At 54.0% G+C, this 45750-nt stretch carries 45 protein-coding genes; 33 read left to right on the plus strand and 12 right to left on the minus strand.

Features of this window, described 5'->3' with window-relative positions; all coding sequences use genetic code 11:
* Window positions 1–607 precede the first annotated feature (607 nt).
* Both B880_RS0101675 and B880_RS0101680 read left to right on the plus strand, forming a co-directional pair.
* On the plus strand, window positions 608–967 hold the full coding sequence (locus B880_RS0101675; protein WP_017345651.1) for a type II toxin-antitoxin system RelE/ParE family toxin: 360 nt from the start codon (window positions 608–610) through the stop codon (window positions 965–967).
* Complete coding sequence (locus B880_RS0101680) at window positions 964–1263, plus strand: helix-turn-helix domain-containing protein (protein ID WP_017345652.1); 300 nt, start codon at window positions 964–966, stop codon at window positions 1261–1263. Before B880_RS0101675 ends, B880_RS0101680 begins: the two co-directional genes overlap by 4 nt.
* Window positions 1264–1309: 46 nt before the next feature.
* On the opposite strand, the gene hemY is transcribed toward B880_RS0101680, so the two are convergent.
* Genes hemY through hemC form a run of 4 tightly spaced genes read right to left on the minus strand, consistent with a single transcriptional unit; the run spans window position 1310 to window position 5344 of the window.
* Entirely contained in the window at window positions 1310–2506 is a 1197-nt protein-coding gene (gene hemY / locus B880_RS0101685) for a protoheme IX biogenesis protein HemY (RefSeq protein WP_017345653.1), read from the minus strand.
* A 2-nt stretch (window positions 2507–2508) separates the two neighbouring features.
* The gene (gene hemX / locus B880_RS0101690) at window positions 2509–3642 is read right to left on the minus strand and encodes a uroporphyrinogen-III C-methyltransferase (protein ID WP_017345654.1); all 1134 of its coding nucleotides are present in this window, start codon (window positions 3640–3642) and stop codon (window positions 2509–2511) included.
* 23 nt (window positions 3643–3665) lie between these two features.
* The gene (hemD, locus tag B880_RS0101695; protein WP_017345655.1) at window positions 3666–4406 is read right to left on the minus strand and encodes a uroporphyrinogen-III synthase; all 741 of its coding nucleotides are present in this window, start codon (window positions 4404–4406) and stop codon (window positions 3666–3668) included.
* Entirely contained in the window at window positions 4403–5344 is a 942-nt protein-coding gene (hemC, locus tag B880_RS0101700; RefSeq protein ID WP_017345656.1) for a hydroxymethylbilane synthase, read from the minus strand. Before hemC ends, hemD begins: the two co-directional genes overlap by 4 nt.
* 308 nt (window positions 5345–5652) lie before the next feature.
* On the opposite strand from hemC, the gene B880_RS0101705 reads away from it, so the two are divergent.
* From B880_RS0101705 to B880_RS0101745, 10 genes are all read left to right on the plus strand, one after another.
* A complete protein-coding gene (locus B880_RS0101705) occupies window positions 5653–8211 on the plus strand; it encodes a class I adenylate cyclase (protein WP_017345657.1) in 2559 nt (852 codons plus the stop codon).
* A gap of 99 nt (window positions 8212–8310) precedes the next feature.
* A complete protein-coding gene (lptM, locus tag B880_RS0101710) occupies window positions 8311–8496 on the plus strand; it encodes an LPS translocon maturation chaperone LptM (protein ID WP_017345658.1) in 186 nt (61 codons plus the stop codon).
* A 30-nt stretch (window positions 8497–8526) separates the two neighbouring features.
* A complete protein-coding gene (dapF, locus tag B880_RS0101715; RefSeq protein ID WP_026042366.1) occupies window positions 8527–9351 on the plus strand; it encodes a diaminopimelate epimerase in 825 nt (274 codons plus the stop codon).
* Window positions 9348–10052 carry a DUF484 domain-containing protein gene (locus B880_RS0101720; RefSeq protein ID WP_017345660.1) on the plus strand — a complete coding sequence of 235 codons (705 nt, stop codon included), beginning with the start codon at window positions 9348–9350 and terminating at the stop codon, window positions 10050–10052. The genes dapF and B880_RS0101720 overlap by 4 nt, the downstream gene beginning before the upstream one ends.
* On the plus strand, window positions 10049–10954 hold the full coding sequence (gene xerC / locus B880_RS0101725) for a tyrosine recombinase XerC (protein ID WP_017345661.1): 906 nt from the start codon (window positions 10049–10051) through the stop codon (window positions 10952–10954). The genes B880_RS0101720 and xerC overlap by 4 nt, the downstream gene beginning before the upstream one ends.
* Window positions 10951–11679 carry a 5-amino-6-(5-phospho-D-ribitylamino)uracil phosphatase YigB gene (yigB, locus tag B880_RS0101730; RefSeq protein WP_017345662.1) on the plus strand — a complete coding sequence of 243 codons (729 nt, stop codon included), beginning with the start codon at window positions 10951–10953 and terminating at the stop codon, window positions 11677–11679. The genes xerC and yigB overlap by 4 nt, the downstream gene beginning before the upstream one ends.
* A gap of 101 nt (window positions 11680–11780) precedes the next feature.
* Window positions 11781–13943: a DNA helicase II gene (uvrD, locus tag B880_RS0101735; protein ID WP_017345663.1), complete on the plus strand. Its 2163-nt coding sequence runs from the start codon at window positions 11781–11783 to the stop codon at window positions 13941–13943.
* Window positions 13944–14019: 76 nt separating this feature from the next.
* Window positions 14020–14076: a YsgD/CorL family protein gene (ysgD, locus tag B880_RS27285; RefSeq protein WP_369410970.1), complete on the plus strand. Its 57-nt coding sequence runs from the start codon at window positions 14020–14022 to the stop codon at window positions 14074–14076.
* A 175-nt stretch (window positions 14077–14251) separates the two neighbouring features.
* Window positions 14252–15205 carry a magnesium/cobalt transporter CorA gene (gene corA, locus B880_RS0101740; protein WP_017345664.1) on the plus strand — a complete coding sequence of 318 codons (954 nt, stop codon included), beginning with the start codon at window positions 14252–14254 and terminating at the stop codon, window positions 15203–15205.
* Window positions 15206–15301: 96 nt separating this feature from the next.
* Entirely contained in the window at window positions 15302–16363 is a 1062-nt protein-coding gene (locus tag B880_RS0101745; protein ID WP_017345665.1) for an AbrB family transcriptional regulator, read from the plus strand.
* On the opposite strand, the gene B880_RS0101750 is transcribed toward B880_RS0101745, so the two are convergent.
* Window positions 16360–16815 carry a thioesterase family protein gene (locus B880_RS0101750; RefSeq protein WP_370659879.1) on the minus strand — a complete coding sequence of 152 codons (456 nt, stop codon included), beginning with the start codon at window positions 16813–16815 and terminating at the stop codon, window positions 16360–16362. The two genes, B880_RS0101745 and B880_RS0101750, sit on opposite strands and share 4 nt — an antisense overlap.
* Window positions 16816–17011: 196 nt before the next feature.
* On the opposite strand from B880_RS0101750, the gene pldA reads away from it, so the two are divergent.
* The 3 genes from pldA to rhtC are packed head-to-tail and all read left to right on the plus strand — an operon-like array spanning window position 17012 to window position 20383.
* Window positions 17012–17890 (plus strand): phospholipase A, encoded by an 879-nt coding sequence (pldA, locus tag B880_RS0101755; protein ID WP_017345667.1) that lies wholly within the window; start codon window positions 17012–17014, stop codon window positions 17888–17890.
* A 24-nt stretch (window positions 17891–17914) separates the two neighbouring features.
* Window positions 17915–19741: an ATP-dependent DNA helicase RecQ gene (recQ, locus tag B880_RS0101760; protein ID WP_017345668.1), complete on the plus strand. Its 1827-nt coding sequence runs from the start codon at window positions 17915–17917 to the stop codon at window positions 19739–19741.
* Between the two features lie 12 nt (window positions 19742–19753).
* Entirely contained in the window at window positions 19754–20383 is a 630-nt protein-coding gene (rhtC, locus tag B880_RS0101765; RefSeq protein WP_017345669.1) for a threonine export protein RhtC, read from the plus strand.
* 55 nt (window positions 20384–20438) lie between these two features.
* On the opposite strand, the gene rhtB is transcribed toward rhtC, so the two are convergent.
* The gene (gene rhtB / locus B880_RS0101770) at window positions 20439–21062 is read right to left on the minus strand and encodes a homoserine/homoserine lactone efflux protein (RefSeq protein WP_017345670.1); all 624 of its coding nucleotides are present in this window, start codon (window positions 21060–21062) and stop codon (window positions 20439–20441) included.
* A gap of 117 nt (window positions 21063–21179) precedes the next feature.
* On the opposite strand from rhtB, the gene pldB reads away from it, so the two are divergent.
* Window positions 21180–22172, plus strand: coding sequence for a lysophospholipase L2 (pldB, locus tag B880_RS0101775; protein ID WP_017345671.1), 993 nt, complete (start codon window positions 21180–21182; stop codon window positions 22170–22172).
* Between the two features lie 51 nt (window positions 22173–22223).
* Window positions 22224–23024 (plus strand): sugar/pyridoxal phosphate phosphatase YigL, encoded by an 801-nt coding sequence (gene yigL, locus B880_RS0101780; RefSeq protein ID WP_017345672.1) that lies wholly within the window; start codon window positions 22224–22226, stop codon window positions 23022–23024.
* A 42-nt stretch (window positions 23025–23066) separates the two neighbouring features.
* Here the strand turns inward: yigL and B880_RS0101785 are convergent, their stop codons facing one another.
* The 3 genes from B880_RS0101785 to B880_RS0101795 all read right to left on the minus strand — a co-directional run bounded on the left by B880_RS0101785 (window position 23067) and on the right by B880_RS0101795 (window position 25648).
* The gene (locus tag B880_RS0101785) at window positions 23067–23558 is read right to left on the minus strand and encodes a DUF1456 family protein (RefSeq protein ID WP_017345673.1); all 492 of its coding nucleotides are present in this window, start codon (window positions 23556–23558) and stop codon (window positions 23067–23069) included.
* A 69-nt stretch (window positions 23559–23627) separates the two neighbouring features.
* Entirely contained in the window at window positions 23628–24554 is a 927-nt protein-coding gene (gene metR, locus B880_RS0101790; protein WP_017345674.1) for an HTH-type transcriptional regulator MetR, read from the minus strand.
* A gap of 266 nt (window positions 24555–24820) precedes the next feature.
* On the minus strand, window positions 24821–25648 hold the full coding sequence (locus B880_RS0101795) for a dienelactone hydrolase family protein (protein ID WP_017345675.1): 828 nt from the start codon (window positions 25646–25648) through the stop codon (window positions 24821–24823).
* Between the two features lie 300 nt (window positions 25649–25948).
* On the opposite strand from B880_RS0101795, the gene udp reads away from it, so the two are divergent.
* From udp to tatD, 10 genes are all read left to right on the plus strand, one after another.
* Window positions 25949–26710, plus strand: a complete 762-nt coding sequence (gene udp / locus B880_RS0101800; protein ID WP_017345676.1) for a uridine phosphorylase — start codon at window positions 25949–25951, stop codon at window positions 26708–26710.
* A 48-nt stretch (window positions 26711–26758) separates the two neighbouring features.
* Window positions 26759–28015, plus strand: coding sequence for a tetratricopeptide repeat protein (locus B880_RS0101805; protein ID WP_017345677.1), 1257 nt, complete (start codon window positions 26759–26761; stop codon window positions 28013–28015).
* A gap of 79 nt (window positions 28016–28094) precedes the next feature.
* Window positions 28095–29582 (plus strand): DNA recombination protein RmuC, encoded by a 1488-nt coding sequence (rmuC, locus tag B880_RS0101810; protein ID WP_026042368.1) that lies wholly within the window; start codon window positions 28095–28097, stop codon window positions 29580–29582.
* Window positions 29583–29659: 77 nt separating this feature from the next.
* Window positions 29660–30418, plus strand: a complete 759-nt coding sequence (gene ubiE / locus B880_RS0101815) for a bifunctional demethylmenaquinone methyltransferase/2-methoxy-6-polyprenyl-1,4-benzoquinol methylase UbiE (protein WP_017345679.1) — start codon at window positions 29660–29662, stop codon at window positions 30416–30418.
* Window positions 30419–30424: 6 nt separating this feature from the next.
* Window positions 30425–31036 carry a ubiquinone biosynthesis protein UbiJ gene (gene ubiJ, locus B880_RS0101820; RefSeq protein WP_026042369.1) on the plus strand — a complete coding sequence of 204 codons (612 nt, stop codon included), beginning with the start codon at window positions 30425–30427 and terminating at the stop codon, window positions 31034–31036.
* Window positions 31033–32670 (plus strand): ubiquinone biosynthesis regulatory protein kinase UbiB, encoded by a 1638-nt coding sequence (gene ubiB, locus B880_RS0101825; protein ID WP_017345681.1) that lies wholly within the window; start codon window positions 31033–31035, stop codon window positions 32668–32670. The genes ubiJ and ubiB overlap by 4 nt, the downstream gene beginning before the upstream one ends.
* A 106-nt stretch (window positions 32671–32776) precedes the next feature.
* Entirely contained in the window at window positions 32777–33028 is a 252-nt protein-coding gene (tatA, locus tag B880_RS0101830; protein WP_017345682.1) for a Sec-independent protein translocase subunit TatA, read from the plus strand.
* 3 nt (window positions 33029–33031) lie between these two features.
* Window positions 33032–33571 carry a Sec-independent protein translocase protein TatB gene (gene tatB, locus B880_RS0101835; protein WP_017345683.1) on the plus strand — a complete coding sequence of 180 codons (540 nt, stop codon included), beginning with the start codon at window positions 33032–33034 and terminating at the stop codon, window positions 33569–33571.
* Window positions 33572–33573: 2 nt separating this feature from the next.
* Window positions 33574–34356, plus strand: coding sequence for a Sec-independent protein translocase subunit TatC (tatC, locus tag B880_RS0101840; protein ID WP_017345684.1), 783 nt, complete (start codon window positions 33574–33576; stop codon window positions 34354–34356).
* Between the two features lie 89 nt (window positions 34357–34445).
* On the plus strand, window positions 34446–35228 hold the full coding sequence (gene tatD / locus B880_RS0101845) for a 3'-5' ssDNA/RNA exonuclease TatD (protein WP_017345685.1): 783 nt from the start codon (window positions 34446–34448) through the stop codon (window positions 35226–35228).
* Here tatD and rfaH read toward each other — a convergent pair.
* Entirely contained in the window at window positions 35225–35713 is a 489-nt protein-coding gene (rfaH, locus tag B880_RS0101850) for a transcription/translation regulatory transformer protein RfaH (RefSeq protein WP_017345686.1), read from the minus strand. The genes tatD and rfaH overlap by 4 nt on opposite strands.
* A 191-nt stretch (window positions 35714–35904) precedes the next feature.
* On the opposite strand from rfaH, the gene ubiD reads away from it, so the two are divergent.
* Both ubiD and fre read left to right on the plus strand, forming a co-directional pair.
* Window positions 35905–37389 carry a 4-hydroxy-3-polyprenylbenzoate decarboxylase gene (gene ubiD, locus B880_RS0101855; protein ID WP_017345687.1) on the plus strand — a complete coding sequence of 495 codons (1485 nt, stop codon included), beginning with the start codon at window positions 35905–35907 and terminating at the stop codon, window positions 37387–37389.
* A 44-nt stretch (window positions 37390–37433) separates the two neighbouring features.
* Window positions 37434–38135, plus strand: coding sequence for an NAD(P)H-flavin reductase (fre, locus tag B880_RS0101860; protein WP_017345688.1), 702 nt, complete (start codon window positions 37434–37436; stop codon window positions 38133–38135).
* A 41-nt stretch (window positions 38136–38176) separates the two neighbouring features.
* On the opposite strand, the gene fadA is transcribed toward fre, so the two are convergent.
* The gene (gene fadA / locus B880_RS0101865) at window positions 38177–39340 is read right to left on the minus strand and encodes an acetyl-CoA C-acyltransferase FadA (protein ID WP_017345689.1); all 1164 of its coding nucleotides are present in this window, start codon (window positions 39338–39340) and stop codon (window positions 38177–38179) included.
* Window positions 39340–41532, minus strand: a complete 2193-nt coding sequence (fadB, locus tag B880_RS0101870; RefSeq protein WP_017345690.1) for a fatty acid oxidation complex subunit alpha FadB — start codon at window positions 41530–41532, stop codon at window positions 39340–39342. Before fadB ends, fadA begins: the two co-directional genes overlap by 1 nt.
* Before the next feature lie 184 nt (window positions 41533–41716).
* Between fadB and pepQ the strand changes: the two genes are divergently transcribed.
* From pepQ to hemG, 4 genes are read left to right on the plus strand one after another with little or no spacing between them, the layout of a single operon-like run.
* Window positions 41717–43048, plus strand: coding sequence for a Xaa-Pro dipeptidase (pepQ, locus tag B880_RS0101875; RefSeq protein WP_017345691.1), 1332 nt, complete (start codon window positions 41717–41719; stop codon window positions 43046–43048).
* Window positions 43048–43665 (plus strand): IMPACT family protein, encoded by a 618-nt coding sequence (locus tag B880_RS0101880; RefSeq protein ID WP_017345692.1) that lies wholly within the window; start codon window positions 43048–43050, stop codon window positions 43663–43665. Before pepQ ends, B880_RS0101880 begins: the two co-directional genes overlap by 1 nt.
* Window positions 43666–43687: 22 nt before the next feature.
* Window positions 43688–45139, plus strand: coding sequence for a Trk system potassium transporter TrkH (gene trkH / locus B880_RS0101885; protein ID WP_017345693.1), 1452 nt, complete (start codon window positions 43688–43690; stop codon window positions 45137–45139).
* An 18-nt stretch (window positions 45140–45157) separates the two neighbouring features.
* Window positions 45158–45694 carry a menaquinone-dependent protoporphyrinogen IX dehydrogenase gene (gene hemG / locus B880_RS0101890; protein WP_017345694.1) on the plus strand — a complete coding sequence of 179 codons (537 nt, stop codon included), beginning with the start codon at window positions 45158–45160 and terminating at the stop codon, window positions 45692–45694.
* The last annotated feature ends 56 nt before the right edge of the window (window positions 45695–45750 follow it).

Genomic DNA, 45750 nt, shown 5'->3' on the forward strand with positions numbered 1-45750 from the left:
GAATCCTCTCTCGCCGACCAATTCGAAGAACCTGCTTGAAAAAGCAGGTTTTTTTTCGTCTGTCATAAACCCACCGCCCACAGTGTCGCTTTATTCTCTGGTTGATGTCGCTATCTGGTGACGTTTAACCCATTGATAAATAACATCCTTACCTTTCTTTGCACCGTTTGTCGTTAACCAGCGACACCTGAGCCGGTGCGGTGCAAATACTGTATCAATCATCTTTATTTTTATGTTGCTGATAAATAAGTAAAAAATTCATTTTATGCCATTCTGGCACGGCTTGTGCAATACTTAGCGTGTAGATGCTCATTCTATTTTTTATGTCAGCTTCGGCGACATAAGCCCAGGAATGATGCAGAGCCCTATTGGGTGCCTGTTGTCCGGTTTGTCTGTATCGCTTGGGCCTTACAGCAGTAAGGGACAATACGTTGAGTCGGGCACCTTTCGGTTGTCAAACCGACCTGATCCTTACACCTGCCTCGGCAGGTGTTTTTTTTTGCCCTGAATTCCGCTGCAATGCGGTAAATCAAGCCGTGTCCTGCTGTAATAATAGTCTGTGGTCTATATCTTCCCGATAGTCTAAAATCTATCAGGATAATGCGACGTGTGGACGATTGAAGTAACGGATAACTTCTCCAACTGGTTTGATCAGCAGGATAATGAGATACAGCTAGATGTGATTGCCGCGTTGACGCTACTTGAGCAGGATGGGCCAAACCTGTCTCGGCCTCATGTAGATACGCTCTATGGCTCTGCACTGACCAATTTGAAAGAACTGAGAGTACAGAGCAAAGGTAGGCCAGTGCGTTGTTTTTTTGTGTTTGATCCCCGTCGATGTGCAATCGTGCTGTGTGCAGGGAATAAGACGGGTAAGCAAGAAAAAATTTTCTACCAGAGAATGATCAAAACGGCAGAGCAGGAGTATTACCGGCATCTTCAAACTTTGAGTAGAGGGAAAAAATGAAAACATTAGACGATCTCCGTGCAACGCTTACCCCTGATGAACAGCGGCAGGTGAGTGATAAAGTCGCTCAAATGCGGCTAGACACCCAGCTGTTTAAGCTGCGTGAAGCGATGGAAAAGACCCAGCGTGAGCAGGCAACAGCGATGGGTATTGCCCAGCCCTCTGTAGCCGCGATTGAATCCCGAGGGGAAGATTTAAAAATTGCCACTCTGAAACGATATGTAGAAGCGCTGGGAGGGGAATTGACTCTGGCGGTAAATATGCCCGGAGGGCGGCGGATTGATTTTACTTTATGATGTAAAAAAGCCGGGCTATAGACCCGGCTTTTAACTGTCTTGAGATTTACTGCCCTGGATTATTCTTCAGCGTCAGCAACAACCCTTCACGACGCATGGTTGCTGCGTCTTCCGGGCGGCGCAGATGATCGTAAACATCAGCCAGCCAGGCGTAGTCAAACGCATCAGGGCGCTGTGCCAGCGCCTGCTTAAACGCTTCCGCCGCCAGTTCCCATTCACCGTGGCGCATCTGTAACTGGCCCAGGGTGCTGTGCAGCAATGGCGTGGCACCATGTTGTTTAATCTGCTGACGCAGGGCTTTTTCCAGCGCCGCAGTATTGCCGCTTTGAATGCGGGGCATCAGTAACACCAGACGGTCGTCGTAATGTTTTTTTAGCCCTTCCAGCAGAATGCTTTGTGCAGTATCTGCGTCATCGCACTCAATCAGATGTTCAGCCATTGCGACCTGGAGTGTCGTTTCCTGACGCGTTTTGCGGCTCTGATTCTGCCACCAACGCTTCAGGCCTTCGCTACCCTGATCGGCCATTGCCTGGCTCATTAAGCCCAGCCATGCCTGCTGTTGCAGCGCCAGACGATGATCTTCTGTGGCGACCTGCACTTTTTCCATCGCGGGGAGAATATCGATCAACGCACTCCAGGCACCGGTTCTGACATAGGCTTGTTCTGCCAGGCGCAGGACTTCTGGATGGCGCGGAGCAACTTCCAGCAGGCGATCGATGGTATGGCGCGCCGCATGATCTTCATTACGTGCCAACTGAATACGTGCGCGAGTGATCGCGACCGGGATGGTGTCATTGTCAGACAGCTCGGCGGCACGTGCCAGATGCTGATTTGCCCGCGTTTCATCACCACGCTGTTGCGCCGCTTCGGCCGCTAACAGGTAATTAGCTACCGGCACATCAGCATGATCAGCATCCCGTGACAGCAGTTTTTCTACCTGTTTGTAGTCACCTTCCGCCAGTTTCATCAACGCATTTTGCGTTTGACGCTGGGCACGACGGCGCTTACGTCCGCTGAACCAGCCGCGCGTGCGCTTTCCGGTCATAAACAGGCGGCGTAGTAGCCATTCAACGCCAAGGATGATCAGCAGTGCCACAATCAGGATGATCGACAGGCCGGTGACGGTGGTTTCAATGTTCCAGTTGTCGGTCTGGATCAGCACGTAGCCCTGGTGACCGGCAATCATCGGTCCTACCACGATACCGGCGATGAGTAACACAAACAGGATTAGCACTTTTAACATGCTTAACCTCCCTGCTGATGTGGCGCGACAGAGGGCTGTGCCATCAGGCTACGCACGCGTGTCTGCATCAGTTTATCGAGCAGTGGCTGGCTGGTCAGGCTCTCTGGCAGATCCATATTGATGCTCTGCTGGCTGAGATCGTCCAACTGGCTCAGGAAGGCTTTGGTAGCCGCATCGTTGGTATCGTACCAGGCGCGAACCCAGGTAGAAACGGCATCGATCGACTGCTTATAAACTTCATTTTGGTGACGTGGCACCGCTTGTGCGGCAATCAGCAGACGCGAGCGGATATTTTCCCGCAAATAAATGTCCTGGTTAGGGGCCAGCAGCGGCTGAGCGGTGGTATCGCGGCGACGGATGGTAATGAAGTCATCCATAAAGTTGTGCCAGCTTTTAACCAGGTTTTGCCGCCATTCACGCAGTGAGCTGGAGAGTTCTCCGCTGTCATTGTCCATCGGCGAATCATCACTGTCGTTGTCAGCGAGACGCAGATTATCCACGCCGTTGGAGAGCTGATTCAGACGCAAAATAATGCCGTCATAATCGACCTGGCTGATGGCGGAAAGCGTGCTGATATCTTCCGTCAGTGCACGACGTACGTTCATCACGCTTGGGTCGTTCATATCAGCGAGGCTGTCATCCGCACTTTTTAGCAGGGCGGCGGCGGTAGTGACATCCTGATCGCTCCACAGCTTGCGACCGGCCAGTTTCACCAGGTAATCAGCCTGAGAAATAAGCCAGGTGTTCACATCATTACCGGAAATCATCGCCACGCGCTGGCGTAAATCATCCAGGGCTTTCGCAGTGGCTTCCTGTTGGCTACGAGCCTGCTGTAGCGCAGTGTTAGCGCTATCAAGCTGCTGAGCCAGCTGCTGATTTTCACGGTTATTTTGTTGCTGCAACGCGCTGAGTTGATCGTTCAGCTGTTGATTAACCTGTGCCTGCAAATCGGCCTGCTGTTTCCCATGCAGATATAAACCGGTTCCCAGCGCCAGTGCGATAACAATCGCAACTGCGCCCAGCACCAGACCACCATTTTTCTTCTGGTGGGTCTGCGGGTTCTGAGCAGATGAGAGGCTTTTTTCCGCTGGGGTGGTCTCTTCAACCATGGCGGAGGAGTCTTTGTGTTCCGTCATTGTGGCACATCCCATTGTTAAGTTCAGCGTAACGCGCGCAGCAGCGCATCGTTATCGGCACCATCGGCTACCGTAATATTCTGCCAGCCCAAACCGGCTGCCAGCGTAGCCAAACGTTCACTGACGACCAGTAGCCGACAGTGTAATAACCATTCCTCACGGTCAACGGTGGGGAACAGTGAATACAGCTGTTGTAACATTTCGCCGCTGCTCACGACCAGAGTATCAATACCCCGGTTACGCCAGCGGTGCCCTTCAAATGCACCGTCATACTGCTTTGCCCGGCGTTGGTAACACTCAATAAAGCTGACATTTGCCCCCCGTTCGCTCAGGGTATCTGCAATCAGGGTTCTGCCACCGTTGCCGCGTAGCAGTAAAGCCCGCTTACCGGCTACGTTGTGCAAGCGGCCAAGTCGCACCAGCTCTTCACTGGTCTCTTCTGCCTGAGGGTATTCAACCGGTAAATTACTGACGGTGTGGAACGCCAGGGCAGTGCTGCGCCCAATGGCATAATAGTCGGGAATGGTCGGCCATGCCGCCCCGGCGTGCTGCATTGCGGGGTGAGCATGAAAGATAACCTGCTGTGAAAGCAAGAAAACCAGATCGCCTGGCTTAAGCGCTTGTAGCTGTTGTGCTAAATGGGGGAGATCGCCGCCCGGAGCGAACTCAATCAGCGGCAGTGACCACGCCAGTTTACCCGCCGCTTGCAGACGGGTAACCAGTTGGCTGGCAGCCGGCTCTGGGCGGGTCACCAGAATGGTCATGCAGGCGGTTGCCCTTGATAGACCTCGCGCAGGATCTCGCGTGCACCATTATTTAGCAGCTCTTCCGCCAGTGAGATGCCCATCTGCTCAGCCTGCTGGCGTGTGCCGCGACGTTCACCACTGATCATCTTGCTACCATCCGGCGAGCCAACCAGCCCGCGCAGCCACAGCTCTTCACCATGCAGTTCTGCGAAGCTGCCAATCGGCACCTGGCATCCGCCTTCGAGACGGGTATTCATGGCTCGTTCCGCACGGACGCAGACCGCGGTGTCTTCATGATTCAGCGCCTGAAGCAGATTAATCAGCTCGGCATCATCCAGACGACACTCAATGCCGACGGCACCCTGGCCCACGGCGGGTAAAGAGATATCACTTGGAAGTGCCTGACGAATGCGTGCTTCTAAGCCGAGGCGGATCAATCCGGCAGAGGCCAGAATAATGGCATCATATTCGCCTGCATCGAGTTTCCCCAGACGCGTTCCTACGTTACCACGCAGCGAACGAATGATGAGGTCCGGGCGACGTGCGCTCAATTGGCACTGACGACGCAGGCTGGAGGTACCCACCACTGCGCCTTGCGGCAGCTCGTCAATGGAAGCGTACTGATTAGAAACAAAGGCATCACGCGGATCTTCACGCTGGCAAATCGTGACTAAGCCCAGTCCTTCCGGGAACTCGACGGGAACGTCTTTCATGGAGTGCACGGCTAAATCGGCACGTCCTTCCAGCATTGCCACCTCAAGCTCTTTGACAAACAGGCCTTTGCCACCGACTTTAGCCAGCGGTGTATCCAGGATCACATCCCCTTTGGTGACCATTGGCACCAGTTCAACGCGCAGCCCCGGCCAGGCGGCCATCAGGCGCTGTTGGACATATTGTGCTTGCCACAGCGCAAGAGGACTTTGCCTTGTAGCAATTCTGAAAATTTTGTCTAACATTCTGTTAACCATTTTGATCGTTCATCGATTATCCTATCATCGATAGGGGAATGCTGTCAGTTTCAAAGGACTGAAATGGGTCTGACCCTCGATTCCTTTTGGTAGATTAAGGTGGCTGAAGGGGTTAGTCTGAAAAGCACGGAATGCCAGACAGAACGTGCTAAAATGTTAAGTAGCGCAACTTTCTTTACGGTCAATCTCTCAAGTGTTAGATTGATCACGTTTTCATCAGCCGCATAATTTAACTACACCAAGGCTGAGAATGAAAACACGGTGCTTACACAATCCGGACAATCAGGCGAAACGTCTTGTACCTCTACATTGAGACACTGAAACAGAGACTGGATGCAATCAACCAGCTGCGCGTAGACCGCGCACTGGCTGCTATGGGGCCTGCTTTCCGGCACGTCTTCACTCTGCTGCCAACCCTGTTACATCATCATCATCCGTTAATGCCGGGCTACCTCGAAGGTAGTGTTCCCCATGGCATCAGCTTCTATACGCCCGATGAAAATCAGCAGCAGCTTCTGGCTGAGCTCATCGGCGGCGACGATCTGCACGTTGTTCCCCCTGCCAAGGGCGAAATGCCGATTACCGGCATTTACTCCATGGGCAGTACCTCATCCGTGGGACAAAACAGCGTCTCTGACCTCGATATCTGGGTCTGCCACCAGTCGTGGCTGGATAACGAAGAGCGCATGAACCTGCGGCGTAAATGTACGCTGCTGGAAAAATGGTGCCTGTCGTTGGGCATGGAAGTCAGCTTCTTCCTGATCGATGAGAACCGCTTCCGCCACAATGAAAGTGGTAGCCTCGGCGGAGAAGATTGCGGATCAACCCAACACATCCTGCTGTTAGATGAATTCTACCGTACGGCAGTCCGTATGGCGGGTAAGCGTATTCTGTGGAACATGGTGCCGAACGAAGAGGAGCACCACTACGATGACTACGTCATGTCATTGTATGCACAGGGTGTGTTAACGCCGAACGAATGGCTGGATTTAGGCGGGCTGGGCACGCTCTCAGCAGAAGAGTATTTCGGTGCCAGCCTGTGGCAGCTGTATAAAAGCATTGATTCACCGTACAAAGCGGTGCTGAAAACCTTGCTGCTGGAAGCGTACAGCTGGGAATACCCCAACACCCAACTGTTGGCGATGGACATTAAACAGCGCCTGCACGATGGCGAAATTGTCTCGTTCGGTCTCGATCCTTATTGCATGATGCTGGAGCGCGTGACGCGTTATCTCACCAGCATTGATGATCAACCGCGCCTTGATCTGATTCGCCGCTGTTTCTATCTCAAAGTGTGCGAAAAGCTTTCCCATGAACAGCACCACGACCGCACCGCGTGGCGGCGTGAAATCCTCGCCCAGTTGGTCAAATCCTGGGGTTGGGATAGCGAAAAGCTGGCGATTCTCGATAATCGCGCCGAGTGGAAAATCGAACGGGTGCGCGAAGCGCACAATGAACTGCTCGATGCGATGATGCAGAGCTATCGCAATCTGATCCGTTTTGCCCGTCGCAACAATTTAAGCGTCAGCGCTAGCCCGCAAGATATCGGCGTGCTGACGCGTAAACTGTACGCCGCATTCGAAGCGCTGCCCGGCAAAGTCACGCTGGTGAATCCACAAATATCGCCTGACCTGTCAGAGCCGAATCTGACCTTTATTCATGTCCCTGCTGGGCGAGCAAATCGTGCTGGCTGGTATCTGTATAATCAGGCACCGGATATGGATTCCATCATCAGCCATCAGCCGCTGGAATATAACCGTTACCTCAACAAACTGGTGGCCTGGGCCTGGTTCAATGGCCTGCTCACGGACAAAACCCGTTTGCACATCAAAGGCAACGAGGTGTGTGATTTGGCGCGCTTGCAGGAGTTGGTGCACGATGTCTCGCATCACTTCCCGCTGCGAGTGCCAGCGCCAACGCCAAAAGCGTTGTATAGCCCATGTGAAATCCGGCACCTGTCGATTATCGTCAATCTTGAATATGATCCGACGGCGGCATTCCGCAATCAGGTGGTGCATTTTGATTTCCGCAAGCTGGATGTATTTAGCTTCGGTCAACAGCAGCAATGCCTGATTGGCAGTATCGACCTGCTGTATCGCAACTCGTGGAATGAGGTGCGTACGCTGCATTTCAGCGGTGAGCAGGCGATGATTGAGGCGTTAAAAACCATTCTGGGCAAGATGCATCAGGATGCTGCGCCACCGGATACCGTTGAAGTGTTCTGCTACAGCCAGCACCTGCGCGGATTAATTCGTACTCGTGTACAGCAACTGGTGTCTGAGTGCGTTGAACTGCGTCTCTCCAGTACCCGCCAGGAACCGGGACGCTTTAAAGCCTTACGCGTGGCTGGCGAAACCTGGGGACTGTTCTTTGAGCGGATGAGCGTCTCGGTGCAAAAGTTGGAAAATGCCGTGGAGTTCTATGGCGCCATCTCCAATAACAAGCTGCATGGGCTGTCGATAAAAGTCGAATCTAATCAAACGCCGCTGCCGCCGGTGGTTAACGGCTATGCCAGTGAAGGGATCATCCAGTTCTTCTTTGAAGATACCAGTGACGATCGCGGTTTCAATATCTACATCCTTGATGAAGCCAATCGGGTTGAGGTCTATCACCATTGTGAAGGCAGCAAAGAAGAGCTGGTGCGTGACGTCAGTCGCTTCTACTCCTCTTCGCACGATCGTTTCACCTATGGCTCCAGCTTCATCAACTTCAATCTTCCGCAGTTCTATCAAATTGTGCAGGTTGCAGAGCGTTATCAGGTGATTCCGTTCCGCAGTCAGACGCTGACCCAACTCTGTGCCGCTCAGCCCGAAAAAGAGCAGGCAGATTTTCTGCCACGTTTTCAGATGCACTGAGTTGTGCGCCACTCGCTGAAATCAGCGGGAATTCCTGTTGCTTTTCCGGGTTCAACTGCGATGATAAGCAGCAGGTTAAGGACAAGAAGAGCAATCAGCATGAAGAGAGTAGTTAGCCTGTTGGGTATGGCGCTAGCGCTAGCGAGCCTGGTCGGTTGTGGACTGAAAGGACCGCTTTACTTCCCCACTGAACAAACGGATCAGCATAACAAAGCGGTAGCCCACACCCCCGATCAAGCGGTAAACGACATGGTCGGCGGCAAAGCTGGCGTTCAGGCGAAGTAATCAGTAATGGCATACCCGGCGGAGCAGAAAATGCAGTTCTCGAAAATGCACGGCCTCGGTAACGACTTCATGGTCGTCGATGCGGTGACGCAAAACGTCTTTTTTTCACCCGAATTGATTCGTCGCCTGTCCGATCGGCATCTGGGCGTCGGGTTTGATCAGCTGTTAATCGTAGAACCGCCTTACGATCCGGAACTCGATTTTCACTACCGTATTTTCAACGCTGATGGCAGCGAAGTGGCGCAGTGTGGTAACGGTGCCCGTTGTTTCGCTCGTTTTGTGCGTCTGAAAGGGCTGACCAACAAAAACGATATTCGCGTAAGTACCCAAACGGGCCGCATGGTGCTCAGCGTCACGAAAGATGAGCTGGTGCGGGTCAATATGGGAGAACCGAACTTTGAACCGCAGCAGGTGCCTTTCCGCGCCAACAAAGCGGAAAACCTCTATCTGCTGCGCGTTGCGGAGCAAACGGTGATGTTCGGGGCCGTGTCGATGGGCAATCCACACTGTGTGATTCAGGTGGATAGCGTAGCGACGGCGGCGGTGGAAACCCTTGGCCCGGTGCTGGAAAGCCATGAACGCTTCCCGGAACGCGTCAACGTGGGCTTTATGGAAGTGGTGAATCCTGAACACATCCGTCTGCGCGTCTATGAACGTGGGGCCGGAGAAACCCAGGCCTGTGGCAGCGGTGCGTGTGCAGCTGTGGCTTGTGGTATCCAACAGGGACTGCTGGCGAGCAAAGTGCAGGTGGATCTCCCTGGAGGGACGTTGCACATCGCCTGGAATGGCACGGGACAGCCGCTGTATATGACCGGACCCGCCACTCACGTTTATGACGGATTTATTCATCTATGAAAAATGTAGAAGAACAGGCGGAGAGCGCATTACTGCTAAACGACAGCGCCGTAAGTGATTTTTTACGGCAGAATCCTGACTTCTTCATTCGTAATGCCCGTCAGGTTGAGCAGATGATGGTGCCGCATCCGGTACGCGGCAGTGTTTCGCTGGTGGAATGGCATATGGCGCGCCAGCGTAATCATATTCAGCGCCTGGAAGAAGAGATTACCCTGCTGATGGAGCAAGCCACCGCTAACCATCAGCTGTTTGAACGGTTACTGATTTTGCAAGGCCACCTGGCATCGGCGGACTCCCTACAGGATATGCTGAACCGCTTGCAGCGCTGGGCGCGAGAGCTGGGTCTGGCGGGTGCCAACATTCGTCTATTTAATGAACAATGGGCGCTGGGCGCCCCGTCTGACTTTGTGCAGCTTGGGCTATCACGCCAGGCATTTGAACCCCTGCGCATCCAACGCTTTGGTCAACAGCAACACTATCTTGGGCCACTGAACGGTCCGGAACTGCTGCTGTTGCTGCCGCAGGCAAAGGCGGTGGGTTCGGTCGCAATGTCCTTGCTCGGCCAGGAAGGTGATCTGGGCGTGTTGATATTTAGCAGCCGTGATAATCATCATTACCAGCCGGGTATGGGTACGATGCTGCTGCAGCATCTGGCGCATATGCTACCGGAACTGCTGTCACGCTGGATTACTCGTCTATGAGTGCGCCATTGCAGGAGGCAGTTGAAGGCTTTCTGCGCTACATCAAAGTAGAGCGGCAGCTCAGCCCGCTAACGCACAGCAATTATGCCCGGCAGCTAGCGGTGCTGACGCAAATGGCAGAAGAGATGCAGCTGACTGAGTGGCAGCAACTCGATTTGGTGCATGTCCGCAGTATGGTGGCACGCAGCCGCCGCGCGGGATTACAACCTTCCAGTCTGGCCTTACGGCTGTCAGCACTCCGAAGTTTTCTTGACTGGCAGGTTAACCAGGGATTGTTAAGTGCCAATCCGGCACGCGGCGTTAGCACGCCTCGCAGTGCGCGGCATTTGCCAAAAAATATGGATGTCGACGAAGTTAACCAACTGCTGGAGATTGACGCTACCGATCCTCTGGCTGTGCGCGATCGCACGATGCTGGAAGTGATGTATGGCGGTGGGCTACGTCTTTCAGAACTGGTTAATATCGATTGCCGCCATCTGGATCTCGATGTGGGTGAAGTCTGGGTGACGGGAAAAGGCAGTAAAGATCGCCGGGTGCCAATAGGTAAAACCGCAGTGCACTGGGTCGAACAGTGGCTTTCCCATCGCGCATTACTGGCTGCCGAAGATGATGCGTTGTTCCTCTCCAGCCGGGGCAAACGTATTTCACTGCGCAATGTGCAGAAGCGTTTTGCCGAGTGGGGGATCAAACAGGGCGTCAGTAGCCACGTGCATCCGCATAAGCTACGTCACTCTTTTGCTACCCATGTACTTGAATCCAGTGGTGATTTACGCGCCGTGCAGGAACTGCTGGGTCACGCCAGTCTCTCTACCACACAAATTTATACCCATCTCGATTTCCAGCATCTGGCATCGGTCTATGACAATGCTCATCCCCGGGCTAAACGAGGCAAAAAAGAATGAAGTTTTACCGCGCGTTGCGTCCCATCAAAGCCATGACTTTCGATTTTGACGACACCCTGTATGACAACCTGCCGGTGATTCGTAAAACCACCATTGAATCTCACGCCGCGTTGCAAGCGGCACATCCGGCATTACGGGATTTTACGCAGCAGCAGTATCAGCAACTGCGTGATACTTTGCTGATTAGCGAGCCCGAAATTTACCACGATGTGACTGAGTGGCGGCGTCGTGCCGTTGAGCTAGCGATGCGGAATGTGGGGATGTCCGCCGCAGAAGCCACCGCTGGCGCTGCGGAAGTGATGCGGGTGTTTGCCCACTGGCGTAGCCAGGTCGACATGCCGCAGGAGACACATGACACGTTGACGCTGTTAGCCCAGCACATCCCGCTGGTCGCGATCACCAACGGCAATGCGCAGGCGGACAAACTCGGTATTGACCATCATTTTGAATTTGTTTTGCGTGCCGGCCCTGATGGGCGCTCTAAGCCGTGGAATGATATGTTCCATCTGGCCGCGAGCCGACTGAATATCGCTCCCGAGAATATCCTGCATGTGGGTGATGACCTCACCACTGATGTGGCGGGTGCAGTACGCTGTGGCTTACAGGCCTGTTGGATCAACCTGTGTGAAGGCAATCTGATGAAAATCAAAGATGCCCGCCTGCTGCCACATGTGGAAATTTCTCAGCTCTCCTCGCTGACCTCGCTGCTCCCGTCTGCTCGCTGAGGCGGGCTTCTGGCCTTATCACCTGTCACTTGCAGTACGACAGGTGTATAATGGCTGTAAATTTATCCAGTTATTAATGCTCTCTTGTGTGAACGGTGCTTATGGACGTTTCTGATCTGCTTAACGGCTTAAATGATAAACAGCGTGATGCGGTTGCCGCGCCCCGCAGCAACCTGTTGGTGCTGGCGGGTGCAGGCAGTGGTAAAACCCGCGTGCTGGTACATCGTATCGCCTGGCTGTTGTCGGTAGAGAACTGCTCGCCTTATTCAATTATGGCGGTGACGTTTACCAACAAAGCGGCAGCAGAAATGCGCCATCGTATCGATCAACTGATTGGCAGCGGCGGTGGCGGGATGTGGATTGGCACCTTCCACGGCCTTGCTCACCGTCTTCTCCGTGCACACCATCTTGATGCTGGCCTGCCGCAGGACTTCCAGATCCTCGACAGCGACGATCAGTTACGCCTGTTAAAACGGCTGATCAAAGCCATGAACCTCGATGAGAAGCAGTGGCCCGCGCGTCAGGGCATGTGGTACATCAACGGCAAAAAAGATGAAGGGCTGCGACCTAAACACATTGAGAGTTACGGCAATCCCGTTGAGCAGACCTGGCTGAAGATTTATCAGGCCTATCAGGAAGCGTGCGATCGCGCGGGGCTGGTCGATTTTGCGGAGTTGCTGCTGCGTGCTCACGAGCTGTGGCTGAACAAACCGCATATTCTCAATCACTATCGCGAACGCTTTACCAACATTCTGGTGGATGAGTTCCAGGACACCAACAACATTCAGTATGCCTGGATCCGCATGTTAGCGGGCGATAGCGGGAAAGTGATTATCGTTGGCGATGACGACCAGTCCATTTATGGCTGGCGCGGTGCCCAGGTTGAGAACATCCAGCGCTTCCTGAAAGATTTCCCCGGCGCAGAGACCATTCGCCTGGAGCAGAACTACCGTTCAACGAAGAATATCCTTCAGGCGGCTAACGTCCTCATTGCTAACAACAACGGTCGTCTCGGGAAAGAGCTCTGGACTGAAGATAGCGCAGGCGAACCCATTTCAATCTACTGCGCCTTTAATGAGCTGGATGAAGCCCGCTTCGTGGTCAATCGCATTAAAGTCTGGCTGGAAAATGGGAATGCGCTCCAGGATTGCGCCATTCTTTATCGCAGCAACGCCCAGTCGCGCGTGCTGGAAGAGGCGTTGATTCAAAGCAATATGCCGTACCGTATTTATGGCGGTATGCGCTTCTTCGAACGCCAGGAAATCAAAGATGCCCTGGCCTATCTGCGCCTGATGGCGAACCGTAACGATGATGCGGCTTATGAGCGCGTGGTCAATACGCCAACGCGCGGTGTTGGCGATCGTACGCTGGATGTAGTACGCCAGACCGCGCGGGAAAAACAGCTGACGCTGTGGCAAGCCACGCGCGAGCTGCTGCGGGACCGTGTCCTGGCGGGTCGGGCGGCTTCGGCATTACAGCGTTTCTGCGAGCTGGTGGATTCACTGGCCACAGAGACAGCGGAACTGCCGCTGCACGTGCAGACTGACCGCGTGATTAAAGATTCCGGCCTGTGGCTGATGTACGAACAAGAAAAAGGCGAGAAAGGTCAGGCACGTATCGAAAACCTTGAGGAACTGGTGACGGCAACCCGCCAGTTCAGCTATCAGGATGAAGATGAAGACCTGATGCCACTCCAGGCATTTCTTTCCCATGCGGCGCTGGAAGCCGGTGAAGGTCAGGCCGACAAATGGCAGGATGCGGTGCAGTTGATGACACTGCACTCGGCGAAAGGGCTGGAATTCAGCCAGGTCTTTATTGTCGGCATGGAAGAGGGAATGTTCCCCAGCCAGATGTCGCTGGATGAGGGCGGGCGTCTGGAAGAAGAGCGTCGCCTCGCCTATGTGGGTGTCACCCGTGCGATGCAAAAGCTGACGCTGACGTATGCCGAAACGCGCCGTCTTTATGGTAAGGAAGTGTATCACCGACCTTCCCGTTTTATCGCTGAGTTACCCGAAGAGTGTGTGGAAGAAGTGCGGTTACGTGCCAGCGTGAGCCGTCCGGTTAGCCCACAGCGCATGGGCGCTCCAGTGACGCAAAACGACAGCGGTTTTGCGCTTGGGCAGCGTGTTCGCCATGCGAAATTTGGTGAAGGCACCATTATCAACCTTGAAGGCAGCGGCGAGCACAGCCGGTTGCAGGTGGCATTTCAGGGGCAGGGCATCAAGTGGTTGGTAGCGGCGTATGCGCGTCTGGAAGCTGTGTAAGCAATAAGCGCCTGACTTGACGACTTTTTCGTCTCAGCGTAACATGCGCCCACTATTATCATGAGAGGACAATGCCTTGGACACGCCCAGTCGATGCTGGCTCAACCCCCTGTTTATCAGGAATAACTTCTAAGGCTACCTCCTGAGCTGGTAGCCTTAGCGGTTATCAGCGACCCTTCTGCACTATCTCGTCGCGTGAGTCAGCACTGATCATGCCCTGTACGTCGTGTTCAGGTATCTGCTGTGCCTGCTAACCGTTAGCAGTGCATCAGCCTCGTCCCCCTTAGTCTGTCATGGGGTGTATTGCTATGCTGAGCGCTTTTAAACTGGATCAAAGTCGCCTTACCCGCCTTGAGCTGGAAGACGAAAATGACAAACTCACTAACTCCATTTGGGTCGATCTGATCGAACCTGAAGAGGCCGAACGTCAGCGCGTACATAACGAGCTGGGTCAGAGCCTTGCGACGCGCCCAGAGCTGGAAGATATCGAAGCATCGGCACGTTTCTTTGAAGATGAAGATGGTTTGCACATCCACTCATTCTTCTTCTATGAAGATGCTGAAGACCACGCGGGCAACGCCACTGTCGCGTTCACCGTGCGTGAAGGGCGGCTCTATACCTTGCGTGAGCGTGAACTGCCGGCATTCCGCCTCTACCGTATGCGCGCCCGCAATCAGACGCTGATGGATGGAAATCCGTTTGAACTGCTGCTGGACCTGTTTGAAACCAAAATCGAACAGCTGGCGGATGAGATTGAAAACATCTACAGCGCACTGGAAAAACTCAGCCGCGTCATCATGGAAGGCCAGCAGGGCGAAGACTATGACGAAGCCCTGTCGCGTCTTGCGGAGATGGAAGATATCGGCTGGAAAGTACGTCTGTGTCTGATGGATACCCAGCGTGCATTGAACTTCCTGGTGCGTAAAGCGCGCCTGCCGGGGAACCAGCTGGAACAGGCCCGCGAAGTCCTGCGCGATATCGAATCCCTGCTGCCGCACAATGAATCGTTGTTCCAGAAGGTGAACTTCCTGATGCAGGCGGCGATGGGCTTTATCAACATCGAACAGAACCGCATCATCAAAATCTTCTCGGTGGTGTCGGTGGTGTTCCTGCCACCTACGCTGGTGGCGTCCAGCTATGGGATGAACTTCGAGTTGATGCCTGAGCTGAAGTGGAGCTTTGGTTATCCCTGGGCCATCGGCTTGATGATCCTGGCGGGCCTGGCCCCTTACCTGTACTTCAAACGACGTAACTGGCTGTAATCAATCGCAGGGGCCGCCTCTGGCCCCTGGAACTGGCACCTTCCACTGAAACTGCGTACTCTGTTACCTCCCTGTTTTAATAAAATTTGCTGAATCATGGATCATCTCTCTTTGCGGGCTCAGTGGGCTATTCTGCTGATCGCCTCGCTGCTGTTGGGAATGCTGTTGCTGGTTTTTCAGGTACCTGCCGCTCTGTTACTGGGTCCGATGATTGTCGGTGTAGTGATGGGGTTGACCGGTGCGAAGGTGCGTATCGATAAGCGTTTCTTCGTGCTGGCTCAGGCCGTTCTTGGCTGTATGATCGCGCAAAGCCTCTCTCCTTCTATCCTCACTCCTTTACTCAACGACTGGCCGGTTGTGGTTGCGGTGCTGATTTTGACGCTCGCTGCCAGTGCGCTGTCCGGCTTTATGCTGGTGCGCTTTAGCCATTTGCCAGGCGCTACCGGTGCCTGGGGATCTTCTCCTGGTGGTGCCTCGGCGATGGTCGCGATGGCGGGGGATTTTGGTGCCGATGTGCGGCTGGTTGCTTTTATGCAGTATCTGCGTGTGCTGTTTGTCGCGACGGCTGCCGCAATGGTGGCGCGAATCGGTTTAGGGAACAACGCGCAAAATGCTACGCTGGAGTGGTTTCCCGCATTACACAGCGGACTGTTGCTGACCTTTATCGTGATGGTGGCTGGCGTATGGCTGGCTCCACGCCTGCGCGTTCCTTCGGGCGCACTGTTGTTACCGGCATTTATCGGGGCCGCCCTTCATAGCAGCGGTGTGGCGACCTTACAGGTCCCGGAGTGGTTGCTGGCGGTGGCTTATTCGCTGATTGGCTGGAGTGTTGGACTGCGCTTTACCCGGCCGGTCTTCTTGCTGGCGCTGCGTACGTTGCCGCAAATGGTGGTCTCGATTATTGGCTTGATGCTGCTGTGCGGTGGGTTAGCTTGGGTGCTGACGAAGGTGCTGCATGTTGACATTATGACCGCCTATCTCGCCACCAGCCCCGGTGGATTAGATACGGTAGCGATTATTGCCGCAGGGAGTCGGGTGGATATTGCCTTTGTTATGGCTATGCAGACGCTCCGCCTGTTCACCATTCTGCTGACTGGCCCGGCGTTAGCGCGTTACCTTTCGCGTTTTGCCCGGCCAGAAACCAGCCAATCGGGTTAACCAATCAGATAAGTGGCGGTCGCCGTGGCAATATAGTCGCCTTGTTGGTTATGCAATTCGACGCGAGCCACCGCCACTTTATTCCCGGCGCGCAGCAGGGTACTGCTGGCAATGAACTTCTCGCCGCGCCCAGGGCGCAGATAATCCACACGCATATCAATGGTGCCCATACGGGACAGGCGCTGGCGTAGCTCCTCTTCCGTAATGGTCGGCTGGCGCGTCAATGCGTGGCTGACGCAGACGACGCCAGCCGCCACATCCAGAACTGCCGCAATCACCCCGCCGTGCAAAATATGCTGCGCAGCATTTCCTACCAGCATGTCTTTGTTGTTAAAGCTCAGTTCGGCGAAATCTGCTTCGTGCTTTTCCAGCACCAGCCCCAACGCTTGATTAAACGGCATATGGTAAACAAACATCTCGCCGATATAGCGTCGCGCCTCTTCCTGTGTCATCGGTGTTGCCATTATTTCTGATCCTGAAAGCTTTCGCCGCACATGGCGGTATGTAAATGTGCTGTCTATTTTAAAAGGGCCGCGAGGCGCTTTCCACTTTCGGAACAGCGCCCTGCTCGGGAATGTGGTTTATCGCTAAAATTGCCTTTTACATTTGTTGCGCTTTTTTAATCAGCAGGGCTCTATGGAGAACACTATGCGAATGCATCGCAGTTTGCTGGCAACGTTTTTATTGCTTCCTACTCTGGCACGGGCAGAAGTCGCCACAACACAAGACGTACACGACCAACCTGAAGTACCTGGCAGTATCATCGCTAACTTGCTGGAAAAGCACGATAATCCGTTTGTACTGTATCCGTATGAGAGCAACTATGTGCTCTATACCTACACCAGTGACATGAACAAAGAAGCGATTTCTTCCTACAACTGGGCTGATAAAGCAAAGAAAGATGAGGTAAAATTCCAGCTCAGTCTGGCGTTTCCACTCTGGCGCGGTATTCTGGGCGACAACTCCGTACTGGCTGCATCGTATACGCAGCAATCCTGGTGGCAGTTGTCGAACCACAAAGAGTCTTCACCGTTCCGCGAAACCAACTATGAACCGCAGCTCTTCCTCGGTTGGGCAACGGATTATTCGCTGGGAGGCTGGACATTACGCGATGTTGAAGTGGGTTTTAACCATCAGTCCAACGGGCGCAGCGATCCCACCTCTCGCAGCTGGAACCGCGTTTATGCCCGCCTGATGGCGGAGAACGGCAATTTTCTCGCAGAGATCAAGCCGTGGTATCGCATCCCTGAGAGTGCCAGCAATGACGACAACCCGGATATCACCAAATATATGGGATATTACCGGCTGAAATTTGGTTACCGCGTAGGTGAGAGCATCTTCAGCCTGCAGGGCAATTACAACTGGAACAGTGGATTTGGTGGCGCACAGCTTGGCTGGAGCTACCCGATTTCGCAGCATGTCCGTTTCTATACGCAGTTGTTTAGCGGTTATGGTGAGTCATTAATTGACTACAACCACCGCCAGACGCGCATTGGTGTAGGTGTCATGCTCAACGATCTGTTCTGATGCACAGATAAACACAGGATTACAGTGGCAACATCGGCAGTTATAAATCAGGAAACGCTGGCACAGCAGGTGTTACAAGAAACCTTTGGCTATCAGCAGTTTCGTCCCGGTCAGCAGGAGATTATTCACACTGCGCTGGAAGGACGTGATTGTCTGGTGGTAATGCCGACCGGCGGCGGTAAGTCGCTGTGTTATCAGATCCCGGCGCTGGTGCGCGAAGGGCTGACGCTGGTGGTTTCCCCGCTGATTTCATTGATGAAAGATCAGGTTGATCAGCTGCTGGCGAACGGTGTTGCCGCTGCCTGTCTGAACTCGACGTTATCGCGTGAACAACAACAGGCGGTCTATTCCGCCTGCCGTCAGGGGCAGATTAAGCTGCTCTACATTGCCCCTGAACGCCTGATGATGGACAACTTCCTCGATACGCTGGAAGGCTGGCAACCGGCGATGCTGGCGGTGGATGAAGCCCACTGTATTTCGCAATGGGGACATGATTTCCGGCCTGAATATGGCGCGCTGGGTCAGTTACGCCAGCGGTTCCCGGCATTACCGGTGATGGCGCTGACGGCGACGGCGGATGAAACCACCCGTAACGACATCGTCAGCCTGTTGAACATGGACGATCCGCTGATTCAGATCAGCAGCTTCGATCGCCCAAATATTCGCTACACGCTGGTGGAGAAGTTTAAACCCACCGATCAACTGCTGCGTTATGTTCAGGATCAGCGGGGCAAAAGCGGCATTATTTACTGCAATAGCCGGGCAAAGGTTGAAGATATGGCAGCCCGTTTGCAAAGCCGTGGGCTGAGTGTTGGCGCGTACCATGCCGGTATTGATGCGGCACAGCGTGGTTATGTACAGGAAGCATTCCAGCGGGATGATCTGCAAATTGTGGTCGCCACCGTGGCGTTTGGCATGGGGATCAACAAGCCGAACGTCCGCTTCGTGGTTCACTTTGATATTCCGCGCAATATTGAATCCTATTATCAGGAGACCGGTCGTGCCGGGCGAGACGGGTTGCCCGCAGAGGCAATGATGCTCTATGACCCGGCAGATATGGCCTGGCTGCGTAAATGTCTCGAAGAGAAGCTGCCTGGCCCGTTACAGGATATTGAGCGCCATAAGCTAAACGCCATGGGGGCATTTGCTGAGGCGCAAACCTGTCGTCGTCTGGTACTGCTCAACTACTTTGGTGAAGGGCGTCAGCAGGCTTGCGGTAACTGCGATATTTGCCTCGATCCCCCTAAGCGTTACGATGGCTTGATGGAAGCGCAGAAGGCGCTATCGACCATCTATCGCGTAGGCCAGCGCTTTGGTATGGGCTATGTGGTTGAAGTTCTGCGGGGGGCGAATAATCAGCGTATCCGCGAGCTGGAGCACGACAAACTGCCCGTGTATGGCCTTGGCCGCGATCAGAGCCATGAACACTGGGTAAGTGTGCTGCGTCAGTTGATTCACCTTGGGTTGGTGACGCAAAATATTGCCATGCATTCGGCACTACAGTTGACGGAATCGGCGCGTCCGGTACTGCGTGGCGAAGTCCCGTTGATGCTGGCGGTACCCCGGTTGATCACCGCCAAGCTTAAAAGCAGTTCGCCAAAAATCTACGGCGGTAATTACGATCGTAAGCTGTTTGCCAAACTGCGTAAGCTGCGCAAAGCCATCGCCGACGAAGGCAACATTCCCCCTTATGTGGTGTTTAACGATGCCACCCTGATTGAAATGGCCGAACAGATGCCCGTGACCGCCTCAGAGATGCTGGGTGTGAACGGCGTCGGTCAGCGTAAACTGGAGCGCTTCGGTACGCCGTTTTTAGTCATGATCAAAGAACATTTGATAGAAGAAGAGTAGAGGTCGTTCAGCATGATTATGTTATTCGCTACCGTGGCGCTGGTGCACTTTGTTGCATTGATGAGCCCGGGTCCGGATTTCTTTTTTGTTTCGCAAACTGCGGCCAGCCGCTCACGCAAAGAAGCAATGATGGGCGTGATGGGAATCAGTCTTGGAATTGTGGTGTGGGCAGGCCTGGCGTTAATGGGACTGCAATTGATCCTGCAAAAAATGGCGTGGCTCCATCAGATAATCATGGTTGGCGGCGGGCTTTATCTGTTGTGGATGGGCTGGCAACTGCTCTGTTCAGCCCGTGCTCGCCATCGTCAGCCCGCTGAACACCAGTCTGAGCCAGAGGTTGTGCTGCCGAAAAAAGGCCGGAGCTTTATGAAAGGCTTCCTGACCAATATCTCTAATCCAAAAGCGATTATCTACTTCGGCAGTGTGTTCTCACTGTTTGTGGGTAATGACGTTGGCGCTGCGGCACGTTGGGGCTTGTTCGTGTTAATCATCGTGGAGACCTTCGCCTGGTTTACCCTGGTGGCGGCGATTTTTGCGCTACCCTATTTCCGCAATAAGTATCAGAAAATGGCGAAGTGGATCGACGGCGTAGCCGGGACGTTGTTTGCCGGTTTTGGCATCCATCTGATCATTTCACGCTGATGGCAGAGGCAAGGTGAGAGGTGTTGCTCCCACCTTGCCCTGAAAGAAGTGATATTCAGGCAATCTTCCGCGCACAGGCCAGCAGTGCCCCTACGCCCATAAACATACCGCCGAAAATACGGTTAAGCAGTTTCATCTGCTTCGGTCCTTTAATCCACGCTGCGATGCGGGTCGCCAGGGTGGCGTAACCAATCATCACCACGATATCAACCGCGACAGTGGTCGTGCCAAGTATCAGATACTGGATCGCCTGTGGCTGATGCGGCTGGATAAACTGCGGGAACAGTGCCGCGAGAAACACAATGCTTTTCGGGTTGGTGAGATTGACCAGCACCGCACGCTGATACAACTTACGCCGTGGCATGGCTTTGGCGACCGCACTTAAATCAATCGCACCCGCAGAGCGCCACTGCTGAATGCCCAGCCACACCAGATAGAGCGCGCCTGCATATTTCAGGATCTCAAACGCCAGCAGCGACTTTGAAAACAGCGCACCCAGGCCGATGCCGACCAGCACAATATGGAGCGCCAGTCCTGTTTGTAATCCGGCAATAGAAGCTACTGCGCCGCGATAGCCATGGCTAATGCCGGTGCTCATGGTATTGATCGCGCCGGAACCGGGCGAAAGGCTAAGAATGGTTGTGGTTAACAGATAGGCTAGCCACCATTCGATGGTCATGGGTGATGCTCCCTGTATGGGCGGAAATGTGACACAATACGCCAGAAACATGGGCTGCGCTACGGGGGAACTCGGGCAGCTTAAACTCTTTTTTTTGTCCGTTGGTCAGGGGGATGGATGCATCGACATAAAGCGAGCTGGCTAACGCGTGAGCGTGCCTTTTCTGCGTTCGCTACCGGCCCGCTGCTCGATTTTTGGCGTACCCGCGAAGAACGGGAATTTACCGGGGTGGGTAATCTCACGTTGCGCTATGTGCGCTTCACCGCCCCGAAACATAAACGTGTCATCCTGATTGTTCCTGGGCGCATAGAGAGCTACGTCAAATACCCTGAACTGGCTTACGATCTGTTCCACTGTGGGTATGATGTGGTGATCCTGGATCACCGTGGGCAGGGGCGATCGGATCGGCTACTGGAAGATCCTCATCGCGGCCATGTGATGGAGTTTTCTCACTATGTGGATGATCTTGAGACGCTCTATTTACAAGAGATCGTCACCGGCCATTATCAACAGCGTTACGCGTTGGCCCACTCGATGGGCGGTGCGATTTTAACCCTGTTCCTGGCGCGCCAGCCGCAGGCATTCCACGCTGCGGCCCTGATCGCACCGATGTTCGGTATCGCTTTGCCACTGCCGACGTTTCTGGCTACGCGTATTCTGGACTGGGCAGAAAAGCGTCCGGCCATGCGCGATGCCTATGCCATGGGCACCGGCCGCTGGCGTGCGAATCCCTTTGGTGAGAACCATCTCACGCACAGCGTTGAGCGTTACCGGCGCAATGTTCGTTTCTATTCAGACGATCCGGCACTACGTGTGGGTGGCCCAACGTATCATTGGGTGCGCGAAGGGGTCCATGCCGGAAAGAGTATTATCAGCCAGGCAGAGCAGATCACCACGCCGATGCTGCTGTTGCAGTCCAGTGAGGACGAAGTGGTGGATAACCGGGCGCAGGATCTCTTCTGTGACCTGATGCGTGAAGCGGGCCACCCCTGTGAGGGCGGTAAGCCACGCGTGATTAAAGGCGCGTACCATGAGATTCTGTTTGAAAAGGACGCCATGCGCGCTGAAGCACTGCACGCGGTGACTGACTTTTTCCAGCGTCACCGCTGAGTCGTCCGCACTCGCGCGGACGGATATTTTTACCGATACCCGAGGTTTTTCATGTATCAGATTGTCGCCTCCGACCTGGATGGCACACTGCTCTCTCCCGAACACCGTCTTACCCCGTATGCACGTGAAACGTTGCAGCAGCTGGTAGCGCGAGACATTCACTTTATCTTTGCCACCGGGCGTCACCATATTGATGTGGGTCAGATGCGCGACAAACTCGGCATCCCGGCCTACATGATCACCTCCAATGGTGCTCGCGTACACAATGCGCAAGGCGAGCTGGTGTTTAGCCATAATCTGGATGCAGATATCGCCCTGGATCTCTTTGCTTTGCACTATCACAGTGCGGACATTCTGACCCATGTTTACCGCGATGATGAGTGGTTCATGAGCCGCTGCCGCCCGGAAGAGCAGGACTATTTCCGTGAATCTGATTTCAACTATCAGGTGTATCAGCCGGGCATGTTGCCGACTGACGGCATCAGCAAAGTGTTCTTCACCAGCGATAACCATGAAAGTTTGATCCCACTGGAGCAGGCGATTGAAGCACGTTGGGGCGATCGTGTGAATGTCAGCTTCTCACTACCAACCTGCCTGGAAGTGATGGCGGGCGGGGTGTCAAAAGGGCATGCGCTTGAGGCAGTCGCCAAAAAGCTTAACTACACGCTGGCAGATTGCATCGCTTTTGGTGATGGGATGAACGATGTGGAGATGCTCAACATGGCGGGCAAAGGCTGCATCATGCGTAATGCACATCAACGCCTGAAAGACACACTGCCTGCACTTGAAGTGATTGGTAGCAATGCCGAAGATGCTGTTCCGCATACCCTGCGTAAGCTCTTTCTGGCCTGATGTGCGCTGAGCGCCTCGTAGAAACGAGGCGCAAAAGGCGAATCAGTGTGCTTTTTTTACCGGTGCGCCCTGAGCTGGACGCAGGGTCAGGGTCAGGCCTTTGAGGAAGTTACGTAAAATCTGATCGCCGCATTCGCGGTAGTTTTTATGGTCAGGTTTACGGAAGATGGCACCAATTTCCCCCTGAGAAACCGTAAAGTTGGCTTTTTTCAGGATGTCAGGAATGTCGGTGGTTTTCAGTTCAAAGGCGATACGCAATCTTTTCATAAACAGATTGTTATTCATTCTGCGCTCGATGCTCAGCGCCGGGCCTTCTTCACTCTTCCCACGACGTTCATAGATCAGACCATTGAGGAAATAGCCCATTAACACGTCTGGGCAAGGGCGAAACGCTGCGTCATCCTCTTTCTTTAGCCATGCTTCCACATCGGACTGCGGGACTTCACAGTTGGCCAGCGCAAAGATCGCCACCATTTTCGCATCGCTGAGGTTTAACATATAGCGCACGCTGCGCAGCACATCGTTGTTGATCATGGTGAGTCTTTCTCGTGGTCTGAATCTGGTCGGGCATTATAGACAAAACTGACGCCAAGGGCGCGGCTATTATCGCGCCAGTGGTGTACCGGGTAATGCGGCATCACGCACAAACGGTAAATGTTCACAGGCGTGCTGGCGGGCGAAGCGGGTGATGGCCTCAATGACCGGCTGGCGCTGTTCTCCGTCACGCACGGCGGCATACAGGCGGCTCCACAGACCATCGCCCAGAGTTTTCGTGACCACCAGCCCCTGTTTCTCAAAGCTTTCGACGACCCAGTGTGGCAGCGCGGCAATCCCCATGCGAGCCGAAACCATTTGAATCAGCAGCAGGGTGTTATCCACATTTTTAAGCGCCGGGCTGATACCTGCGGGTTGGAGGAAGTGACGCCACACATCCAGACGCTGGCGCTGAACCGGATAAATCATCAACACTTCGTCGGCTAAATCTTCCGGGGTAATCACGTCTTTTTGTGCCAGCGGATGGTCAGGAGCCAATACCAGGCGCACCTCGAAATCAAACATTGGCGTGTAGTGCAGACCGCTGCGCGGCAGGATATCGGAAGTCAGGACAATATCCAGCTCGCCCTGTTGCAGCGCGGGCTGAGGATCAAACGTCACGCCGGATTTGAAATCCACCACCACCTGCGGCCAGCTGAGGCGGAAGTTATTAAGCGCTGGCGTCAGCCACTGAATACAGCTGTGGCACTCGATGGCAATGCGCAGCGTGGTCTGGTGCGGCTCATGACAGGCCTGAAGTGCCTGCTGAATTTGCGGCAGGATCTGCTCAGCTAGCTGCAACAAAATCTCGCCCTGCTGGGTAAAACGCAGCGGCTGGCTTTTACGCACAAACAGGCGAAAGCCCAGACGCTGTTCCAGATCGCTGAACTGGTGAGAGAGGGCTGATTGAGTCTGGTGCAGCTGTGCGGCGGCGGCAGCCAGAGAGCCAGTATTTCGCAGTGCCTGCAGCGTTCGCAGATGCTTGAGTTCGATCATGAGGGTCCTTCACATGCAGAGTGAACATTTTGCGCTTGAGGAGCATACAGTACGCGCAGATTATAGCGGTGTAAACATCTGGACGTCTAAACCATGTGTGAATAGCACACCGCGTTCCCTGTCAGGCCGCTTAAGAGATAATTTTAAGCCAGATGTGGTGTCTCGGCGAAGGCCGAAAATCATTGGATAGGGGACAGGGGGGCAATCCGCGAGGTGAGATCGTCTGATACGTTGGGTAAATCTTGGGGCGCCATGCGCCCCCTTTTTTATGCTACGCCGTACTGTTTAAACCATGCCAGCATACGCTGCCAGCCATCCTGCGCCGATTCAGCGTGATAGCTCGGGCGGTAGTCCGCGTTGAAAGCATGACCGGCATCGGGATAGACCACGATCTCCGCTTTAGCGTTCGCTGCGTGCAGTGCCTGGCGCATCAGCTCCACACCTTCGAGTGGGATGCCATCATCCTGGCCGCCGTACAGACCCAGTACCGGTGCGTTTAAATCAACCGCCACATCGATGGGGTGTTTTTGTTGTTTCAGGGTTTTGTCGCCCACCAGCCGCCCATACCAGGCTACCGCCGCTTTCAATTGAGGATTGTGCGCGGCATAGAGCCAGCTAATACGGCCTCCCCAGCAGAAGCCGGTAATTGCCAGGCGGCGAATATCGCCACCGTGTTTTGCTGCCCAGTTCGCAACGTGGTCGAGATCCGACAACACCTGGCTATCAGGCACCTTGCTGACCAGCTCTTTAAGCAGCGTAGGAATATCAGAATACTCACCTGGATCACCTTCGCGGAAATAGAGCTCAGGGGCCACGGCCAGATAGCCTTCCAGCGCCAGGCGACGGCACAGATCGCGAATGTGTTCATGCACGCCGAAAATCTCCTGCACTACCATGACAACCGGCAGCGGACCTGCGGCATCTTTCGGTTTAGCAAAGTAAGCTGGCATGTTTTCACCCTGGCTTGCGACCGAGGTTTCACCAGCCTGAATAGCCTCACTGGTGGTGGTAATGGTGGTTGCGGCGATGGGGTGAACGGCGGGAGCAAAGCCACCCGGCGCAGATTTCTGTGCCATATTATCTTCGGTTTTCATGATGTTCTCCGTGCGAGCAAAGGCGAAGTCAGGTAACTATAGCCTGGCCTGTTTGGTCGGTGGCCAGGTCGTGTACAGAGTTTGTAGAGTGAGGTGCATACTTCTCTTTATCATCGCCAGCCTCTGTTCACAGCGCAGCTTGTGGCAAAATCAGTAACATGGCGGTTGAAATGTGATTCAGATCTCATTTCAATGTATACGATTGATATGTTTCACTACTTATGGCGATATTTGTCACATTTTACTGCGTCGTGCTGACGTAGAGTGGCGCACATCTTTTCCCGTTATCAGGAGTCCGTTATGGCCCAGTCCGATGTATTTCATTTAGGCATTACCCGCGCCGATCTGCAGGGCGCAACGCTGGCGATTGTGCCCGGCGACCCTGAGCGCGTGAAAAAAATTGCAGCGCTGATGGATGAGCCCGAGCATCTTGCTTCTCACCGTGAATTTACCACCTGGCGCGCTAAGCTGGATGGTAAACCGGTTGTGGTCTGTTCAACCGGCATTGGTGGCCCATCGACCTCCATCGCGGTGGAAGAGCTGGCGCAGCTGGGCGTGCGTACTTTCTTGCGCGTGGGCACCACGGGTGCCATCCAGCCGGGGATCAATGTGGGTGATGTGCTGGTAACGACCGCCGCTGTCCGCCTTGACGGTGCCAGCCTGCACTTCGCGCCAATGGAGTTCCCTGCGGTTGCTGACTTCACCTGTACCACGGCATTAGTGGCCGCTGCACAGGCGAGCGGCGCGGCAACACACATTGGTGTTACCGCCTCTTCTGACACTTTCTATCCAGGCCAGGAACGTTACGACACCTTCTCCGGTCGCGTGGTGAATCGCTTCCAGGGTTCAATGAAAGAGTGGCAGCAGATGGGCGTCCTCAACTATGAGATGGAATCTGCTACGCTGTTAACCATGTGCGCCAGCCAGGGGCTGCGTGCCGGGATGGTGGCGGGAGTGATCGTCAATCGCACCCAGAAAGAGATCCCTGATGCTGTCACCATGAAACAAACGGAAAGTGCTGCGGTGAGCATTGTGGTCGAGGCCGCGCGTCGCCTGTTGTGATGCGTATTAAAGCCTGACGCACCGTGCCCGCTTTGACGGAGACCGACCATGCGTTCAGGCTTTACCTCTCGCCCTGCGGCGAATCCCCGCGATCTGCAAGCGCGTGTGGAGCAGTCCGCTGCCCGTTTTCGCCATGCGATGGCGCAGGAAGATTACCCCACTGCCCTGAAAAGCTGTGAAGAGGTGCTGCGCGTTATGCCGCACCAGATGCAGGTGCTGAGTGATTATGCACTGTGTCAGATGCGCCTGGGTCAGTATCCCAAAGCTTATAAAACCTATTTGAAAATCTTACAGGCTCCCCCCGCTCAGCAGGCTCAGGCGTCAGAAACCTGGCGTGATGGTCTGGCGGAAGTCTGTGGTTGGTTACAAAAGCCTGAAGAGGTGCGACGTTACGGCCTTGCAGCACTGCAACACGCCGATGACCGTTTTCGAGGTGGCCCGCGTGTCACCTTTCCCTCCGCGCAGCCCGCCCCGTTTGATGCCACTCGCCCGCAGCAAAACATCATCGCTTTCAGCCTGTATGGCGGTCAGCCTCGTTACTGTGAGACGTTGATTCGTAATGTGGAAGTGGCACCCGATCTGTTTCCTGGCTGGCGCTGCCGCGTTTATCTGGATGATTCGGTTCCCGGCCATGTCTGGCAGCGTTTGCAGTTGCCTCACGTGGAGCTCGTGGATATGTCGCAGGAAAAGCACATTTTCCCGACGCTGTGGCGTTTTCTGGTGCTGGATGATGCCAGCGTGCAACGCTTTATCGTCCGTGATGCAGATTCATTGCTCTCTGAGCGTGAAGCGGCGGCAGTGAACGCCTGGCTGGCTTCTCCTTTCTGGTTCCATCACATGCGTGACTACTTTACGCACACGGAGTTGCTGCTGGCGGGCATGTGGGGAGGGTGCAATGGCGTATTCCAGCAGGTTGAGCAGTCGATGCGAGATTTCATTACTCAGTACGCAGGCAGTGCGCGTTACACCGACCAGTATTTTCTCAAGCAAGCACTCTGGCCCACCGTGCGGGAGAGCCTCCTGAGTCACGATGAGCTTTTTGGTTTTCATCAGGCCCAGCCCTGGCCCCAGCATGCCCCCATCCGCTGGCAGACTGACCGTTTTCACGTTGGCAGCAATGCGGGCTTTGCCAGCATGACGGGGCCGGTGGCGAGTGAAGGCGATCAGCAGCAGGTGGAGCTGAGCTGGCAGGGGAGAAGTTGGGTGTATGCGGCACGGGTAAAACAAAATCAATGGCATCTGCCGCTGCCGTTTTTCCTGATAGATGCCTGGAAAGCCGGGGAGCTCACCGTAAGAACACTTTGATTAGCAAAGATTTATCTGGACATTCATACAGTGCCACTCTACCTTTTTTCTCAGCGCAGCAAGCGGTAGGGGAAGCAGAATGGACAGTCAGATAATGATCGGTGCCTGCCTGGCATTAGCCGGAGCAGGCATTGGTTGGATCATCGCACAGTTGCGGTCCAGCCATCAGGCGAGCAGCTTTAACGCGGAGCAGAGGATTCTGGAAGAGGCGCAACAGCGTCTGGCCGCCGAAATAGCGCAATTGCAGCAGCAGTTGGCGCAGCGTGAGCAGGAACGTATTCAGCTCCACGGTAGCCTGAGCGCAACTCAGGAACGGCTGCAACAGCTTGACTACTGGCGCACGGAGGCGGATCAGCTGAATCGCGAATTGCGCAATCAGCTGGATGTAAACCGGGCGCAGGAAGCGGAACTGCGTGAAGTGACCATCCGCCTGGAAGAGACGCGCTTTGCCGCCGAAGAGAAACAGCGCCTGCTGACCAACAGCGAGCAGCGTTTGACCGCCCAGTTTGAAAACCTCGCCAATCGTATTTTCGAAAACAATGGCCGCCGGGTTGATGAGCAGAATCGTCAAAGTCTGCATGGTCTGATTACGCCACTGCGTGAGCAACTTGAGGGCTTCCGCCGCCAGGTCAACGATAGTTTTGGCCAGGAAGCGCGTGAGCGTCATACGCTTACTCATGAAATCAAACAGCTACAACAACTCAACGCCACCATGGCGCAGGAAGCGCTGAACCTGACCCGCGCCTTGAAAGGGGATAACAAAATTCAGGGGAACTGGGGTGAAGTGGTGCTGAGCCGGGTGCTGGAAGCTTCTGGCCTGCGTGAGGGCTACGAGTACGAAACACAGGTCAGCATTCAAACCGAACAGCAGGGCCGCTTGCAGCCCGATGTGATTGTGCGGCTGCCGCAGGGCAAGGATGTGGTGGTGGATGCCAAAATGACGCTGGTCGCCTGGGAACGCTACTTCAACGCCAATGATGAAGCGACGCGGGAGTTAGCGATTCAGGAACACGTTGCCGCCATGCGCAGTCATATCCGCCTGTTAGGACGCAAAGATTATCAACAATTACCCGGTTTACGCTCACTGGATTATGTGTTGATGTTCATTCCGCTAGAGCCCGCATTTCTGTTAGCGATAGATCGCCAGCCTGAATTAATCAGTGAAGCCTTGCAACAGAACATCATGCTGGTCAGCCCGACGACCCTGCTGGTGGCGCTACGCACCATCAACAACCTGTGGCGTTATGAACACCAGAGCCGTAATGCCCAGCGCATCGCCGACCGCGCAGCAAAACTGTATGACAAGATGCGTCTGTTTGTTGATGACATGGGGGGCATTGGCAGTAACCTCGAAAAAGCCCAGCAGAGCTATCAGCAGGCGATGAAAAAACTGGCCGAAGGGCGTGGCAATATCATCGCCCAGACCGAAGCGTTTCGCAGTCTGGGGGTTGAGGTGAAACGGCCCATTAATCCGCAATGGGTGGAGCAGGCGCAGCCAGATGAAGAAATACCCGATGAGGATGAGACCGATCCCCCGTCAGCATCGGTCAGGCGCCTGCATGAATAGCATGGCTTAGCATGCCTGAGCCTCGCCACTCTGTGGTACACTTTGGAAAGTATTGATTGTGGAGCAGGTAAAAACCGATGGCAGATGAATCTCAGCAGGAAACAACGCATTTTGGCTTTCAGACCGTTGCCAAGAACGAGAAAGAGGGAAAAGTCGCGGAAGTCTTTCACTCCGTAGCGGCAAAATATGACCTGATGAACGACCTGATGTCGTTCGGCGTCCATCGCGTCTGGAAGCGTTTCACCATCGATAGCAGCGGCGTACGCCGTGGCCAACGCGTATTAGATCTGGCCGGTGGCACTGGCGACCTGACGGCGAAATTCTCGCGTCTGGTCGGTGAAACGGGTCAGGTGGTTCTGGCGGATATCAACAGTTCGATGCTGAAAATGGGCCGCGAAAAGCTGCGCAACCTCGGCGTCGTGGGCAACGTAAACTACGTTCAGGCGAATGCCGAAGCTCTGCCGTTCCCGGATAATTACTTTGACTGCATCACCATCTCTTTTGGTCTGCGTAACGTGACCGAGAAAGAGAAAGCGTTGGCATCAATGTTCCGCGTACTGAAGCCAGGCGGGCGTCTGTTGGTACTGGAGTTCTCTAAGCCGGTACTGGATCCGCTGAGCAAAGCCTACGATGCTTACTCCTTCCATATTCTGCCGCGCATTGGCCAACTGGTCGCGCAGGATGCTGAGAGCTATCGCTATCTGGCTGAATCTATCCGTATGCATCCCGATCAGGAAACCCTGAAGGCGATGATGAACGATGTCGGCTTTGAAAATACCACCTACTTCAACATGACCGGCGGCATTGTAGCGCTGCATCGTGGATTCAAATTCTGATCAATGATGGTGAATACGCTAACTCCTCTGATAACTGCCGGTCTGGAGACCGCACTAAACCGGGTTCTCTATCGCGATCGTAGCCTGAAAGCCGCACGCCAGCGGCTGGCAGGCAAGGTACTGACGTTGCGACTGAGTGAGCTGTCCCATCCACTGGTGCTGGTGTTTAGCGAGCAACAGTTGGATGTGCTGAGTGACTGGCAGGACAGCAGTGACTGCACGGTGATAACCCATCTGCGTTCTTTGAGTAAACTGCGCGATCGTCAGCAGCTAACCGCACTGATTCGCAGCGGTGAGCTGGAAGTGGAGGGCGATCTTCAGGTGGTACAGCAGTTCTCTGCGCTGATCGACCTGGCAGAGTTAGATCCTGCTGAATACCTCTCTCCGTGGATTGGCGATGTTGCCGCATTCGGCCTGAGCCAGTTTGCCCGTAAAGCGTTTGGCTTTGCGCAGCTTGAGCTGACCCGCCGCCAGACCCATGTCGCGGAGGTGTTGACGGAAGAGTGGCGCATGGCGCCGGCAGCACTGGAGCTAGCGTGGTTTGCTGAAGAAGTAGATTCGATAGACCGCGAACTAGAAGCGTTGCAAACGCGGCTGGCGCAGTTGGAGGCGAAATGACGTTCGGTGAACTACGCCGCTTATACTTTATCATTCGAATTTTTCTGACCTACGGACTGGATGAACTGATCCCCAAAATGCGCATCACGCTGCCGCTGCGGCTGTGGCGGCGCTGTATTTTCTGGATCCCGAATCGCCATGCGGACAAAACTGTGGGGGTGCGCCTGCGCCTGGCCATGGAGCAGCTGGGTCCGGTCTGGATTAAGTTCGGCCAGATGCTCTCTACCCGACGCGATCTGTTCCCACCTGCCGTCGCTGATGAGCTGGCTGTCTTACAGGATCGCGTAGCGCCATTCGACGGTGCGAAAGCCAAAGCGCAAATTGAGCGTGCGATTGGCGGTCCGGTAGAAACCTGGTTTGACGAGTTTGATATTAATCCGCTGGCTTCTGCCTCGATTGCTCAAGTCCACACCGCCACGCTGAAAGAAAATGGCGCGAAGGTGGTGATCAAAGTGATCCGCCCGGACATTCTGCCGGTGATTAAAGCCGACATGAAGCTGATCTACCGCCTGGCGCGTTGGGTGCCACGTCTGCTGCCTGACGGGCGTCGCTTGCGTCCGGTGGAAGTGGTGCGTGACTACGAAAAAACCCTGCTGGACGAACTGAATCTGCTGCGTGAAGCGGCGAATGCCATCCAGCTACGGCGTAATTTTGAACGTAGCCAGATGCTCTACGTACCCGAAATCTATTCTGACTACTGTAGCGAATCGATGCTGGTGATGGAGCGCATTTACGGCATTCCGATTTCTGACATCGCCACACTTGAGCAGCACGGCGTCAATATGAAGCTATTGGCAGAACGTGGTGTGCAGGTGTTCTTTACTCAGGTGTTCCGTGACAGCTTTTTCCATGCAGATATGCACCCAGGAAATATCTTTGTCAGCTATGATCATCCAGAAGACCCACAATATATTGGCATTGACTGCGGTATCGTTGGCTCGCTGAATAAAGAAGATAAACGCTATTTGGCGGAGAACTTCATTGCCTTCTTTAATCGTGATTATCGCAAGGTGGCTGAGTTGCACGTTGACTCGGGCTGGGTTCCGCCGGACACCAACGTAGAAGATTTTGAATTCGCGATTCGTACTGTCTGTGAACCGATTTTTGAGAAGCCACTGGCGGAAATTTCGTTTGGGCATGTCTTGCTGAATCTGTTTAACACTGCGCGCCGTTTCAACATGGAAGTACAGCCACAGCTGGTGCTGTTGCAGAAAACCTTGTTGTACATCGAAGGTATTGGCCGTCAGCTTTATCCTCAGCTGGATCTGTGGAAAACGGCAAAGCCGTTCCTTGAAGACTGGATCAAAGATCAGATTGGCTTACCTGCCATTTGGCGAGCAGTAAAAGACAAAGCGCCATTCTGGGCGGAAAAACTGCCCGAGTTGCCAGAACTGTTTTATGAGAGCATGCGCCATCACAAGATGCTCAAACACAGCGTAGATAAGCTGGCCGGAGAGATGCAGGAGCAACGGACGCGTCAACATCAGTCGCGCTACCTGTTCGGAATTGGCGCTACACTGGTGTTAAGTGGTGTTGCGGTGCTGTTACGCAATCCTGAGTGGAATATGACGTCAGCGTTACTGATTGCGGCTGGCGCTGTAAGCTGGATAATAGGCTGGCGGCGGACAAACTAATTGTCAGGTCGGGCTAAACCACGTAATGTCGCAGGTTCAGGCCCGTCCACTGGGCCGCTGACACGACGTTCAGCATTGTATTTACTAGATTATTAGAGGCCATACTATGGGTGGTATCAGCATCGGCAAGTTGTTAATCGTTGCCGTAATTATTGTCCTTATTTTCGGTACCAAAAAATTCCGCACACTGGGCGCGGATCTCGGCGCTTCGCTGAAAGGCTTTAAAAAAGCCATGAGTGATGACGACAAGAAAGAAGAACCAGCGCAGCAGGACGCAGATTTCGCGACCAAAACGCTGCCGGAACAACAGCAAACCGCGGCTAAGAAAGAAGAAGCCAGGAACGACAAGCAGGTGTAAACCGTGTTCGATATTGGGTTCAGTGAACTGCTGCTGGTGTTTGTGATTGGGCTGATTGTGCTTGGCCCACAGCGCTTGCCAGTAGCAGTAAAAACCGTTGTTGGCTGGATCAGAGCCATGCGCTCGTTGGCCGCAAATGTGCAAAATGAACTTGCGCAGGAGCTGAAACTGCAAGAATTGCAGGACAGCCTGAAAAAAGTGGAAGAAGCGGGCCGTGGCACGCTTTCACCGGAGCTGAAAGAGTCGATGGATGAGCTGCGTAAAACCGCAGATTCTATGCGTCGCTCTGTGCAGCAGAGCATTGATCTGGAAAAAACCGAAGATGAAGCGAATACCATTCATTCGCCTCAGACGCCGGTACAGGATCAGCCCCCGGCTACACCTCAGGTGCCTGCTACGCATGCTCATACAGAAAGTGTCAGCCCAGCAGCTGCCGAGCATCAGGCCAGTGCGCCTGCGCAAGCGCCTGCTGAGGTGAAACCCGTTCAGCCCGCGCCCGGCGGGGAAACTCCCCAGGCTGTTGCCGTAAAAGACGAAAAATAACCATGGCCGTTGAAGATACCCAACCGCTGATCAGCCATCTGATTGAGCTGCGTAAGCGCCTGCTGAACTGCATCATCGCGGTTTTTGTCATTTTTCTGGCACTGGTTTACTTTGCCAATGACATCTACCACGCCGTGGCCGCACCGTTAATTAGCCATATGCCACACGGTGCCAGCATGATAGCCACCGATGTTGCATCACCGTTTTTTACCCCGATTAAGCTGACCATTGTTGCCTCGGTGTTTCTCGCCGTCCCGGTTATTCTTTATCAGGTGTGGGCATTTGTTGCACCAGCACTGTATCGCCATGAACGTAAGTTGGTGATGCCGCTGCTGTTCTCCAGTACTTTCCTGTTCTACCTCGGTGTGGCGTTTGCCTACTTCATCGTCTTCCCGCTGGCGTTTGGCTTCTTTGCTAAAACCGCACCAGAGGGCGTACAAATGGCCACCGACATTGCGAAATATCTCGATTTCGTCATGACCATTTTCATGGCCTTCGGTGTGGCGTTTGAAGTGCCAATCGCGATTGTGTTGCTGTGCTGGACCGGCATTACGACACCTGAAGATTTGCGCAAAAAACGACCTTATATTCTGGTCGGTGCGTTTATTGTTGCGATGTTGCTCACACCACCAGACGTTTTCTCGCAAACTTTGCTCGCTATTCCGATGTACTGCCTGTTTGAGATAGGGGTATTCTTTTCCCGCTATTACGTGGGTAAAGGACGTAAGGATCAGGATAGTGAGGCGGACGACGAGCAAGAAGACGACGAAACGCCAGCAGCCTGAGTCCTTTCGGTCGCATATCCCGCTAGCCGGCGGGATCATTAATTCATCAACCGCCCGTTTTCGGGCGGTTTGCATTTCTGGAAGAGCTTATGTTTGATATCGGTGTAAACCTGACCAGCACGCAATTCGCGAAAGATCGTGAACAGGTAGTGAAACGCGCGCGCGCAGCGGGCGTCACCGGGATGCTGATTACCGGCACCAATGCGCTGGAGAGCCAGCAAGCACAGCGTCTGGCACAGAGCCATCCTGATTATTGTTGGTCTACGGCGGGGGTTCATCCCCATCACGCTAGCGAGTGGTCAGCAGAAACGGGGAATACGCTACGCCGCCTGGCGGCGAGCAAAGAGGTGGTCGCGATTGGCGAATGTGGACTCGATTTTAATCGCAACCTCTCCGCTCACGATCAACAAGAGTATGCTTTCGAGGCGCAGTTAGCGCTGGCTGCAGAACTGAACCTACCGGTGTTTTTACACTGTCGCGAAGCACACAGGCGCTTTCTTGCTGTATTAACGCCGTGGCTCCCTAAATTACCTGGCGCAGTGGTGCACTGTTTTACCGGTACGCGCCCGGAGCTGGAAGCATGCCTGGTGGCAGGATTGTCAGTGGGAATTACAGGCTGGGTGTGCGATGAACGGCGCGGGCTGGAACTGCGTGAGCTGCTGCCGCTGATTCCGGCAGATAAGCTGATGCTGGAAACCGATGCACCTTACTTGTTGCCACGCGACATGCATCCTCGGCCAACTTCACGCCGCAATGAACCCTGCTTCCTGCCACACATTGTGCAGCAGGTCGCAGGGTGGCGTGGCGAAGAGGCCGAGGCTTTAGCACAGCAGGTAGATCAGAACGTGCGAAGCTTATTTAGCCTGAACTAGGCTTTGCGGAACAGACGATTATCGATGCTGCGCGCCACCTGCTTATTAAGCAGATTCAGCAGCAGCATCGAGCGTGCTTCTCCATCCGGCTCTGCGAAGATGGCACGCAGGCCTTCAAACGTACCGTCTGTGATGACCACTTCATCGCCGATTTGTGGCGTTTCCGGATCAAACAGCAGGGTTGGCGCTTCATTTTGTAAGGCACAAATGACTTCAGCGGGCACGGTAGCAGGCAGAGATCCGAAGCGAACAAAGTGACTGACGCCACGGGTGGCGCTAATCGTTGTTGTGTGAATTGCTTCCGGATCGAACTCCACAAACATGTAGTTGGGGAAAAGCGGCTCACTCAAAGTGGTACGCTTCCCGCGCACGATTTTTTCCAGAGCAATCATTGGGCTAATGCAGTTAACATCTTGCCGCTCGAGATGCTCTTTAGCGCGAATTAACTGACCGCGCTTGCAGTAGAGTAAGTACCAGGATTCCATATTTGCTCCCAACGAATGGACGCATAAGAATATCAAACCTACTGACAGAGTTATAGCGCATCCCTGACGGGAAAGTGGCGCAATTTGTGAAAATTCCTGCTAAATCCCAACCTGCACCACATAAACCTCAACACCCAGACATAAACCTCCTTATAATGGCCGATTGACCCTGGCAAAAAAGTTAACCCGGCATGAAATATCAGGATTTACGCGACTTCTTAGCCCTGCTTGAGCAGCGTGGCGAATTAAAACGTATTACCCAGACTATCGATCCTCATCTCGAAATGACCGAGATTGCCGATCGTACTTTGCGTGCGGGCGGACCGGCGTTGTTGTTTGAGAATCCGAAAGGCTATGACATGCCGGTACTGTGCAACCTGTTTGGCACGCCAAAACGGGTAGCGATGGGAATGGGACAGGAAGAGGTGAGTGCGCTGCGTGAAGTGGGCGAACTACTGGCCTTCCTGAAAGAGCCGGAGCCACCAAAAGGCTTCCGCGACCTGTTTGATAAAGCACCGCGTTTCAAGCAGGTACTGAACATGCCGACGAAACGCCTGCGAAATGCGCCCTGCCAGGAAATCGTTTATAGCGGTGATGACGTCGATTTAACGCGTATCCCGGTGATGAAGTGCTGGCCTGGCGATGCGGCCCCACTGATTACCTGGGGCTTAACGGTCTCACGAGGTCCGCACAAAGAGCGGCAAAACCTCGGTATTTATCGCCAACAGGTGATCGGCAAAAATCGTCTGATCATGCGCTGGTTGTCGCATCGTGGTGGCGCGCTGGATTATCAGGAGTGGTGTAAGGCGCATCCGGGAGAGCGTTTCCCGGTAGCTGTTGCACTGGGCGCCGATCCGGCCACCATTCTGGGTGCTGTGACCCCGGTGCCTGATTCCCTGTCAGAATATGCCTTTGCCGGTTTATTACGCGGTAATAAAACCGAAGTCGTTAAATGTATCAGTAACGATTTGGACGTCCCGGCCAGCGCTGAAATTGTGTTGGAAGGCTATATTGAACCGGGCGATATGGCACCAGAAGGGCCATATGGCGACCACACGGGATACTATAATGAAGTGGATAGTTTCCCGGTATTTACGGTAACGCACATCACCCAGCGCAATAAACCTATCTACCACTCAACTTATACTGGTCGTCCGCCAGATGAACCGGCGGTGCTGGGTGTAGCGCTGAATGAAGTACTGGTGCCCATTCTGATTAAGCAGTTCCCGGAAATCGTTGATTTCTACCTGCCGCCTGAAGGGTGTTCCTATCGGATGGCCGTGGTCACCATGAAGAAGCAGTATGCGGGGCATGCGAAGCGCGTGATGTTTGGCGTCTGGTCGTTCTTACGTCAGTTCATGTACACCAAGTTTGTGATTGTCTGTGATGACGACGTTAATGCCCGCGACTGGAATGATGTGATCTGGGCGATCACCACCCGTATGGACCCAGCGCGCGATACTGTACTGGTTGAAAACACGCCCATCGACTACCTCGATTTCGCCTCACCCGTTTCGGGACTGGGTTCCAAAATGGGGATGGATGCCACCAATAAGTGGCCTGGCGAAACGGATCGTGAGTGGGGAACCCCGATCGTAAAAGATCCGGCGGTTACCGCCCGTATTGATGCTATCTGGGATGATTTAGGCATCTTCGATGCACCGCTGCAACGCTGAGTGGTGCTAATTACATACACACAACCCTCTGACAGAGAGAGCGTATGGCTATTCTGAACTGTAAAGTCACATCAGTGGATATGATTACCGATACGGTGTTTCGGGTGCGCATGGTGCCGGAAGCAGAATTTACCTTTCGCGCGGGCCAGTATCTGATGGTGGTCATGGATGAACAGGATAAACGCCCTTTCTCTCTGGCCTCAACGCCACATGAGAAAGAGATCATTGAATTGCATATCGGCGCTTCCGATCACAACTTGTATGCAATGGCAGTGATGGATCGCATTCGCGCCGATCGTCAGATCACGGTTGATCTGCCACACGGCGAAGCGTGGTTGCGTGAAGAGAGCGATCGCCCGGTGATCCTGATTGCCGGTGGCACCGGTTTCTCCTATGCCCGTTCAATCTTGTTGAGTGCGCTGTCACAACAGCCCAATCGTGATATTGCGATTTACTGGGGTGGGCGCGAGCTGCGGCACTTGTATGACCTGGATGAGCTGTATGCGTTGGCAGTCAAACATCCTAACCTGAAAGTTGTGCCAGTGGTTGAGCAACCAGAGGACAGCTGGCAGGGGCGCAGCGGCACAGTGTTGACGGCGGTGATGCAGGATTACGGTACATTGAGCGAATACGATATCTATGTCGCCGGGCGTTTTGAGATGGCTAAGATTGCACGAGATCGCTTCTGTGCTGAGCGCGGTGCATTGCAAGATCACATCTATGGTGATGCTTTCGCATTCATCTGAAGTCCGCTAACCGCCCTAACCGGGCGGTTAGCGTTTCTGGGCTACACTCGCTCAAAAACGGTAGCAATACCCTGACCCAGCCCAATACACATAGAAGCCAGGCCAAACTGAGCATCCCGCTGTTGCATGATGTTCAGCAGCGTTGTTGAGATGCGTGCGCCCGAACACCCTAAGGGATGGCCAAGCGCAATTGCACCACCGTTCAGATTCACCTTCTCATCCAGCTGATCTGTCAGACCTAAATCCTTGATACAAGGCAGTGTTTGCGCGGCAAAAGCTTCATTCAGTTCAAATATGTCAATATCTGCTACCGTCAGCCCGGCGCGTTTTAACGCCAGCTTGCTAGCAGGGACGGGACCGTATCCCATAATAGAAGGATCGCACCCCACCACGGCCATACTGCGAATATAGGCGCGGGGGGGTAGCCCCAGTTCACGCGCTTTGCTTTCACTCATAATCAGTAGCCCAGCCGCACCATCCGAGAGGGCGGAAGAGCTGCCTGCCGTCACGCTGCCGTGTACCGGATCGAAAGCCGGTCGCAAAGCCGCAAGGCCTTCCAGACTCGCATCCGCGCGAATCACCTCATCCCAGTCGTAGCGCTGTAGTACGCCATCAGCATCATGGCCATAGGTAGGCACGATTTCATGCCTGAAATCACCGCGCTGGGTTGCTTGCCAGGCACGTTGATGAGAGCGCAAGGCAAAAGCATCCTGCTGTTCGCGACTGATATGGTGCATTCGCGCCAGCATTTCAGCGGTTAATCCCATCATCCCGGCAGCTTTCGCCACGCTACGGCCCAGCCCGGGATGAAAGTCAACGCCGTGGCTCATGGGAACATGCCCCATATGTTCCACGCCCCCGATCAGGCAGATCTGTGCATCGCCGGTCATGATGGTACGTGCAGCGTCGTGCAATGCCTGCATCGATGAACCACAGAGTCGGTTGACGGTGGTGGCTGGCACCCGATGCGGAATTTCAGCCAGCAAGGCCGCATTACGGGCAATATTGAAACCCTGCTCCAGGGTTTGTTGTACGCAGCCCCAGACAATGTCATCCAGGGTGGCGGCCTCGACGGCAGGATTACGTTGCAACAGCGCCCGCATCACTTGCGCAGAGAGGTCTTCGGCACGGACATGACGATAAGCACCACCTTTTGAGCGTCCCATTGGGGTACGGACGGCATCCACAACCACGACTTTTTCCATTATTCCCCCTCAGCGCTGTTCAGTGCAGATTCGTTAACCGGAGCCACTGGCGGATACCAGCTTTGATGCTGGTGGGCTTTCTGTACCAGTAAATCAGGCAAGACATACAACGGTCCCAAAGAGAGATAGCGCCGCGCCTGGTCGATGACGTTGCTGGTGCCGAGCGTATCCAGGTAGTGGAAGACACCGCCCCGGAACGGCGGGAAGCCCAGCCCATACACCAGCGCCATATCCGCTTCAGCTGCGGAGGCAATGATCTTCTCTTCCAGGCAACGCACCACTTCGGCAATCATCGGTAGCATCATGCGGTTGAGGATCTCTTCATCGCTGAAGTCACGGCGTGGAGAGCAGACCGTTGCCAATAGTTCATCGACACTGGCATCGTTGACCTTCTTCGCCTTGCCCTGTTTATCCTGCTCCCAGAGCCAGAAACCACGGCCATTTTTTTGTCCAAAGCGCTGTGCCGCGAACAGCACATCGATTGCATCACGGTAATCTTTCTTCATGCGGGAGGGGAAACCTTCCGCCATCACCGCCTGAGCATGATGTGCAGTATCCAGGCCGACCACATCCAGTAACCATGCCGGCCCCATCGGCCAGCCGAACTGTTTCTCCATCACCCGGTCTACCTGGCGGAAATCCGCGCCATCCCGTAGTAACAGGCTAAAAGCAGCAAAGTAGGGGAACAGCACCCGGTTCACAAAAAATCCGGGGCAGTCGTTTACGACGATAGGCGTTTTTCCCATGGCGTTGGCCCAGGCGACCACCCGGTCAATCGTGGTTTCGGCTGTTAGTTTGCCTCTCACCACCTCGACTAAGGGCATACGTGGAACCGGATTAAAGAAATGCATACCGCAGAAGTTCTCTGGGCGCTGCAAAGCCTGTGCAAGCTGTGAAATCGGAATGGTAGAAGTATTCGACGCTAGCACGGCTTCTGGACGCAGCTGCCGCTCGGTTTCTGCTAATACCTGAGCTTTGATTTGGGGGTTCTCGACCACCGCTTCAACGACGATATCGAGCTTATCAAACCCGCTGTAGTCCAGCGTTGGCTGGATACTGGCAATGATGGTGGTGAATTTTTCATGGGTGATTTTGCCGCGCTCGAGCTGCTTACTCAGCAGCTTACCGGCCTCTTTCATGCCCAGACTCAGCGCCTGTGGAGAAATATCTTTCATCTTTGCTGGCACGCCTTTCCAGGCTGACTGGTAAGCGATACCGCCACCCATAATACCGGCCCCAAGAACCGCGGCCTGTTTAGGGATGGCGCTGTTGGCAGCGCGTTTTTTTGCCAGGCTTTTCACATATTGATCGTTCAGGAAGATGCCAACCAGCGCCCGAGCCTGAACTGACTGCGCGAGCGGCACAAAGGCGGCAGCTTCTAGTTTCAGCGCATCATTACGATCCAGAGCGGCGGCGGCTTCGATGGTTTTCACTGCTGTGACGGGCGCAGGGTAGTGCTTACCGGCGGTTTGCATCACCATGGCTTTGGCGGTCGTGAAGCTCATTGCTGCTTCAATCGGGCTCAGGCGCAGTGGCGCTAATTTCGGCGCGCGGCGCGCGCGCCAGTCGCCTTGCTGGATGGTCGCTTGCATCATACGCAGGGCAGCGTCGGCCAGTTTGTCAGTGGCAACCACGGCATCTACCAGGCCTAAACTCAGAGCGGTTGCCGCATTCACATCTGTACCAGCAGCTATAATTTCCAGGGCGCTATCAGCACCGAGTAATCTGGGAAGACGAACGCTGCCGCCGAAGCCTGGCATAATCCCGAGTTTAGTTTCAGGCAATCCAATACGGGCATCGGGGGTTGCGACGCGGAGGTCAGTAGCAAGAATGCACTCACACCCGCCGCCTAGCGCGTAACCGTTAATGGCGGACAGCGTCGGAACAGGTAAATCTTCCAGGCGATTAAAAATATGGTTGGCAAACGCCAGCCAGGTCGTCAGTTTTTCTTCTGGTGCGGCAAACAGCGACAGGAACTCGTTGATATCAGCACCCACGATAAATGCGGGTTTGTCTGAACTCAGGATAACACCACGTAGATCGGGTTGTTGTTCCAGCACACTAATGGCTTCGCCGAGACTGGCTACCGTTCGCGTATCCAGTTTATTGACAGAGCCGGGTGCGGCAAATACCAGCCCGGCGATGCCATCGTCGAGCCAGTGAAGATAAAGGGATTCGCCTTGATAAAGCATGTGCATCTCCTGCATCGGCAAAAGGGATCTGGTCATACCAGATGATCAGGAGTGTGGAAGTGAGGTGAATATTTTGCAAACTGCCAACTGCTGAATTGCAGGCTGGATCACAATGGCGTAATAACGGCAAGCCGCTGCGGCTGTGCTACACTGCGGCCACTTTTCCCGTCACTGGAGAATCGCAATGGACTCCCTAAAAACGCTCTATCGTGGGCATATCGCCACATTACAACAGCGCGCCCAACAAGTGCTGGCTCGCTTTAAGCTGGATGCAATGTTGATTCACTCCGGCGAACTGCAGAACGTGTTTCTTGACGATCATGCTTATCCTTTTAAGGTTAACCCGCAGTTTAAAGCCTGGGTACCAGTGACGCAGGTTCCCAATTGCTGGCTATGGATTGATGGCGTAAACAAACCACGGTTGTGGTTTTACTCGCCAGTAGATTACTGGCATGTGGTTGAGCCCCTACCGGACAGCTTCTGGACCGAAGACGTTGACGTTATCGGGCTGAAAAAAGCTGAGGAGATTAACCAGCTACTGCCAGCGCAGCGTGACAATGTGGCGTATATCGGACCGGTAGTGGAACGGGCGCGGCAGCTGGGTATTCACAGTGAGCGCATCAATCCACAAGGGGTGATCGATTTCCTGCATTACCATCGCAGCATCAAGACTGACTATGAGTTGGCTTGTATGCGTAAAGCGCAAAAAATTGCCGTAGCGGGGCACCGTGCAGCGAAAGAGGCTTTTGTCTCGGGGTTGAGTGAGTTTGATATTAATCAGGCGTATCTGACTGCCACTGGCCACCGTGATACCGATGTGCCGTATGGCAACATTATTGCGCTGAACGAGCATGCAGCGGTGCTTCACTACACTCAGCTTGATCATGAACCACCAGCTAAACGCCTCAGTTTCCTGATTGATGCCGGGGCGGAATATCTTGGCTATGCAGCCGACTTAACGCGAAGCTATGCGGCGAAAAGTAACTCACTCTACGCAAGCCTGGTTGAAGCCCTCAACCGTGAAGAGCTGGCGCTGATCGCCACGATGAAGGCGGGTGTGCGCTACACCGAATATCATCAACAGATGCATCAGCGTATTGCGAAATTGCTGCTGAAGTTTGATTTGGTGCAGGGCATCAGTGAAGAAGCTTTAGTAGCCGAAAACCTCACTGGGCCGTTTATGCCTCACGGTGTTGGTCATCCACTCGGGTTGCAAGTTCATGATGTCGCGGGCTTTATGCAAGATGAGCACGGCACACATCTCGCTGCACCGTCCCAGTATCCTTATCTACGCTGCACGCGCGTGTTGGAACCGGGCATGGTTTTGACCATTGAGCCGGGCTTCTATGTGATCGATTCACTGTTGGCACCGCTGCGTAATGGTCAATACCGTCAGCACTTTGACTGGCAGGCCATTGATGCCCTCAAGCCGTATGGCGGCGTGCGTATAGAAGACAATGTGGTGGTCCATAGCAGCCGTATCGAAAATATGACCCGTGATCTGCACCTCGCCTGATGGACGCTTATGATATTCCCGCTGATGCGCTGAGCATCAGCGAAGAGACCATTAAGAAAAGTCGCTTCATTACCCTGCTGGCGCACACCGAAGGTACTGAAGCGGCCCGGGCCTTCGTTCAGCAGGTAAGACGTGAGCACCCAGATGCGCGTCATCATTGTTGGGCATGGGTGGCGGGTTCACCTTCGGATTCTCAGCAGCTAGGGTTTTCAGATGATGGTGAGCCTTCCGGGACGGCAGGAAAACCCATGCTGGCGCAGCTTATCGGGGCCGGAATTGGCGAGATAACGGCGGTGGTGGTGCGCTACTATGGCGGCATCATGCTGGGCACAGGTGGTTTAGTCAAAGCGTATGGCGGTGGCGTGCAACAGGGATTAAAGCAATTATCCCGCAGGCGAAAAGTGCCGATGCAGCCGTTTATTCTCGAGTGTGACTATGCCTTGCATGGTGATATCGAGCGATTGCTGCAACGCTACGCCGGGCAAATCATCGAAACACACTATCTGGATCACATTACTTTGCAGCTTGCGCTGCCTTTTGGGCAGTCTGAAGCGTTTCAACGCGATCTCACTGATATCAGCCGTGGCACGCTTGAGCTGCGTGCAGCGGATAAATAACTCTGTTTAAGGAAATGGCTTCATGCACTTTCGTGCCATAACTCGCATCGTAGGATTGTTGGTGATCCTGTTCTCGGTGACGATGATTGTCCCCGGCCTGGTGGCGTTGATTTATCGAGATGGTGCCGGGCGTGCATTCAGCCAGACTTTCCTTTGGGCACTGGTGATTGGTTCATTGCTTTGGTGGCCTAACCGTAAGCAGAAGACCGAGCTAAAGCCGCGCGAAGGTTTTCTTATTGTGGTGCTGTTCTGGACGGTGCTGGGTAGCGTAGGGGCACTCCCGTTTATTTTTGCTGAAAAGCCGCACCTTTCCGTGACGGATGCCTTTTTTGAGTCCTTTTCTGGCCTGACAACAACCGGCGCGACCACGCTTGTAGGACTGGATTCGCTGCCTAAAGCGATTCTGTTCTATCGCCAAATGCTGCAGTGGCTAGGGGGGATGGGGATCATCGTGCTGGCTGTAGCCATCCTGCCAATTTTAGGGGTGGGTGGTATGCAGCTTTATCGTGCTGAGATGCCCGGTCCCCTCAAAGATAATAAAATGCGGCCGCGCATCGCGGAAACGGCGAAAACGCTATGGCTTATCTACGTGCTGCTTACGGTGGCCTGTGCTGTTGCCTTATGGCTGGCGGGGATGCCGCTGTTTGATGCTATCGGCCACAGTTTCTCTACTATCGCTATCGGCGGCTTCTCTACGCATGATGCAAGTATCGGCTACTTTAACAGTGCCACCATCAATACGATTGTTGCGGTGTTCCTGCTGATTTCCGGCTGCAACTATGGTTTGCATTTCTCTCTGTTAAGCGGGCGCAGTTTGCGAGTTTACTGGCGAGATCCCGAATTCCGTATGTTTATCGGCGTACAGTTGACGTTAGTCATCATCTGCACCCTGGTACTGTGGTTCCATAATGTGTACAGCAGTAGCTGGCAAACGCTCAATCAGGCTTTTTTCCAGGTGGTTTCAATGGCGACAACCGCCGGGTTCACCACGGATAGTATTGCGCGCTGGCCTCTCTTCTTGCCGGTATTGCTGCTCTGTTCTGCCTTTATTGGAGGTTGTGCTGGTTCAACCGGAGGCGGTCTAAAGGTCATCCGTATCCTTTTACTGTGGAAACAGGGCTCACGTGAGCTGAAGCGCCTGGTGCACCCTAATGCGGTTTACTCCATCAAGCTGGGTAACCGTGCTTTGCCAGAACGGATACTTGAAGCCGTGTGGGGATTCTTCTCCGCCTATGCATTGGTGTTCCTTATTAGCATGCTGGCGATCATCGCGACGGGCGTGGATGATTTTTCCGCTTTTGCTGCGGTAGCGGCGACGCTGAACAACCTTGGGCCAGGACTGGGTGTCGTGGCTGATAACTTTACCTCTATGAATGACGTCGCCAAGTGGATTCTGATTTCCACCATGTTATTTGGCCGTCTTGAGGTGTTTACTTTACTGGTGCTCTTCACGCCGACCTTCTGGCGTGAGTAGCAACAACGCGAGCTATATATGAAAGCACTGATTCTTTATTCAAGCCGTGATGGGCAAACGCACAAGATAGCTAAAGCGATTGCTGAGGCAATGGCACCGCAGCAAGCAAGTGATGTTTTGGACCTCAACCGCCCGAATACCATTAAGTGGGCTGATTATGATCGCGTCTTGATTGGCGCATCTATTCGTTATGGCCATTTCCAGCCAGCATTACCAAAGTTTGTGCAGCAGCATCTTCCTGAACTGCAAAAACGTATCAGTGGTTTCTATTCTGTGAATCTCACTGCACGTAAAGCGGAGAAGTCGACACCGCAGACTAATGCCTATACCAATAAGTTCTTATCTCAGTCGCCCTGGCAGCCGGATTGCTGCGCGGTATTCGCCGGGGCTTTACGTTATCCGCAATATCGTTGGTTTGACCGCGTGATGATTCAATTCATTATGCGTATGACGGGAGGAGAAACGGATGCAAACAAGGAAGTCGAGTATACAAACTGGGATCAGGTTCGTCGTTTCGCCCTGGAATTCGCCTGTTTACCAGGCAAAATGTCGTAAAATAAGCCTGATTGACTGAAATTAGCGCGAACAGTAAAAAAGATCGAAAAAAGGGG

Origin of the sequence: Pantoea sp. A4, assembly GCF_000295955.2 — a bacterium.
GTDB classification, from domain to species: Bacteria; Pseudomonadota; Gammaproteobacteria; order Enterobacterales; family Enterobacteriaceae; genus Pantoea; species Pantoea multigeneris.

What these genes read in the sequence shown, in the direction of transcription:
- hemG (WP_017345694.1), top strand. Translation starts at nt 45,158, where the DNA reads ATGAAAGCACTGATTCTTTATTCAAGCCGTGATGGGCAAACGCACAAG.
- fre (WP_017345688.1), top strand. Translation starts at nt 37,434, where the DNA reads ATGGCTATTCTGAACTGTAAAGTCACATCAGTGGATATGATTACCGAT.
- hemD (WP_017345655.1), bottom strand. Translation starts at nt 4,406, where the DNA reads ATGACCATTCTGGTGACCCGCCCAGAGCCGGCTGCCAGCCAACTGGTT.
- pldA (WP_017345667.1), top strand. Translation starts at nt 17,012, where the DNA reads ATGCGAATGCATCGCAGTTTGCTGGCAACGTTTTTATTGCTTCCTACT.
- rmuC (WP_026042368.1), top strand. Translation starts at nt 28,095, where the DNA reads ATGGACAGTCAGATAATGATCGGTGCCTGCCTGGCATTAGCCGGAGCA.
- trkH (WP_017345693.1), top strand. Translation starts at nt 43,688, where the DNA reads ATGCACTTTCGTGCCATAACTCGCATCGTAGGATTGTTGGTGATCCTG.
- B880_RS0101880 (WP_017345692.1), top strand. Translation starts at nt 43,048, where the DNA reads ATGGACGCTTATGATATTCCCGCTGATGCGCTGAGCATCAGCGAAGAG.
- hemY (WP_017345653.1), bottom strand. Translation starts at nt 2,506, where the DNA reads ATGTTAAAAGTGCTAATCCTGTTTGTGTTACTCATCGCCGGTATCGTG.
- dapF (WP_026042366.1), top strand. Translation starts at nt 8,527, where the DNA reads ATGCAGTTCTCGAAAATGCACGGCCTCGGTAACGACTTCATGGTCGTC.
- tatD (WP_017345685.1), top strand. Translation starts at nt 34,446, where the DNA reads ATGTTTGATATCGGTGTAAACCTGACCAGCACGCAATTCGCGAAAGAT.
- udp (WP_017345676.1), top strand. Translation starts at nt 25,949, where the DNA reads ATGGCCCAGTCCGATGTATTTCATTTAGGCATTACCCGCGCCGATCTG.
- ubiD (WP_017345687.1), top strand. Translation starts at nt 35,905, where the DNA reads ATGAAATATCAGGATTTACGCGACTTCTTAGCCCTGCTTGAGCAGCGT.
- B880_RS0101795 (WP_017345675.1), bottom strand. Translation starts at nt 25,648, where the DNA reads ATGAAAACCGAAGATAATATGGCACAGAAATCTGCGCCGGGTGGCTTT.
- xerC (WP_017345661.1), top strand. Translation starts at nt 10,049, where the DNA reads ATGAGTGCGCCATTGCAGGAGGCAGTTGAAGGCTTTCTGCGCTACATC.
- hemX (WP_017345654.1), bottom strand. Translation starts at nt 3,642, where the DNA reads ATGACGGAACACAAAGACTCCTCCGCCATGGTTGAAGAGACCACCCCA.
- ubiE (WP_017345679.1), top strand. Translation starts at nt 29,660, where the DNA reads ATGGCAGATGAATCTCAGCAGGAAACAACGCATTTTGGCTTTCAGACC.
- B880_RS0101680 (WP_017345652.1), top strand. Translation starts at nt 964, where the DNA reads ATGAAAACATTAGACGATCTCCGTGCAACGCTTACCCCTGATGAACAG.
- lptM (WP_017345658.1), top strand. Translation starts at nt 8,311, where the DNA reads ATGAAGAGAGTAGTTAGCCTGTTGGGTATGGCGCTAGCGCTAGCGAGC.
- ubiJ (WP_026042369.1), top strand. Translation starts at nt 30,425, where the DNA reads ATGGTGAATACGCTAACTCCTCTGATAACTGCCGGTCTGGAGACCGCA.
- B880_RS0101750 (WP_370659879.1), bottom strand. Translation starts at nt 16,815, where the DNA reads ATGACACAGGAAGAGGCGCGACGCTATATCGGCGAGATGTTTGTTTAC.
- yigB (WP_017345662.1), top strand. Translation starts at nt 10,951, where the DNA reads ATGAAGTTTTACCGCGCGTTGCGTCCCATCAAAGCCATGACTTTCGAT.
- B880_RS0101785 (WP_017345673.1), bottom strand. Translation starts at nt 23,558, where the DNA reads ATGATCAACAACGATGTGCTGCGCAGCGTGCGCTATATGTTAAACCTC.
- yigL (WP_017345672.1), top strand. Translation starts at nt 22,224, where the DNA reads ATGTATCAGATTGTCGCCTCCGACCTGGATGGCACACTGCTCTCTCCC.
- ubiB (WP_017345681.1), top strand. Translation starts at nt 31,033, where the DNA reads ATGACGTTCGGTGAACTACGCCGCTTATACTTTATCATTCGAATTTTT.
- rfaH (WP_017345686.1), bottom strand. Translation starts at nt 35,713, where the DNA reads ATGGAATCCTGGTACTTACTCTACTGCAAGCGCGGTCAGTTAATTCGC.
- tatA (WP_017345682.1), top strand. Translation starts at nt 32,777, where the DNA reads ATGGGTGGTATCAGCATCGGCAAGTTGTTAATCGTTGCCGTAATTATT.
- uvrD (WP_017345663.1), top strand. Translation starts at nt 11,781, where the DNA reads ATGGACGTTTCTGATCTGCTTAACGGCTTAAATGATAAACAGCGTGAT.
- metR (WP_017345674.1), bottom strand. Translation starts at nt 24,554, where the DNA reads ATGATCGAACTCAAGCATCTGCGAACGCTGCAGGCACTGCGAAATACT.
- rhtB (WP_017345670.1), bottom strand. Translation starts at nt 21,062, where the DNA reads ATGACCATCGAATGGTGGCTAGCCTATCTGTTAACCACAACCATTCTT.
- fadB (WP_017345690.1), bottom strand. Translation starts at nt 41,532, where the DNA reads ATGCTTTATCAAGGCGAATCCCTTTATCTTCACTGGCTCGACGATGGC.
- B880_RS0101745 (WP_017345665.1), top strand. Translation starts at nt 15,302, where the DNA reads ATGGATCATCTCTCTTTGCGGGCTCAGTGGGCTATTCTGCTGATCGCC.
- pldB (WP_017345671.1), top strand. Translation starts at nt 21,180, where the DNA reads ATGCATCGACATAAAGCGAGCTGGCTAACGCGTGAGCGTGCCTTTTCT.
- corA (WP_017345664.1), top strand. Translation starts at nt 14,252, where the DNA reads ATGCTGAGCGCTTTTAAACTGGATCAAAGTCGCCTTACCCGCCTTGAG.
- hemC (WP_017345656.1), bottom strand. Translation starts at nt 5,344, where the DNA reads ATGTTAGACAAAATTTTCAGAATTGCTACAAGGCAAAGTCCTCTTGCG.
- tatC (WP_017345684.1), top strand. Translation starts at nt 33,574, where the DNA reads ATGGCCGTTGAAGATACCCAACCGCTGATCAGCCATCTGATTGAGCTG.
- pepQ (WP_017345691.1), top strand. Translation starts at nt 41,717, where the DNA reads ATGGACTCCCTAAAAACGCTCTATCGTGGGCATATCGCCACATTACAA.
- fadA (WP_017345689.1), bottom strand. Translation starts at nt 39,340, where the DNA reads ATGGAAAAAGTCGTGGTTGTGGATGCCGTCCGTACCCCAATGGGACGC.
- B880_RS0101720 (WP_017345660.1), top strand. Translation starts at nt 9,348, where the DNA reads ATGAAAAATGTAGAAGAACAGGCGGAGAGCGCATTACTGCTAAACGAC.
- rhtC (WP_017345669.1), top strand. Translation starts at nt 19,754, where the DNA reads ATGATTATGTTATTCGCTACCGTGGCGCTGGTGCACTTTGTTGCATTG.
- B880_RS0101805 (WP_017345677.1), top strand. Translation starts at nt 26,759, where the DNA reads ATGCGTTCAGGCTTTACCTCTCGCCCTGCGGCGAATCCCCGCGATCTG.